We start from the raw sequence: 57,671 nt of genomic DNA on the forward strand, positions 1-57,671 counted from the left end.
AGGGGTTGAGGAGGTTTTGCCGCCGCAGGCCCACAGACTGGAAACCTTGCGCCGCGAGATACTCGACCTGTATCGGGGTTGGGGTTATCAATTGGTGATCACGCCCATGATCGAGTATCTCGACTCGCTGCTGGTGGGATCATCCCATGATCTGGATTTGCATACCTTCAAAATAACCGATCAGCTCAGTGGTCGCATGATGGGCGTGCGGGCTGACATTACGCCCCAGGTCGCACGCATTGACGCGCGCAACCTGCATCGGGATGGACCAGCACGGCTTTGTTACGCTGACAGTGTGCTGCACACGCGCCCGCAAGGCCTGCTGAGCTCGCGTGTCCCCATAAAGATTGGTGCCGAGCTGTTCGGTCATGCCGGTGTTGCCTGTGATATTGAGCTGATTCTGTTGATGGCGCAAACACTGCGTCTGGCAGGTATCCGCCCGATTCACGTGGTGTTGGGTCATGTCGGCATCTTTCGTGGACTGGTCGCCGCTGCGGGCCTGACTGCCGAGGCGGAAACCGAATTGTTCGACCTGGTGCAGCGCAAGGCACATGCGGAGACCGACGCCTGGCTGGATGCCAATGTCCACCAGCAGAGCGTTCGTGAGCAGCTGAGGGGGCTGTCCCAGCTCAGCGGCGGTGCCAACGTCATGATGCAGGCAGAAACACTGCTGGCGTCAGCGCCGGCTCAGGTCCGCGATGCCCTGAGTGAACTGGGCCAAATCCATGAGGCAGTCGAGAGGCTTTCGACTGATATCAGTCTGGGCTTCGATCTGTCTGAGTTGCGCGGTTATCAGTATCATACGGGAACGGTGTTCGCCGCCTACACACCGGCACACGGCAGAGCTGTGGCAAAGGGCGGTCGGTATGACGAAATTGGCAAAGTGTTCGGTCGTGCGCGCCCGGCATCAGGCTTTGATGCAGACCTGAAGCTTCTGGCCCAATTAAGTAGCCGCGACTATCCGTCGCCCCGGGTTGTGCTCGCGCCGGGCCGCGGCGACGCAGCATTGCAAGCGTTGATCGCAAAGCTTCGTGACAGTGGCGAGGTTGTGATCCAGCACCTGGGCGACGAGCCGCCCGATGACAAGTTGATGCGTGAACTGCAATGCGGCGCATGTATCGTGGCCGATGATAAACTGGGTTGGCGCGTGGTCGAGCGCTAGGGCACTGCCCGCAACCTGTTATATCAATTCGATTTTTCAGCACATTTATTTCAGCACGAGTATGGGGAACATGGGTAAGAGCGTTGTTGTTTTGGGCACTCAATGGGGTGACGAAGGGAAAGGCAAAATTGTTGATCTGCTGACCGAGCAGGCAGCAGTCGTGACGCGTTTTCAGGGTGGTCACAATGCCGGTCATACATTGGTCATCGGCGGCAAAAAGACAGTGCTGCATCTTATCCCGTCGGGCATTCTGCGTGAGGGTGTCACTTGCGTCATAGGCAATGGCGTTGTGGTCAGTCTGGAAGCGCTGATGAAAGAAATCGGCGAGCTCGAGGCTCAGGGTATTCCCGTTCGTGAACGGCTCAAAATCAGTGGCGCCAGCCCGGTCATTCTGCCGTCCCATGTGGCCCTGGATCAGGCTCGCGAAATTCGTCTGGGTGACGGTAAAAAAATTGGCACCACCGGCCGGGGTATTGGCCCTGCCTATGAAGACAAGGTTGCCCGTCGCGGCATTCGTATGGGCGAGTTGTTTAACCCCGAACATCTGGCGGTACGCCTGCAGGAAGTCATGGAATATCACAACTTCATGCTGACCAACTATTATCAGGTCGATGCGGTTGATTTCGACAAAACCCTGGCCGAATGCCTGGCTTACGCCGAGCAGGTGCGCCCGATGCTGGCCGATACCGTGGAGCTTGTGCACACACATCGCAAGGCGGGTGATAACCTGATGTTTGAAGGTGCCCAGGGCTCGCTGCTGGATATCGATCATGGTACCTACCCCTTTGTGACGTCGTCCAATACTACCGCCGGCGGCACTGCGACCGGCAGTGGGTATGGTCCGCTGTACCTCGATTACGTGCTGGGCATCACCAAGGCATATACCACCCGGGTCGGGTCCGGACCGTTCCCGACTGAACTGTTTGACGAGGTCGGTGCGCACCTGGCCCATGTCGGCATGGAAAAAGGTGCTACCACTGGTCGCGCCCGCCGCTGTGGCTGGTTCGACGCTGCAGCTGTGCGCTTGGCGATTCGTATTAACAGTGTGTCGGGTATCTGCCTGACCAAACTGGATGTGCTGGACGGGCTGGAAACTATCAAAGTCTGCACCGGGTATGAAAGTTCTGCCGATGATGCAGACGCGGTAGCCGCCTGCATGACCGTGGATCGCTATGAAAAACTCAGGCCCGTCTACGTTGAGCTGCCAGGCTGGAGCGAATCGACAGCAGGCGCCCGCTCACTAGCCGAGTTGCCAGAGAATGCCCGCGCTTACATTCGGTATATCGAAGAGGTCATTGAGGCACCGGTTGATATTATTTCGACAGGTCCGGATCGGGACGAGACGATTATTCTGCGGCATCCTTTCGGCAGTTGATATCTGGTTATGCCTGGAATCTGTGATTTAGCATAATCAGTCTGGGACGTAACATGGATCTATTGGCCATCAACAGCTTTTTTCTGATCGGCGCCCTGCTGGTGGGATTCAGCGTGCTGTTCAGCGCTGTTTCCTCCCGTCTGGGCGTGCCGATTCTGTTGATCTTTCTGGGTGTCGGTATCCTCGCCGGTGAAGAGGGTATCGGCGGTATAGTGTTTGACGATTACCCCCTCGCTTTTTTTGCCAGCAATCTTGCACTGGCCATCATTCTGTTTGACGGCGGCATGCGCACCCGTGTTGCCAGTTTCAAGGTGGCTTTGTGGCCGGCCTTGTCAATGGCGACCGTTGGTGTCGTTATTACCGCTGCGCTGACCGGATTGGTAGCCGCCTGGTTATTCAACCTCGATCTGCTGCAGGGTCTGCTGATAGGCGCCATTGTGGGCTCAACGGACGCTGCGGCGGTATTCTCCCTGCTCGGTGGTCGCCATATTAACGAACGTGTGCGCGCCACGCTGGAAATCGAGTCCGGCAGCAACGACCCGATGGCGATCTTTTTGACCGTTACCCTGATTGATATATTGGCCACGGCCCAGGGCGGGAGCACCAACACGGCATTTGGCTTTGTTGTCAGTCTGGTGCAACAGTTCGGGTTGGGTGTTCTGCTCGGTGGCGCCGGTGGCTGGCTGTTATTGCAGCTGATCAATCGCAGTACACTGGCCAACGGCCTGTATCCCCTGCTTGCCGTCAGTGGCGGCCTGTTCCTGTTTGCGCTGACAGCCTTTGCCGGCGGCAGCGGTTTCCTCGCGATCTACCTGTGCGGTGTTTTCCTCGGCAACAAACCGTTGCGCAGTCGCACCTCAATACTCAGTGTGCTGGACGGACTGGCCTGGCTGAGCCAGATCGGTATGTTCCTGGTGCTCGGATTGTTGCTCACGCCCAGTGAGCTATTGCCAATTGCGGTGCCCGGGTTACTGCTGGCGCTGTGGATGATTCTGGTTGCCCGGCCGCTGGCTGTTTTTGTCAGTCTGGCACCGTTCAGTCGTTTCAAGATGCGTGAACGATGGTACCTGTCGTGGCTGGGTCTGCGTGGCGCGGTACCGATCATTCTGGCGGTGTTTCCGGTCATGGCGGGGCTGCCGGACTCACAGTTGTATTTCAATCTGGCCTTCTTTGTGGTGCTGGTATCCCTGCTGGTGCAGGGCACATCCATTCCATTTGCCACCCGTCTGGCGAAAGTCCAGGTGCCATCACAACCCATGCCGATTTCACGGGCGGGTCTCGAGATTCATCACACCAGTGAATGGGAGTTGTTTGTCTACCGTCTGGGCGCCGAAAAATGGTGCATCGGGCGGGAGCTGAGACGGCTCAAGATGCCTGACGGCACCCGCATTGCAGCCCTGTTCCGGGGCCGTGAACTGTTGCACCCGACGGGCAGTACGCGATTGCTGGCCGATGATATCCTGTGCATTATTGCACATGAGCATGATCTGCCGGCGTTGGGTAAATTGTTCAGCGTGGCACCGTCCAGTGGCATGGATGACTGGTTCTTTGGTGACTTTATTCTGGATGCCTCGGCGAGTATTGCAGATCTGGCGCCGGTATACGGGCTGCATCCCGACCCCTCCGTCATCGGGCTGAGCATAGGGGACTTTCTCAATGAGCGCATGGGGGGCAAACCCGTGCTCGGCGACCAGCTGGAGTGGCAGGGATTTATCTGGACCATAGCCGCTATTGAGGACGGTAACGTCAAGCGCATTGGCCTGAAACTGGCGCAATAACACCCTTGCCGGTTTCGTGTAAACTGTTTGTTAGCAGGATTAACAGGCAAAAATAACAGGAGAGAATAATGCTTTTATCCCGACTTTATCATACCGGTCGTTTGTTGGCGTTGGCCGGCGCTGCGCTATTGGCAAGTACCAGTCTGGCAGTTGCGCAGAGCCAGCCGCCCAGTGAACCGCCGGCTGACTGGGGGCCGGTATCTGCGTCAATGGCAGAAATTCCCTATCCGCACCCGGTCGAATACATGCCGGTTACCCACATTGGCCAGGACGGTCTGAAGGCATATATGGATGTCGCACCCACCGGTCCCGCCAATGGACAGACAGCCATGCTGTTTCACGGCATGAACTTCGCGGGTATCGGTTTCGCGCCGACCATCGAGGCACTGACGGCGGCCGGCTTCCGCGTCGTGGTGCCTGACCGTATCGGCTATGGCCGTTCGTCCAAAATGGACATTCCATATAACCTGCATATATTTGCGTCAGATGCGAAAAAGCTGCTTGATCATCTGGGTATAGAGCAGACTGCTATCGTGGGGCACTCCATGGGTGGCATGCTGGCGGCGCGTTTCGCCATGACTTACCCGGAAACCACCACGCATGTGGTGTTCGTGAACCAGATCGGTATGAGCGACCAGCGCCCGGGTCGCCCGTGGCGGGACATTGAAGAGGCAGCGCAAAGCGTACGCGAGAACACCAGCTATCAGTCGATTCTGGCCAATCACATGCGTTACTACAACACCGAGATCAAACCGGAATACCTGGAGTTTGTGCGCTATCAGTATGGTCAGACGCTGACGTCTGCCTGGCCATTACTGGCACGTATTCGTGCCTGGCAACAAGCCATTCTGTATTTCGACCCCGTGGTCTATGACTGGCAGCATATTACCACCAAGGCGCTGGTGCTGGGCGGTGCTGACGACAGGTTGACCCGTGACTTTGCCGGTCAGGCGCGTATGGTGGCGGAAACTTTACAGAATGCAGAGTTGAATCTGTATCCTGGCATCGGTCACAATCCACATTTCGAAAATCCGGAGCAGTATCACGCAGACCTGATAGCATTCCTGCGATCTGATCCGGCTGTGCCGGCGAGTTCTGACTGGTAAATACAGCGCTCCCGATAACGTCCAACATGCCAAGGAAAAGGAAGGATATAAATGTCCGAAGACTCATTCAAGGATAGCGCGCTTCGCTACCACTCGGAACCCACACCGGGCAAACTCGCCATTCGGCCCACCAAGCCGCTGGCGAATAACCGCGACCTGTCGCGTGCCTACTCGCCCGGTGTTGCCTTCGCCTGTGAGGCGATTGCAGAGAATGCCAGTGAGGCCGCCAACCTGACCGCACGCGGCAACCTGGTAGCGGTTATCACCAATGGCACGGCGGTGCTGGGCCTGGGCAATATCGGGCCGCTCGCTGCCAAACCGGTGATGGAAGGCAAGGCAGTCCTGTTCAAAAAATTCGCAGACATTGATGTCTTTGATATTGAGATTAACGAAACTGACGTCGATAAACTGGTAGACATCATCGCGTCGCTGGAACCGACGTTCGGCGGCATCAATCTTGAGGATATCAAGGCGCCTGAATGTTTCCTGGTTGAGCGGCGGCTGCGTGACATCATGAACATACCGGTGTTTCATGATGACCAGCACGGCACCGCTATCGTGGCCGCCGCTGCTGTTTATAATGGCCTGCGAATCGTCAATAAAAAGTTCGAAGACATTAAACTGGTGGCCTCCGGCGCCGGTGCTGCGAGTATTGCCTGTGTCGAGCTGTTGATCAGCATGGGCGTGAAAAAAGAAAATGTGCGTATGCTGGATCGAAATGGCGTCATCTATCAGGGCCGCACGCAAGGCATGAACCCGTGGAAAGAGCAGTTCGCGGTCGACACGCCCGACCGGACCATCGAAGACGCCATTGTTGATGCCGATCTTTTTCTTGGTCTGTCGGGCCCGGGTGTGCTCAATGGAGCCATGGTCAAGACCATGGCGCGCGACCCACTGATTCTGGCAATGTCCAACCCGATACCGGAAATCATGCCGGAAGAGGCACGCGCAGCACGGCCGGACGCCATCCTGGCTACCGGACGCTCGGACTACCCGAACCAGGTCAACAATGTTCTGTGTTTTCCGTTCATCTTCCGGGGTGCACTGGATTGTGGTGCCACCCATATCAACGATGAAATGAAGCGGGCCTGTGTCCGGGCGATTGCCGACCTGGCAACACGGGAGATTTCCGAGACCGTGGCCAAGGCGTATATTGATGAAGACCTGAAGTTCGGCCGCGAGTATCTGATTCCCAAGCCGTTTGATCCGCGCCTGATTGAAGAAGTGCCGCTGGCAGTTGTCAAAGCGGCCATGGCCAGCGGTGCGGCGACACGGCAGATTGATGATCTGGATGCCTACCGAAATAAACTCAGCGCCTATGTCAACAGCAGCCGGCTGTTCATGCAGCCGTCTATCGATCTGGCCGCCAAACACCCGGCGCGTATCGTTTATGCAGAGGGTGAAAATGAAGATGTACTGCTGGCGATGCAGGCGGTTGTTGACGAGGGTGTTGCCAAGCCCATACTGATTGGGCGGCCGCAGGTTATTGACACCAAGATCGAAAAAATGGGTCTGCGTCTGGTGCCTGGCAGGGACTTCGAAGTTTTTAATTCGGAAGAAGCAGATGTACACAAAAAGTACTGGCAGTTCTATCACCATCATGTGGGGCGTTCAGGTGTTTCGGTGGAGGCCGCCAGAACTGCCGTGCACAGCAATACCACAATACTGGCGGCGTTGATGGTTGCCATGGGTGAAGCGGATGGCATGGTGTGCGGCAAGGTGGGTCGTTTCGATACGCACCTGAAGGACATCCGTCCCATCATCCGGTCAACCAAACCCGGTGGCCGATTGTCGTCGGTCTGTGTCCTGTTGATGGATGATGGTCCGCTGTTTTTGACTGACCCCTTTGTCAACGTCAACCCGAGCGTCGACGAAGTTGTTGATATCGCCAAGGATGCCATCAGTTTTGTCCAGCAGTCATTTGATATCGAACCTGTTGTCGCCTTGTTGTCGCATTCGAATTTCGGCAGCTACGAAGACGATTCGGCGATAAAAATGAAAACGGCAGCGCACCGCTTGCGTATGCAAATGCCGGAGGTTCAGATTGACGGAGAAATGCATGCGCTTACAGCGTTGAATCCGGAGCTGCGGGCTACCGTGTTCGAAGGTTCCAATATCAAGGGTCGAGCCAATGTGTTGGTGATGCCAAACATGGATACCGCCAGTATTGCGCTTGGGCTGTTGCGCTCGTTTACCAATGGGCGCCTGATTGGACCTTTCCTGTGTGGCCTGGAAAAGCCGGCCCATATCCTGATCCCATCAGTATCAGGTCGCGGGATTCTGAATCTGACCGCGCTTGCCTCGGCTGATATCTTCCAGCACAAAAATAACCTTTAATCATCACGAGTCAGTGCATGCTGGCGACCAGTCGCCAGCATGCATCGTATGACAATGTTTCTGGTATCCGGTTTTCGGGAGCGACTTGATGTTGGCAGGCAAACCAGCGCTGTTTCTAATCGTTGGCACTACGATGTTGACGTTGCTATTGCCTGTCGGCGTGGCTGCCGAAAGTCCCTGGCGGGACCCGCATCCACAACGCCTGGATGGCTTCGTTGAAGGGCGTGAATTTCTTTACAATAGTTCCAGTTTTATCAACCGGTTCAGTTATCGCCAGTTGTCCGACTTGCCGGCACCGGGGGATGATGGTTTGTCAGGCACCGGCGGCAGTGTCACTGGTGATGAACTGTATCTGGAAACAAATCTGCAAAAAACGCTGTATTTTGATGATGATCGCTACGGGATCGTCGCACGGGTTCAGCGTCGCGAAGACTTTGATGGACGCTTTGATCGTCAGCTGCTTGGGGTTGTCCGACGTTTCGGCGATAGCTGGCGCGCCATGTTTTCAGCGGATGTGTCCGGTGACAAAGGTGAGGTGGATTTTCAGTATGAGCTGACGTGGCAGCCGGATAATGATCGCAGGCTTCGCCTGGCTCTGATTCAGGTTGACCGGCTGTATAACAATAAGGGTAATAGCGACAACAAGTACGAGCGCACCCCGGTTACCCTGTTTGCTCACTATCAGCAACGCCTGAAGTCAGGGCTGGGTGTGGATCTGGCCGTTAATTACTCTCCGCATGCGCAGTACGAGGACCGCAGCAATGCTTTGTATGTTCGCGGCGATCAGCTTCGGGTGGCCGGCGCTCTGAGTGCAGATGTGTCGCCGTCATGGCGTTCCGGGTTGTCTTTCAGACTGGAGAATACGGGGCGTGAATTTCGCGCCCTGATGGCAGACAGTGGCGCCGGTCAGGAAGATTTTGACCGCCGCCTGCGCAGCGTTACCTTGTCTGTGAGATCTGACGCGTCAACGGAATTCCATGCCGGGTTACGGCATTTTGTGCTGGAGGAGCAGGGCTGGTTTGGTCAAAACCTGGCCAGCACTGGATTCAATCGGCATAGTGAAACCTTGCTGTTCGCCGGCATGACGGTTGCCCGCCGCGCGACAAGCTGGTGGGAGCCCACGTTGACCATTGGTGGCATCGATGTTGACAGGGTGCTGCAGCAACGACCGGCGGACAATCGCCGGGACGAAGATGTATTGGCCCGCCTGACGCTGCCCTGGCGCTATGTTGTACATCAGCAAAGTGGCGCAATCCTGACATTGAATCCGACACTGAACCTGGATTCACTGAAATTTGGTGGTGGCAATATACAGCTGCACTGGCCGTTCTGATACCGACGACATCATGGGCGTTCAACGATAGCTGCAACGCCCATGCCGCCAGCAGTGCAAACCGAAATCAGTCCACGACCTTTGCCTTTCTCTTCCAGAATGGCGGCCAATGAGCCCAGTATGCGCGCGCCGGTCGCGGCGAAGGGGTGGCCGAATGCCAGTGAGCCGCCTTTGATGTTCATTCTGTCGCGATCAATGCGTCCCAGCGCGTGCGGCAGTCCCAGTTTGTCGCGGCAAAAAGCATCATCTTCCCATGCCTTTAGCGTGCACAGTACCTGCGCCGCAAATGCCTCGTGTATTTCATAACAATCAAAGTCCTGCAGTGACAGCTGGTTTTGCTGCAGCATTTCGCTGACGGCAACGGTTGGCGCCATCAGCAGCCCTTCTCCGTGCACGAAATCGATGGCGCTGGTACGCCCGGCAGTGAGATAGGCCTGAATAGGTAGCTTGTTCTTGCGGGCATAGTCTTCACTACACAACAGCACAGCCGCTGCCCCGTCGGTCAAGGGGGTACTGTTGCCGGCAGTCAGGGTCCCGTTTTTGCGATCAAAGGCGGGTTTCAGCGTCGCCAGTTTTTCTATACTGGTGTCGGCCCGCAGATTATTGTCCCGGCTGACCCCCTGATAGGCGTTCACCAGGTTGTCGAAAAAACCGGCCTCATATGCTTCAGCTGCTTTCAGGTGACTCTCCAGTGTCAATTGATCCTGGTCCTTGCGGGCAATGCCCCACTCTCGCGCCATCAGTTCACAATGCTCGCCCATGGACAGCCGGGTGCGAGGTTCGCCGTTGGCCGGAGGTTGTGGCGCCAGTTCTGCCATGCGGAAGCCTTTGAAGGCGCGCAAGCGAGACTTGATATCCCGTGCCTGACCCAGTTTGATCAGGCGCTGTGCAAATTTGCGCTTGAATACAATAGGTGCGTCGCTGGTGGTATCGGTGCCGGCAGCGATGGCGCATTCAATCTGACCGGTAGCGATTTTGGCAGCTGACATCAGGGCTGCCTGCAAGGAGGTACCGCAGGCCATCTGCAGTGTGATACCGGGTGTCGACGGAGACAGGTCTGTGCTCAGAATTGCTTCCCGCGCCAGATTCCAGTCCTTGCTGTGTGTGGTGACTGCGCCGGCCAATACCTCATCAATTTTTTTGCCCGCCAGATCGAACTTGCTGCTCAACTGCTGCAATGTGTCAGACAGCATGTCCAGGTTGGTCAGCTCCGAGTAAGCTGTGTTTGAACGGCAGAATGGTATGCGGATGCCGCCGGCAATCACAACGCGGCGCAGAGTCTGTGAGTTTTCTGTTGAATTAGTCACGTGTTTGTTTCTCCTGCCCGGTTTTGGTTTCGGTCTCTTTTCCGCTGTCGTCGCTGTTCTCTATATCGGTGCTTTTATCGGTGCTGTTATCGGTTTCTGTGTCGTTCTCGTTCTCGGTCTCTGCCGATTTGGAGGTACTTTCCACTTTGGGTTGGCGTTCGCGATTTTCCAGATAATGCAATGGACCGCCGCGGAAGGGCGCAAACCCGGTGCCGAAGATCATGCCTGCGTCCAGCAGGTCGGCATCTTCGACAACGCCTTCGGTCAGTGCCGCCTGACACTCATTGATATAGGCAGCGATCAGTTTGTCGGACAGTTCCGCCAGATCATGCCCGGTTGCCGCACCGTCATGTTTTTTGGGTTTGTCTTTCTCCCAGACATAGATGCCTTCACCGGACTTCTTGCCCAGTTTGCCGTCATCGACCAGGGACTTGATAAAGGCCTTCTGCGGGCTGTCATCTGAGTCGCTCTCGCCGTCCTGCAATACGCCAGTGACCATCAGGCAGACATCAAGCCCGACGGTGTCGGCCAGTTCAACCGGTCCCATTGGCATGCCGAAGGCTTCGGCGGCGGCATCCAGTGCTTCGGCGGGCACGCCTTCCTGATGCAGCTGCAACGCTGTCATCATGTACGGGGCCAGTACGCGGTTGACCAGAAAGCCGGGGCTGCTTTTGGCCGGCAATGGAAAGCGGCTGATTTGCTGGCAGAAAGCCGCGCCTTTCTTGCGGTATTCGTCGTCCGTGTCCGGCCCGTACACGACCTCAACCAGGGGCATCCTGGGCACCGGGTTAAAGAAATGCAGACCGATAAGGCGGGACGGATTCTGTAACACACCAGCGAGTTTCTCCAGCGGAATGGCCGATGTATTGGTCGCGAGTACGGCGCCTTCCTTCAATTTCGGTTCAAGATCTTTGAACAACGCCTGCTTGGCCTCGGCATTTTCAAAAATGGCCTCAATCACCACGTCTGCGCGGTGCACAAGACTGGCGTCCACATCGGGTCGCAGCCGTGCCAGTGCCGCTTTGACTTTGGCGGGGTTACGCAGTTTTTTGCGGAACAGCTTTTCAGCGCGCTCCAGTGCCGGTGTGATGTATTTCATCTCGCGGTCCTGCAGGCTGACGTCCATGCCGCGGAGCACACACCAGGCGGCTATATCACCGCCCATGGTGCCGGCGCCGACGACATGGACATGACGCACGTTAAAGTCGGCTCCTTTGCCCAGAGATTTGAGCCGTTCCATCAGGTGGTAGGTGCGGCGCAACCCTTCGGCACTGGGTGATACCATCAGTTCACCAACTGCGCGGGCTTCCTCGCGCATCATTTTCTGGCGATTGCCACCGTAGCGCTCCCAGACGTCTAGCAGGCGGTAAGGGGCCGGATAGTGGTCCGGATTGGCTCTGGGTCGGGTTTTCTTGCGCATCTGGACGGAGAGTATTTTTCGCGCCGGCCACAGATTACTCAGGCGCGCGACCAGGCCCGGCTGGCCGCTTTTCTTTCCGGCCATCACGGCACGGCGTGCGGCCCAGAGGAGCTCCTCATGGCGCCCGATAACCTCATCAATCAGGTGAACAGCTTTGGCGGCCCGGGCGCTGATCTGACGAGAGGTCAACATCAGCTCCATGGCCTTGAGCCCGCCCATGGTGTGTACCGATCGGGCCGAACCCCCGAAGCCGGGGAAGATGCCGAGCTGGACTTCCGGGAAGCCCAGTCGGGTGGATGGCACATCCTTGGCAATACGGTAGTCGCAGGCCAGTGACATTTCCAGGCCGCCGCCCAGGCAGTAGCCTTCGATGGCAGCCACAGTTGTACAGGGCAGGTTTTCCAGGCGGGTGAACATATCGTGTACCCGCGAAATCTCCGCAGTGACATTCTCCGCAGAGGTGAAGCCTTCGAACTCTTTGATATCTGCGCCAAACACAAAGCCTGTGGATTTGCCGGATAGCAGCACCAGGCCTCTGGGTTTTTCCTGCTCTGCCAGGATGAGCAATTGCTCAAACTCTTCCAGCACCGCGCGCGAAAGCGAATTGACGCGTTCCCCTTCGCGGTCCAGGTAGGCATAAATGATGTTGTCGCGGTCGCGGGTCAGATGCCAGTGACGGAATTTATCCGTCATGGCGTCGGGGGCTGTTGCTTTGAGATCCGTATGTGTTGATGACTCGCTCATGAATACCTCGGGCAGTAGTGTTGCTGCTGAATGTATTCATTTTGCCTGAGGCTGTCCGCCGATACAAACGGGTGCTCACCGGAGTTGCAGTCGGGTCCGGTGTCAGTCTTTATTGCCCGAGCGGGTTACCAGCCCAGGGCGTGACGCATGACATGATAAATGTAGTTCTGTTCATGTGTGCTATGGAACAAATGCGCCCAGGGACCGCGGGCATAGATGGCCACATCTTCGCCGGCATGGCCTTCGGACTCCAGTGGCACCAGTGCTTCCTGGTGGAAGTCCGGGTGCGTGGTGTCGACTTCGCGCAGGTCGTGTCTGCCGCCGGCGATAGGCATCTGGTAGCGGCTGTCGCCACCGGCATCTTCAGCGAAGCCCAGTCCGTCACGGTAACCCAGTGTGGTATAAGGCATGTCGTCGGCCGCGATACTGACTCCGGCTTGTGGAAGGCCCTGGTCGTCGTTGCCGACAACTGTTCCCAGAATCGGGTTGCCGCGGGTGGCATACCCGCCAAGGGTCAACGTGTGGCTGTGATCGGCGGTAACAATGATCAGCGTGTCTTCATCGCTGGTCAGCGTCATCGCTTTCTGCACGGCGTCAGCGAACTCCCTGGTATCCTGCAGCGCCCGGTAGGCATTGCCTGCGTGGTGGGCATGATCAATACGGCCGCTTTCCACCATCAGGAAAAAGCCGTCTTCCTGTCCCTGTTGTTGCAACAGGCGGATGGCGGTTTCCGTCATCGCGGGCAGGTCGGGTTCGCTGGCATCGTCGCCGGCGCGGTCATGGGAATAACTCATCTGGGAGCGACTGAACAGGCCTAGCACATGTGCGGTACTGGTGACGTCCACAGCTGCCAGCTGGTCCTTGTTCCAGACAAAGGCGCTGTCGTTGTATTTCTCCAGCCATTCCCGGGTAAGGTTGCGGCCGTCCAGCCGCTGACCCGCCCCTCCCGTCAAGGGTTCAGTTTCTGTGGTCGGCACAAAGGCCGCCAGGCCGCCGCCCATGGCCACGTTGACGCCGGCGCCGAAATCAAAGGACAGCAATTGCGCGGCGATATCCTGACAACCAGCGGCAATGGCTTCCGGGCTCAGGTTGGCGTCGCTTTCCCAGTTGCGCTCGGGGCTATGAGCATAGGTGGCTGCGGGTGTAGCGTGAGTGATACGGGTGGTGGTGACAAAGCCGGTGGCCAGGCCACGGTCAGCAGCGTCCTGCATTAGGCTGGGCACTTCCGTGCCCAGCGAGGACTGGCAATCGCCACGGTCAGCGTATTGATTGACCCCGATAACGCCGGCACGGGTCTTGATACCGGACATCATGGCAGTCATGGTGCCCGCAGAGTCAGCGGTCTGCTGGTTGGTGTTGTAGGTCTTGGACAGTGCCACGTAAGGGAAACTTTCGAATGTCAGCCGGTTCTCCTCGCCAGCGCTGCCGCGCAATTGACCATCGAATATGCGGGCGGCAGTGACCGTTGAGATGCCCATACCATCACCGACAAAAAGGATGACATTTTTTGCCCTGTTGGTGATCGGTGTTCTGGCCATTGCGCGCTGGAGTTCGGCCTGTCCCTGCGCCTGCCAGTGCTCAGGTGATTCTTCAGCCGGTGCCGGGTAAAAAGTCTGTGCTGCTGCCAGCGGGGTCGCAGTGCTCAGTGCCAGGGTCAGCTGCAGACTGAATCGTATGCACGGGCTGTGATAGGCAAGACCGCGTCGTATGGTTGAGTAACAGGTTGATGCGACTGGATGAAGGTTGCTGGCTGACATGGATTGTCCTGGTATCATTGATTAATGTGCGGTGTTAACACTCTGTTTCAGCATATCTTTTGAGCTTATCAGTTAGATGACAGCGTGTCGCATGGAAGTGACGGTGGTGTGCCCCGGTGCAGCTCTGCGCGAGGGGCCCTCTCGTGCGTGACAGAAAAATGAACGCATTCCAATTTCAGTCAATCCCAGTTATTCTGTGGGCTACAGCTCAGCAATGATGTTCGCGAGGAACACGATTTATGTTTTCAATGATTATGAAGTTCATGCGGGATAACAATGTGCTGCCGCGTATTTCTGACACAGAGAAACAGGCGCTGGAGGCCGGCACAATCTGGATTGACGGACAGATTTTCTCTGGCAACCCGGATTTCCGCAATATGCTTGATGAGCCCTACAACCTGCTGTCCGACGAAGAGCAGGCGTTCATGGACGGGCCGACAGAAGAATTGTGCCGGATGATCGACAGTTACCAGATCACGACCACCCGCAAGGTGCCCGATGAGGTCATCGATTTCATCAAACAGCAGGGCTTCATGGGGCTGCTGATACCCAAGCAGTACGGCGGCAAGGAATTCTCCACCCTCGCCATCTCGTCAATCATGGCGAAAGTGAATGCTTACTGCCCGACGGCCGGCACCTTCGTGGTCATTCCCAATTCCCTGGGGGCCGCGGAATTGTTGAAGCACTATGGTACCGACGCACAGCGGGATGAGTACCTGCCGAAACTGGCCAGTGGCGAGTATGTGCCCTGTTTTGGCCTGACCGAGCTGACCGCAGGTTCTGATGCGGCTTCGATCAAGGCAGAGGGTGTGGTCTTCAAGGACGATAATGGCGAAACCAAAATCCGGATGAATTTCCGCAAGCGCTATATCACGCTGGCGCCCGTTGCCAACCTGATCTCCCTGGCGTTTCAAATGCACGACCCGGAAAACCTGTTGGGCAAGGGCGAATACCCGGGAATCACAGTGGTCATGTTGCACAAGGGTACGCCCGGGCTCAAAAACGGCGATCACCATCTGCCAATCGGCATGAGTTTCTATAACGGCCCCATTATCGGTGAGGATGTCATCGTCTCGCCAGAGCAGATTATCGGTGGTCCGGAATACACCGGTCAGGGCTGGCGCATGCTGATGGAGCAGTTGGCCGGTGGCCGGGCCGTGTCCTTGCCCGCCGGTGCCATTGGTGGCATGAAACTGGTGGCCGCTGCCACCGGCGCCTACTCCATGATTCGCCACCAGTTCGGCATTCAGATCGGTCTGATGGAGGGGGTGCAGGAAAAGGTGGCACGTATCGCCGCGTTTGCCTATATTTTTGAGGGCGCACGGGTGTACTCGTGCTCGGCACTGGATAATGGGCAACAGCCGCCGGTGATCTCTGCGCTATTGAAATCCAGCAGTACGGACTACGGCCAGCGGTCCCTGATTGATGGCATGGATGTGTTTTCCGGCGCCGGCGTGATGCAGGGACCGCGAAACATTCTGGGTGGCGGCTACAGCAGCGCACCGGTCAGTATCACGGTAGAAGGGGCCAATATCATGACCCGAACCCTGATTACCTTTGGTCAGGGCGCAACGCGTTGCCACCCCTATGCGCTGCCCCTGGTCAAGGCTGTAGAGGACAATGACGCCACGGCGTTTCGCCAGCGCTTGCTGGGCTGGCTGTGGCATACCGTCAGCAATTTTTTCCGCAGCAAGGTGCGTGGTCTGACCCGCGGTTTCAGTGCCGGCAGCCCCGAGTCGGGGGAGGTCGCCACCTACTATCGCCGTCTGGCCTGGGCCTCTTCGCGGTTTGCGCTGCTGGCCGACCTGGCGCTGTATCTGATTGGCGGCAAACTCAAGGTTAAAGGCAGCCTGGGCGGCCGTTTTGCAGATGCGCTGACCTGGCAGGTGCTGGCCATCTCCACTTTGCGTCGTTTCAAGGCCGAAGGCAGCAAGCCTGAGGATCTGCCAATCGTTAAATACAGCTGTGAGTTTGCTCTGGCGCAGATTCAGGATGCCTTCGAGGGCATTCATGCCAATTTTGATGTGCCGGTGGTCGGCTGGTGGTTGCGCGGCCCGTCATCCTGGTTCCTGCGCCTCAACCCCTTGTCGCGCGGCCCCTCAGATGAGCTGATCCCGCCGACAGCGGGCGCCATTCAGCAGCTGAATGATCAATTCAAACGCTTCACTGATGGTATTGCGCCATTCGCTGAGGACCAGCCGGGTATGGGTCATCTGATGAAAGCCTTCCGCCTGCATTCGGAAGCTGCTCCGGTAATGGAGCGGATCCATCAGGCGCAGAAGGCCCGCAAATTGCCCCGGGGATTGTCTTACGACGTCGTCGATGAGGCACTGGACGCCAAGGTCATCAGCGCCGATGAGGCGACGCTGATGCGTGATGCCAATGCGGCAGCGATGGCAGCGATCGAAGTCGATGTGTTCGCGCCGGAAGACTACTTTCAGGAGGCATGATATCGGCGTCAGCGAGTAAACCAACGAAAAATGAATGAATTCATTTGACCTGTTCTGGTACCCGTGATATCAAATATTCGCGTGGTACCAGACTAATAACAAACAAAGAAGTGGTCCTATGAATGTTTACCTGTTGCAAACCAGGACAGCGTCGCTATCGCTGTCATTATCTTTACTGGCCGCCGGCCTGATCAGTTCCTCCGTATACGCTGCTGATGATGGGCAAACGCCCATGACCGCCTGGGGCGTCCCTGATCTGCAAGGCATCTGGGACTATTCGTCCAGAACCGCCGTTGAACGCCACCCCCGTTTTGAAGGCAAGCTGACTGTCAGTCAGGAAGAGGCCGAGCGCCTGGTGCCATCACTCAAGGAATATACCGACGCGCTTGAAGAGCGTGGTGCAGAAGCGCCGGGCCCGGAGAATGTGGGTGGTTACAATGCGTTCTGGATTAACCCCGGCGATTGGCTGGCCGTTATTGACGGTGAGCTGCGTACCTCGTTGATCATAGCGCCTGAAGATGGCCGTATTCCCTGGACTGAGGGTGGCCGTGAAATCCGTGCGGCACAGCGGGCTGCCATGGCCTACCCGGATATGGATGAAAATGATGGCCCTGAGGGACGGTCGCTGGCTGAGCGCTGCATGCTCAGTTTTGCATCCATCGTTCCCTTTACGCCATCACTTTACAATAACACCACGCAGATTGTGCAAAGCCCCACGCATGTCATGATCCTTGCTGAAATGGCGCACGATGCACGAATTGTGAAGATTGATGGCGAGCACGATCCGCACGGTGTGCCGCGCTGGCACGGCGATTCTATCGGGTACTATGAAGGTGATACGTTGGTGGTGGAGACCATCAATTTTGATCCCGAGCAGATAGCCCGCGGCAGCGGATACACCTCAGCCAATGCCAGAATCACGGAGCGTTTTTCGCGCGTCAACGAACGGGAACTGCGCTATCAGTTCACCATTGAAGATCCGGAATTGTATGAAACGGCGTGGACCGGCGAACTACCGATGTTTGCTGCGCCGGACCTGTATGAATATGCCTGTCATGAAGGCAACCATTCCATGCCGGGCATTCTGATGGGTGCTCGTGTGCTTGAGCAGATGGCTGAAGAGGAGCAATAATCCGCCGTAGAGCGCCGGTGACGCCAGTCTAGTTGGTTGTCACCGCGCTGCCATCCATGACCTGGTCGGATGGGAATACAATCACCTGGTCGTTTTGCTGCAAACCGTCAAGGACCTGTGCGAGGTCGCGATTACGACGACCGATCCGTATTTGCCTGAGCACTGCCTGCTCCTGTTCTACCACGAAGACATGCCAGTTATTGTCCCTTCGGAACAGGGCACTGATCGGCACCGTCAGCACCTCATCTTCCTGCCAGACCACGATGTTCGCTTCGATACGGTATTCCGCGCCCAATAAAGGGGGGCCACCATTGCTGCCGGTCAGGCGTCCGATGACATTGACGCGTTGCTCCTCCACACCCAGTGCAGAGTATTTGGTAAACGCCTGCGGCTCAATGTAGTCCACCGTGCCAGGCAGAGTTTCCTGGCCGCCCCACCCGGTGATCAGAATCGTATCGCCGGGGCTGACTTGCACGGCATCCTGCGTCAGCAGGTCGATCACCAGTTCCAGGGCATCGCCGTCACTGATCCGGAACAACTCTGTGCCCGCAGCTATCACCCGGTCGCCGCGCTCGTAGACGGCCTGCACGGTCCCGCTGACGGGTGCGGTCACCGTCAGGTTATTGCTGTCAGACTGGTTGCCATCCAGGCCCATCAGCGCCGCTCTGGCGTTTTGCACATCCGCCTGTGCTGCAATTACTGCCGCGCGTGCACTGAGCAGTCGGGCTTCGGCTGCGGCCTCGGTTTGCTGATAGCTGTCACGTTCTTCTTCCGATATCAGGCGGTCCAGAAACAGGCGTTCGCGGCGTTCAGCTTCCCGCTGTGCGCGTGGCAACGCGGACTCAGTCTCTATCAGGGTGGCTTCTGCTGCGCGCTGGCGGGCCTCAGCGGCTGCGAGATTGGCCCGGATGCTGGCTTCTGTCCGGGTATCTTCGGCAAGCAATGCGATTTGCGCCAGCACATCGCCCTGTTGCACGGACATACCTTCGATCAGGTTATTACGCAACAGGTGGCCGTTGACCGGCGCGGTAATGGTGTAGGGCAGGCGTGCCCGGGTGCGACCCTGTTCCTGCACAGTCACCGTTAGCGGCCGCGTTTGTACCACGGCAGTCTCCACCGACAATGGTGTTGACGACAATAGCCACAGTACGGACACGGCCATCACGATGGCGGTCATGATTATCCATTTACGCATGGTTCACTCCCGTGTTTTTAACACGCTGATGAGGTCGAAGCGGTCCAGTCTTCGTCGCACGGCCAGCGCGCTGGCCGTCGCAGCGGCCACGGTTATCAGCGCGGTGAACAGCCAGGTCCAGGGGTTGATCACATAGGGAATGCGAAACATGTCGGTCTGCATGCCTTCAACAACCAGCCACGCCATACCATAACCGATAAGCCAGCCCATCGGTATCGCCATCAGGGTAATCAAGGCCTGCTCACCCAGCAATAGTATTGCGACTTCTCTGCGATGAAAGCCCATGACACGCAAGCTCGCCAGCTCGCGCCCGCGCTCGGACAAGGCAATGCGGGCGCCGTTGTAGATGACGCCCACCGCAATGACGGCGGCAAAACCGACCAGAAAACCAACCGAAACAAAGATACCCTGCGCCATTTCACTTTCAAACGACGCCAGCATCTCGTCGGGTGACGCTACCCCACTGACGGCTGGCATCTGCTTGAGGTCGCGGTACAGGGCTGAAGTATCATCAGCGCTGACCGACAGGTAGGCGCCGCTGATGAACGGGCCTTCACCACTGAGGCGCTGCAGCGCGGTCAGTTCCATGGTTGCCGAGACACCCATATAATCGTCGATGACGCCCGCGATCATCGCTTCGCGCTGCTGACGTCTGCCTTCCAGTATTTCCACGGTAACGGTGTCGCCGGTCGCTACATCCAGACGTTCCGCTAACAGGCGGCTCAGCAACAGGCCTTCTGCCGGTATCGGCTGAGCGATGCCGCTGGCACCGATGACCCGTCGCAGTTCGCCGTCTGCAGACAAGCCCTGAATTACGCTATCGCGGTGGTGATGACCGTGCCGCAGCCGGACCGGGATACTGCGATAGGGCTCGACCCGGGTGACACCCGGCAATCGCCACAATTCATGTTGCACACGATCAGCCTGGTGTTCATAAAAACTGATGGCAACATCTTCCCGTTGAATTGCCCTGAATTGCAGATCCATCAGAAACCGTATGCTGTCGAACATGAACAGACCAATGACCAGAATGGCAACAGACATGGCAACACCCAGCGCAGACATCAGGCTTTGCCAGGGTTTTCGTTCCATATTTCTGAGTATCATGCGGGTCGATGAGGGGAGCAGGCGATTGATGCCAGTGCGTTCCAGCCAGCCTGCGCGAAAATTCGCTGGTGGTTCCGGGCGCATGGCTTCGGCCGGTGGTAATCTGACCGCTTTCAGCACGGCACTGCTGGCGCCCGTGCAGGCGCCGAGCAGGCTGACCGCAGAGGCCAGCACCAGTAACCCTGGCTGCAGCCGGTAGTCCAGTCCCGGCAGGTCAAAATAGGTCTGATAGATACCAATATAGGCCTGGCCGAGGTAGACGCCACCGATGACACCAACAAGAATACCCATCAGCACGGCGACAATGGCAAACAGCAAAAAATGCATGGCGATTTCGCTATTGTGGTAGCCGAATGCCTTCAGCACTGCAATTTCTCCACGCTGGGTACTGATAAGGCGTCCAAGTACCAAGTGTAAGAGAAAGACAGCGACACCCAGAAAAACCGCGGGAATCGCGGTTCCCATGACCCGGTTCTGATCCAGTTCACCTTGCAGGATGCTGTGTGAGGGCTGATCCCGGCGCGGATAGGCACCGAAGCCGCCATAGGGATAAAGCAGCTCGTTTAATCCGGCGATCACCTGCGCCGGGTTGATGCCGGGCTCAATCCTGACAAATGCTTCATTAAAGGCGCCATCCATATCAAATGCCGCACCCAGCGCGCGCTGCCCCATCCACAGAATACCAAAACGGGTATCGTCCGGCATCAATGACCCGGGAGGCATGGTATAGACATGTTCCGGCGAGATGGCCGTGCCAACAATGTCCAGTTCGCGCGCGCGGCCATTGATGATGGCGCGAATACTATCGCCGGGATTGAGGCCACGGGCGCGTGCGAACTTTTCATTGATCAGCACCGCAGCAGTCTCACCGGGCTCAATGTAGCGTCCGCGCTGGACAACAATATCGTTGAGCAGCGGGCGCCCGGTTTCCGGCAGCGACATGAAACGCCCGGTAGCGGGTGCGTCCAGATCCTCCAGGTCCAGCGTCGCCATGAAGTTGATGCGGACATCTGCGGCTGCCACGCCCGGCAAACTGACAATCTGCGCGAGCAGGGTTTCGGGGGCGCGGCGCAGCGGTGCCCAGATATCGGCGAAGCGGGTTTGCTGATAATACCGGTCCTGGGTTATGACCAGCGCTTCATAACTGCCGCGCATGGTGACCACGGTCATGATGCCGGTGGCGACCACCAGGGCGATCGACAGCAGTTGGCTTTTCAGGTGCCACAGCTCTCTGGCCAGTTTGCGGTTCAGAGCCAACATGATGACGTTACCACTCGATCTGCTCGACACGGGCACGCTGCGGGTTCTGCGTGCGTTGTGTTATTTCGCCACTGCTCATGTGCACTACCGTGTCACCAAGGGCACCAATGGCCGCATTGTGGGTAATGATGGCGGTGGTGGTGCCGGTCTCCCTGTTCACCCGTTCCAGTACCGCCAGCACCATGCGGCCGGTGCTGGCGTCCAATGCACCGGTGGGCTCATCACACAGCAGAACGTCGGGGCGTTTGGCAATGGCACGTGCGATTGCGACCCGTTGCTGTTCCCCACCGGAAAGTTGTGACGGGAAGTGGTCCAGACGGTCCTGCAGCCCCACCAGTGTCAGGGCTTCGCGGGGTGACATCGGTTGACGGGCAATGTCAGTCACCAGGGCGACATTTTCCATCGCCGTCAGGCTGGACACCAGGTTGTAAAACTGAAATACAAAGCCGATATGCTGGCGCCGATAATTGGTAAGCGTACGGTCATCTGCGTTGCTCAAATCGGTCTCGCCATAAATCAGTCTGCCGCTGGTGGCGACATCAAGGCCGCCCAGAATATTCAGTAAGGTCGACTTGCCGCTGCCCGAGGCGCCCAGCAGCACAAGCAGTTCCCCCTGACTCAGTGACAGATCGACATTGCGCAGCGCGTGCACAGTGACTTCACCCATCACATAGGTTTTACACAATTGCTCAGCGTGCAGGACACTTCTGGGGCTGGTGGTACTGGTTTGCATTAAGGCTCCCGAAAATCCGACCGTATCAACAGGTCAGTTACAATGCCCTGGCCGCTGTGCAATCCAGGTGTTGACCAGTTGTAATCCCTGTTCGTGTACCAGGCTACGGCCCAGCTCCGGCATCAGCACGCCGGTCTCCTGGCTTTCGATGCGATAACTCAGTATTGAGTTTTCCGGTTGGCCGGGCACGATGGAGAAACGGTGGCCTCCCGCGCCGCGACCGGCAGCCACCGGTGGCTTGCATACGCCCAGGCGCATGGCAGACGTTTCCGCGGCGTGCAGAAACAATCCAGAGGTGTCGCCGCTGCCACCTGGTTGATGACAATGCCCGCAGTTGATGTCGAGATAGGCGCGGGCGCGTTGTGGCACTGAGTCATCCGCGTTTGCAGAATCCTGCCACACGGCATTCGCCGGGATCTGTTCAACTTCCGGTAATCCGGTCAGCCAGCCGCGTTGCTGCCAAAGCGTCAGTTGTCGCAGTTCACCGTTTTCATGACTGATGAGTCGATTCAGATGGCGTGCTGCCGGGCCGATAGGAGACAGGTCGCCTTTGTTCTGGTCGAGTACATGACAGCCGGCGCATTCGTTGCGGTTGGGTACGATATAGGCAAATGTGGTGCCTTCCAGTTGCAGGCGCTGGATATCACCGGTTATCTGCAAGGTGGCATCTGTCTGTTCGTCGTTCCAGACGTAGGGCAGCGCTTCCCAGCCGCTCGGCTGATGGACCAGCAGGCGGGTTTCAATAAGCCTGAAGTCGTTCAGGTCCAGTGACGTGCCTGCCGGTTCTGACTGGTTTGCGCTGGCTTTAAGCAGACGCGGCATGTCTTTGTTGTCAGCGCCAGTGTCGAGCGGATAATAAAACGTTTTGCTGATAACAGTGCCTACCGGAAAATCGAAAGGCTCGTTATCACGGTAGCGGGCGGCCGTGCCATCAGGCAACCACACCGTGCGAAGTTTCAGCGCATAGTCACTGAACAGGGGCGTCGCCAGTTGGTAAGGTAATACGGCATCATTAAGTTCGAGCTCTCTGCCCTGAACCTGCAGCAATTGCCAGGCCGACAGTCGCGCCGGGTAATTGCTGCTGTCGAACACGTGCGGTCCCGGATCCTGACATGAACTCAACATGCCCGATAATACCAGGGCCGCGACAGCGGACAGACGAGCGGTGAGTCGCGAAACGGGCATGGTGTGTGACCTCTTACTCTGCCATCAGTCCCGCTGGCAATTCCACTGCTGCCAGTTTGTTGTGCTGACAGCTGTGCATGCCCATATCGACATGAGGGTTGGCATTGTTGTTGGCGGCATCGATATTGAGTATTTCGGCACCTGCATTATCAACACAAATGGCATAGCTCATGTCGGTGCGCTCGGGATGGGTAACGCCGTCCCAGATAATGTCCGGGAAACTGCCATCTGCGCCAAACAGGGCCTGGCGCAACATGTCCAGCTCGGGCGTGCCGGGGGCGCTGCCACCATCGGTGAAACTGTTGTTATATATAAAAATGGTTTCCGGATACGGGTCAAATGCTTCGGCCATTTCCCGTTCCGAATAGCCCGCACTGAAGTAGCTGGAAATCAGAATATTGGCGGTCTGGTTATGGCCCAGATCGTTGTCGAAAATTTCCACTTTATCGTTGGAGTTGATCAGGATGCCGGAACCGGCGGGCACACTGGCCACTGCAGTGCCAGGTGGCGCAAAGTTTTCAGTGTTGTTCTGGTGCACCCGGTTGTTGTACACACGGGTGGTATGACCTTCGACCGGCAGGTTGGGCATGTTAAAAATCAGGATGCCGCCGGTGTTGTTGATGGCGACATTGTCATAGACATCCGCGCCAATGGTATTTTCTATCTCGATACCGGCAACATTGTATTCGGCCCGATTGCGGCGCACGATCACATTCTGCGATTGGCCGACATAAATACCGGCATCTGATGCGGCAATGGCAACTGAATCTTCAATCAGTGTGTGTTGAGTCTGCACCGGGTAAATGCCGTAGGCACCATTGCTGGTATCCGGGCCATTGGTCCATTCGGTGCGTACACGACGAATGACGATGTTATCACCGCGCGCTATTTTCAGGGCATCGCCGCGTGAGTCCTCAATGGCGAGGTCTTCAATGGTGAAGTTGCTGGCGTTAACCAGCAGCCCCTCGCCACCCGTTATCTGATCCCTGAACGACAGGATGGTTGCGTCCATACCCGCGCCGCGTAGCGTGATGTTGTCAACATTCAGGGTCAGGCTGCGCTCGAAATTGAACACGCCGGCGGGCAGATTTATGACATCGCCCGGGGTCGCCTCCAGAAAACGCAGCTGCAAATCGGCAGACGGGTCACTGACGACACCGTCGCTACTGACGGTGGCGTCAGATGTTGTTACAGTATCCGGTGAGCAGGCAGCCAGTGCTCCGCCCAGGGTAATAAAGAATGTGAAGATGAACATTCGCGAATGTGACGGGGAGTGATGCATGACCGGGTGCCTCTTGCAGATGCCGATTGCCGGGAATCGAACATGATGAACAATCGTTATTGTTGTCGTTCTACTGCTGTCTGAAAGCTAACTCGGATTACCTGTTTTTGCAACTATTGCGCAGACAGGCTAAGCTTTTGCGATGATGAAAAATACGCCTGATGACTGGAAGACCACGCTTTACGAACGCCTTGCGGAAGATGATGAAGGTCGGGTATGCAAGGACATCAGTGATGAAGCCTGCCGGGAGACACCTGGCAATTTTCTCGCCACCCTGATCGCCAATACGGCCAGCAGTGTCGCTGATCGTCTGGCCAGTGCCAAAACCACGCTACCGTGGTTACTGTTACAGGTCGGTGCGCCGTCCTGGATTATCAGTTTGCTGGTGCCCATTCGCGAGTCAGGCTCGATGTTGCCGCAAATGCTGATTGGTGCCTGGGTGCGTGGTCAGGCTGTTCGTAAATGGATCTGGGTTGGCGGCGGGGCTGTTCAGGGACTGGCATTGTTGCTGATGGTCTGGTGTGCGTTTGCCCTGGAGGGGCTCCGCGCAGGACTGGCCGTGGTGGCCTTGCTGGTGATGTTCAGTCTGGCCCGGGGCGCCTGCTCGGTCGCGTATAAGGACGTGCTGGGCAAAACCATACCCAAAACCCGTCGCGGTCGTTTGTCCGGCTGGATCAGTGCCATTGCCGGGCTGGCCGCTTTTGCTGCCGGGTTATTGTTGAGCATGACCGGCGGCAGCGAGGCGGCCGGGTCCTACGCGATATTGTTAGCAGCTGGCGCCGGACTGTGGCTGCTGGCCATCATTTCCTACGCCCGTATCAGGGAGTTTCCCGGCGCCACCGACGGTGGCGCCAATGGTTTTGCCGAGGCGTTTGCGCGGCTGTCACTGTTGCGCGACGACAAGGCGTTCCGGCAATTCGTCATTGCCCGGGCACTGGCCATGGGCTCCGGCCTGGTCGCTCCGTTCTATATTGCGCTGGCGCAGGATGACCTGGGCAGTGCCGCTTCTCTGCTGGGTATTTTTATTGCTGTTGAAGGTCTGGCAGGCTTGCTCAGTTCCCCCGTCTGGGGGCGATGGGCTGACCGTTCCAGTCGTCAGGTGTTTGCGGTCGCCTGTGCGCTGGCCTCGGTTACCTCGCTGGCGGTCGCAGCCTGGGCGATATTGGCAGATTCCGCGGCGGCTTCGCAATGGTTTTATCCGCTGGCATTTTTCATTTTGGGTGTATCGCATGCAGGCGTTCGTCTGGGCCGCAAAACCTATCTGGTCGATATGGCCGGTGGCAACAAACGCACTGACTATGTCGCGGTGAGCAATACCGTAATCGGTCTGTTGCTGTTGGTGTCCGGCGTGTTGGGCGCGCTGGCAGCACTGGTATCCGTGCCACTGGTCATTGCGCTGTTGGGCGCCGCCGGGCTGTTAGGTGCGGGGTTGAGTTGGCGCTGGCAGGAGGTGTCGGGCTAGCGGCAGCAACGCTCAGCCAGAGGCGGGGTCGACGTGATACGGGCCTGGTTGGGGCGTGCGGGCCAGCGCTGAATTGAAATACATGGGGTCTCCCGAAACCTCTTCGCCAATCCAGGCGGGCAGGGCAAAGCGGGTGTCCTCACTGTCCAGTTCTATTTCCGCCAGTATCAGGCCACTGTTGTCACCCTGAAAAACATCCACTTCCCAGGTATGGCCGGCGTGCTCAACGCGGTAACGGACTTTCTCGATCAATGGTTTTTGACAGAGATCGGTCAGCATTTCCTCTGCATCCGATACCGGTACCGGGTATTCATATTCGGCGCGGGCGTAGCCCGTGGTTGGACCTTTCACGGTGAGGAAGGCTTGCGTGCCGGCAATCCGGACACGCACCGTGATGCCTGCGCCCGGACACAGGTAACCCTGTCGGTAGCGGACGCCGGTGTTGTCGGGTTGCCACCGGGTCTTGTCGACCAGGAATTTACGTTCGATCTCGATAGCCATCCGATTGCCGTGAGCCTGTTGTTGTCGTGTTATGAGCCCGGATTCAGGTTCACGCTGATAAAGCGGCGTAAATCTTCGACGCTCTCTGGCCGACCCATGGTTGCAAGGGCCTGACCGCTGCTGTCAAACAGCACCAGGGAACCGTCGCCAATATTGTGGGTTTGCGCAAACGCCACACCATCGGGGTGCCCGGTATGCACCAGCAGGAACGTCATCTGGTCCTGCCAGGTCGGGTAAAGCGACTCCATCTGCGCAAGGGTCCGCTCGCCTCCCATGACATGAATTTCGCGCAACATGACTAATGCCGGTTTGCCCTGGCCCAGCTGGCTGAGGTCGCTGGAGAAAGTGGATCTGGGCAGCAACTGCCACAGGACCAGGCCGACCACCGCCAGACAGGTCAGTGTGACCAGCAGTTTTACCACGCGGGATGAGGCTGATTTGGACACGGTACGGCTTTGGCTCATGCGGGTAATCCTCATGTCAGGGGCTGGCCGTTGCGGCCGGTAGGGTAGTAATGCATACAATTGCGGACGAAGAATAACATGCCAGTTGCGGTGTCACTACTGCCTGTATACCAGGTATCGCCACGGGTGGGTCAAATACGCTGGTCTGGGGTATACTGCCGGCCACGACAGAGGGGTTTTATGTTTAGTTTGCCGCAATGGCTCTGGCAGCGCTCACAAAAAAAGAAAGGTATATCGCTGGATCGCGAGGACAACGAGCGTCTGGATAAATTTGCCCGTAGTGTGCGTCGGGTGCGTGTGTCGCGCAGTCTGCTGGGGCTGGCGTGGACAGCGGGCCCGGTCACCGCGATCGGTTTGTACGGCGGTTACTACATTGGTTTCGGGCAGCCACCGTCCAACCAGCTTCTTCTATACTTTATCAGTTTCACCGTGCTTAGCGGCCTGATGGCCCTGGCCGCCAAGATCGTTTATGACAGCACCCTGGGTCATGCCACCGAGCGGGCGCAGCTATCTGTGGTTGAAGTCATAGACAAACTGGGCGACCTGATTCTTTCATCACGGGATCTGATCATCAGTGGTTTCGAGGGGGAGGTGCGCGAACGCGAAGCTGCCATCCAGCTCCTGCAACGGGTTGATCTTTCTCCCGGCGGTGTCGCCATGGCCTGTGAACAGCTTACCGGTGATGCCGACCTGGGCCGCTTGTTGGCCATTATCGACAATTTCAGGCGCGCCGGCCTGTATTCGCGTATCGCTGATATTCAGCAGGTCCATGACCAACAGTTTGAACAGGCGATAACCGTGCTTAATCAAGTCTCGCCCCAGGCCGCAGAGGTGCTGCGTCAACGTTGCCAGGGCGATATCGCCAATCTGCGTCATGGCATCCCGCGGACCGAGCATTTTATTTCCCGTGTGCTGGCGGCGATCGAGCAGGATAACCTGCTGCTGATTACCATGCAGGACGTTGAATCCATGCTGGTGTTGTGTTTCGAATTGATCAATGGACGCGAAATACCGATGCTGGTATTCGATTATCGGGGCCGTTGGCAGCTTGCCGAGGCGCTTGATCGGATGGAGCGGCGGCGCAGTCGTTATCGTATTGCTCAGGCCTCCGGCGGCAACAGGATTCGGGGCCTGGCGTCCTGGTTGGTAGAGGTCGATGTAATGACCTATGACGAGGTTCCTGAAGGTCTGCCAGCAGCACTTCTGGTGGAGCGTGTGGGCCAGGCTCTGGACCGGCTGGCGCTGGGCATGCGCAAGGATGTGGATGTCATCAGAAAGGGTGACATCAGTTTGCGGCCGACATTGCGTCTTAATGCCGAGATAATGACCAGCGCATTGCGGCTGTATCGTACGGCTCACGAGTCATTCAAGCGCATCGGTGAACTGCACGCTGAGTTTCTGGCCAGCACCGAGAATTGGAGTCGCATGATGGATGACGCCCATCTGGATGCCGAAGAACTGCAGATCGGACCAAAGGGACGTGGTGTCAGAATTCGTGAGAAAGTTGTAAGCCTGGACGAAGAGGAGCGCAAAGAGGTTTGCCGGATCCTGGCCCGCTACCTGCGCGAGCAACATCTGGAAGCGCATGAAACCAAGGGCCTGTTTGAGCGACGCAGTGAAAGGGATAATCCGCTGACGCTGGACAGCGCCCGGCACTTGGTGATTGAAGTGGCACTGGCGCTGGAGCCACATGTCCACTTGTCTTTTCCTCAGGTACAGCGGGGCATCGGGTCGACGCGGGCAACCTATCTGGGCGATCTGGAACCTGGCATGAGCGCCAGTGAGAAGAAGATGCTTGCCGAGTCGATGGCGCAGGATGTTGTGGAAGATATGAGTCAGGCTGCGGAGCACCTGGCGATGGCGCTTGTGCGCCACTATAGTATCAACCTGACTGATGAGGCCGGCCAGTTTTTGCATGAAACCTACGGCGCCCGAGAATCCGTGCTGGGTATACTGAGTCAGCATCAGAGTGCTGATGACATCTCGCAAAGTCTGCTGGCCGGCCGGCCGGTAGTCGTGCCGCCGGCCCAGCGCCGCTGGTATCGGGCGCTGGTGCATGCGAAGCGGGTGGTGGGTAGCGAACGATTTACCCCCTTGTGGGTTGAGCGGCTATAGTTTATCCGGCCACCCGGTCAGGCCTTCGCTGAAGGGCGTTGTGACACCCGGTCGTACCAGGCTTGCAAATGGGTTTGTTCCGGCTGAATGCGTTGTGAGATGACGCGATTGAAGTCTATTGTGCACATGGCGTTGATATCTGCCGCGCTGAACTGATCGCCACAAATGAATTCACGTTCTGCCAGTTGTTTGTCAAGGAAGTGCATGAATTTCGACGCCTGAATCTTGCATTCTTCGCCCCATTCCGGAAACGGTTTCATACGATCCTTGAAGTACCCGGTGGTGTGCTGGAATGCCATGCCGGTCGGGGTCATAAAATAAAAATCTATCCAGCGCAGCCATTGGTCAATCTGTGCCTTTTCCAGCGGTGTGCGGCCCATCAACGGTGCCGAGTCGGGGTAGACTTCTTCAAAGTAACGGCAGATGGCCACGGTCTCTGCAATGCAGGCACCATTGTCGAGTTCCAGTACCGGCACTTTTTTCATGGGGTTTCGGGTCACGAATTCCGGCGTCAGGTTTTCGCCTTTCTGCAGGTCCAGCTGAATGATTTCGACCTCGTCCAGCAGTCCTTTTTCCGCGAGAAAAATGCGAACGCGACGCGGGTTTGGTGCCGTGCGGGTTTCAAACAGTTTCATGATCTACTCTCTCTGATGTGGGTTGTTGTTGATTATAGTTGTCAGTCAATAGAGCATCAATTGTCCCCGGCTGCGCATGTCCCGTCACTGTTTCTGGCGCGGAAACGCAGATCTGCATAGGTGGCACTGAGCCTGCTATTGCTGTCATCGCCATCGGTCATGATAGCGATGCCATCGAGATGGTCAATATCTTCGCCAAATGCTTGTTGCCAATCCTGTGCGATATCGCGGTGATGACTGACCCATTCACCGGCGTCGCTATTGCCGCTGTCAAGAGCCCACATCTGGGCATTGTCGCCGGCATAGGCATTGGGCCAGCGCTGGCCCGCCGGTTGTGATGCCGACCACACGTAGTTGATGGTTTTGGTTCGCCAGAATGCAAGGCCCCCGCGTTTTACCACGTAGACCCGGGCGGCATAGTCATCTCCCGCCTTGCTGCGTTCGTCGAGGCTGTCTGGTGCGGTCGCACTGATACGCCAGCGCCAGCTTAGACAGGGGGTTGCATCAAGATCAATACGGTCCTGGCGATAGAAAGCGCTGGCGTTGCCGCGGGTTTCGGCGACCAGGACGCGGTTCGCGTCGTCGTCAGTGGTGATGGTGTAGTCGGTTTGGCCAGAGAAATTACGCTCACTCCAGTTTTCGAAGTCACTGACATCAAGCTCGTTGCCGACAGCGCCAGCGCCGAGCAGCATTGCGCCAGCGGCGACAAGTGACACCGGTTGTCTGCTGAATCTGTGCATTTATTCTTTCTCTCTGTGCATGTGTTCGCTGGCGCGCAGGGCCATTTGTTGAATACTGTCATCGGGGTGTTCAAGTAACGTCCAGCCGGCGTTATAGCTGAAGGGGTGCTCCTGAGTGATAGCCCCGGCAACGGCGCGCAGGCGTTTGAGTGCCGTTTCCGGGCCCAGAGGATCAATGTCTACCATCAGAATGACAAAATCATCGTCATCGTATCGCGCAATGAGATCCGAACCACGGAACGTTTCGCGCAATAAACGGCTGAACTCCACCAGTGCCCGGTCGCCCGCTGCCGGCCCGTGACGCTCATTGAAGGCCTTGAAGTTGACCAGGTCAAACAGGAACAGACACACCTGGAGATTAACATCGTGACACAACATGATGGCTTCCTGAGCGCGGGTATCAAAGCCGCGCCGGTTGAGCATGCCGGTCAGCGGGTCAGTGTGCGCCAGGAAGTCCGCTGTCAATTCGTTATCGACCATCCGTGCGGCGTAGCGCAATACCGTTTCATCGTGGCGGGAGAATTCGCGCGGCTCCCGGTCAATCAGACACAGTGTCCCCAGCCGGCTGCCGGTATCGGCATGCACCGGGCAACCAGCGTAAAAACGGATTTTAGGCTCTTGCAGCACCAGCGGGTTGTTCTTGAATCGTGGGTCAAGTGTCGCATCCGGGACCACCATGACAGTGTCGTGTTCAATGGCATGTGAGCAGAAAGAAGCGTCTCGAGGCGTTTCCGTGATATCAATGCCGACGGCCGATTTGAACCATTGCCGGTCGCTATCTACCAGTGAAAACAATGCAATCGGAACCCGGAACAGGCGGGCCGCCAACCGTGTGATCCGGTCAAAGCGCTCGTCGGGCGGGGTGTCCAGTATATTCAGTGAACGCAAAGCCTGCAGGCGCCCGGATTCACTTTTCAGTCGGCTGTTGCGTAGCCAGTCGATGACTGCGTCGGGTGCCATTGGTCGCGCTATGGCATACCCCTGGGCAAGGTCGCATCCGATACTGCGCAGGTATTCCAGGGTTTCCTCGCTTTCTATGCCCTCGGCTGATGTATACAGTCCGAGACCATGACCCAAGTCGATAATGGTCTTGATCACCGTGCGTGACTCTTTGGATTGAGCGGCAGTCATGACAAACGACTTGTCGATCTTGATCTCGGAGAATGGTAGCCGTGCCAACTGAAGCATGGACGAGTAACCGGTGCCGAAGTCATCAATGGACAAATGGAAACCTTTCATCCGCAGCCGCGTCAGAATGTTGAGAGAGCTGATCGGGTCTTCCATGGCGCATGACTCGGTGAGTTCAAAAATAAGGCGGTCCGGCCGGATGCCCATGCTTTGACAGTACTCGTTCATGCGTTCAAATAACTCGACGTTGTTCAGTGAGCTGGCGGAAATGTTGATGGACAGCGTGATTTCACGTAATCGGCGACGCAAATAATCAAAATCAGATGAGTCTTCCAGTTGCTGGGGCAGATGTGCTAACCAGCGCAGGCCCTGCACCATCACAGACTCCGTCAACCGGTCAATCAGACCGTAGTGCTCCGCCAGTGGAATAAATTGATCGGGGCCAACGGGTCCCAGAACCGGATGCGTCCAGCGAGCCAGCGCCTCGAACCCTGCCAGCAGGCCGGTACGGCAGTTTATTTTTGGTTGGTAAACGAGTGTAATCTGCTCATTGTGCAGCGCGCTCATCAAATCATCGCGACTGATCTCTATTTTGCTTTCTGTGGGTGTCGTAACCAGCCGGTCGATGAAGGTGGTCGACAGGGTGTCCATTTTGGCGTTGCCACTTATCAGCGCGCGCAGTCGGGCGGGTGAAAAAGGTTTGGCCAGCACGCCGGCGATGTTGAGCCCGTGCTCGGAGGCTGAACGCGCAGCGGCGTCGAGCACGCGTCCACCAACACCGCTGGAAATGATGATCTCGGCGTGGCAGCCCAGCCTTGCCAGCTCTACCATGACCTGAACACCGTCCATGCCCGGCATTACCAGGTCGAGCACAATGAAGTCCGGCTGCCAATCCTTTATCCGCTGAAAAAACGCCTGTGGCTCGTTGACATACTGAGCATCAACTCCTGCCAGTGCAGCAATATTGGCGATGGTCTGACCGGTCAGCAGGTCATCATCGAGAATCAGTAGTCGCGTCATGGTTGCCATCTGTCTGACCTCTTGGAGTTTGGTGAGTTGGCAACTGCCATCGCTTTCAGTTTTGATAGCAGGTCTTCGCGGCGCCAGGGCTTGACCAGTAAGTCCGTGCCCGGTTCCAGACGTCCCTGGCGGAACATGGCGTTTTCAGTATAACCGGAGGTGAACAGGATCGTGATGTCGGGCTGTAGTTTGCGAGCCTCGCTGGCCAGTTCGGGGCCGTCCATGCCATCGCCCATCATGACGTCGGTAAACAGCAGGTCGATATGCTCCAATTGCCTGAGAATATTCAGAGCTTCGTCGCCATGACTGGCACTGATGACGTGGAAACCGAGTGCCTGAAACTGTGTTTCTGCATATTGCCTGACCAGCGGTTCATCTTCAACCAGCAACACGGTGCCGGGTTCAGGGACAGCGGCAGGCGAGGTCTGACGATCGCTGTTGTGAGTCTGGAGGTGTTCCGGCGTGTCAGCATTGACCTGCTGCAGACTCGCAGGCAAATACATGCGAACCGTGGTGCCATTGCCGGGCTCGGAATAGATGGCAATGTGTCCGCCTGACTGTTTTACAAAGCCATAGACCATGCTCAGGCCCAGCCCTGAGCCCTTGCCGTTGACTTTGGTGGTGAAAAACGGATCAAACGCCCGCGTTTGTACATCCTGGCTCATGCCCGTGCCGGTATCACTGACCGACACCCTGACGTAAGTCCCGGGCTCCACCCCGGAGTGCTGAAGAGCATAATCGGCATCCAGTTCGCTGCGGCCAACTTCCAGCAACAATTTGCCTTGATCCGACATGGCATCGCGCGCGTTGAGGCACAGGTTCAGGACGGCGCTCTCAAGTTGCGGAGGATCGATTAGCACGGTTGGCAGGTCCTGTTCGGCTATCAGCTCTAGATTGATACGTTCGGGAACTGCCTGTCGGACCAGTGGCTGTATGTTGTTGATCAGCCTCACGATGTCGGTTGGCTGCGGCGCCAGTGGTTGCTTGCGGGCAAAGGCCAGCAACCGTTGCACCAGTTCGGCTGCCTGATGGCTGGCATCGCTGATCATGGCAACCAACGGCTTTTGTTGCGCATCCAGTGCATGGTCCTCGGTCAACAGTTCGGCATTGCCCTGAATGACGGTCAGCAGATTGTTGAAGTCGTGTGCTACCCCGCCAGTCAGTTCGCCCACCGTTTGCAAGCGTTGAGCATGGCTCAGCTGCTCCTCCAGCTGGCGTTTCCCGGTAATGTCTGTCATGCCGCCGATCAGCCTGATGGCAATGCCATCGTTATCGCGAATGACAAAACCGTGTTCTTCAACGATGGCGATGGAGCCGTCCTTGCGAATAAACCGGTAATGGCAATGGAAGCGGTCACGATCCGAATTCAGCGCGCCATAAATTGAGGCCAGTGCCTGTTCTTTATCGTCGGGATGCAAGCGCTCGGTCCAGCTGTCCGGCTTGGCCATCATCTCCTGGCGAGTATAGCCAAACAAATTCGTCACTCCCTGGTTCCACCAGATCTGGTTGCTCTGAATGTCCCAGTCCGAAATGGCATCAACGGTGGCTTTGGCGACCATTTCAAAACGTTCGGTATTGATGCGGTTGTTGTGGATGTCAGTGGCGGACCCACACCACTTGATGGTGTTGCCCTGCTCATCCCTCACTGGCTCGCCGTGGAGCAGGTGCCAGCGCCAGCTGCCATCGTGGCGGCGGAGTCGGCACTCCAGTTCGCTAGTGGTCTGGTTGTGCACCGCCTCCAGCCAGCGTTCGCGAAGTTGTACCAGGTCATCAGGGTGAACGAGACTGGACCAGATGTTGTCGTCGATCAGCATAGCTCTGGGCTTGCCGGTATAGCGGCTTAGTGCCAGATTGATATATTCGATACTGCCCCGTGTATCAGCGGTCCAGATAATCTGCGGAATTGCGTCAACGAACAGCTGGAACTGTTTCGGATATTGAAACGGGGCCAGGGGATTGTCCTGACAGGGTGTCATTTCCTGCAGGGCCTGATGGCTGGCCTGCAGCTGCTCGGTATTCCGCTGCAGGCGCTGAAAGCGTTGCATGATGAAGTCACAAAGAGCAGCGATAATGATAAATTCAGCGATGGAAATTGCGCGGTTGCTGGCCCAGTATTGAAACTCAATGCCGGGTGGTGAGATGAGGGTGCCGAGCACCGTCAGCAAAGTGCTTGTGATGGTGACGCCAATGAGGAATCGGCGGCTGCCCGCAAGCGCGCCCAGGATGATGCTCAGCACGTACAGGTCGCCATGGGCGAAACCCAGCGGGGTCGCGGAATCCAGGACCAGTATCATTAATACGCTGAGCGCGCTGCCGATCTTAATCAGTCGTCGGTGTTGCATAGGTGTGACTCGTTAGCCTTGCCTTAACATTGTCACCAATTCTCAGTGCAAGGCTTCTGTGCAAGTGCCTCGCTAGTGTAGCAAGTTAACATCTTGGCGTCTGTGCAGCATCGGTAAAGATGCAGATGCTCGCAAGCCGCGTTATGATAACTGGCAGACACTATCCATTTCCCGTCACCGGGCTCCCTACTGACAACCCCCTTGCTTGTCCGGCGTGACTTAACAGCGGAGAATTCTATGTCCGATACCCTTGCTGGCGCACTGAGCCAACTGAAAAAGGCCGCCAGCTACACTGATGTTCCCGATGAGGTGCTTGAGGCCCTCAGTTTTCCTAAAGAAGTGCTGACTGCGCGCATCAGTGTGCGCATGGATAATGGCGCCAGGCGGTCGTTTGAGGCCTGGCGCTGCCGCTATGACGACACCCGGGGGCCAACCAAAGGCGGCATTCGTTTTCATCCGGATGCCAACCTTGAAGAGGTGGTTACTCTGGCGTTCTGGATGACCTTCAAATGTGCGGTGGCGAATTTACCCTATGGTGGCGGCAAAGGCGCCATTCGCGTCGACCCGAGTAAGCTTTCCAGGCGCGAGCTGGAGCGCCTGTCCCGTGCTTATGTACATGCGTTTGCCAGCATGATCGGCCCGGACCGCGACATACCTGCGCCCGACGTTTACACCAATGCCATGGTCATGGGCTGGATGGCCGATGAATACTCAAGTCTGGTGGGTTATCCATGTCCCGCTGTTATTACCGGCAAGCCCATTCCACTGGGTGGATCCTTGGGGCGGGACGGCGCGACCGCCAAAGGTGGGTTTTACGTGTTGAATAACCTGCTGGCAGAGGTTGGTCTGGAAAACTGTGAAAGGCGTGCGGTGGTTCAGGGTTTTGGCAATGCCGGGGCGACTATCGCTGCCATGTTGCATCAGGATGGCTGGAAAATAATTGCAGTGTCGGACACGGGCGGCTGTGTCCATGATGGCTGCGGCCTGGACCCGCAGAAGTTGGCAGAAGCCAAAAAGGAACACGGTTCTGTCATTGGTTATGCCAAGGGTGTGTCCGGCGGCAAGGTCACAACCATGGAGCGTGACGAGATGTTTGCGCTGGAGTGTGATCTGTTGGTGCCTGCTGCCCTGGAGGACCAGATCACCAAGGACAACGCAGGTGCCATAAACGCATCTGTGATTATGGAGCTTGCTAATGGGCCGGTGACCGCGGAAGCAGACAAGGTGCTGGAGGAAAAGGGTGTAACGGTGATTCCGGACATCCTGGCCAATGCAGGCGGCGTCACGGTGTCATACTTCGAATGGGTGCAAAACCGGCAAGGTTTTTACTGGACGGAAGAGGAAGTGCAACACAAACTGCGCCCGATCATGGACCGTGAAAGTGCTGCGATCTGGCGGTTGTCGCAGAAAAAGTCTATTACATTGCGAACGGCAGCCTATGTGCTTGGGCTTGAACGAATTGCCGAAGCGATACAGGCACATGGTACGCAGAACTATTTTTGCCCCTGATCGCCGTTGCCAGTGTCGAACCGCTCGCGGGCTTACCCCGGGAGCGGTTCGACTGGGCATCATAGATCCGGTCTGACAAATCAGTTACCAGGTAGAAACCAGCTTGGTGCCTTCGCTGCGACGTGGCCTGGGGTTCTGGCTATTGCCGTTGCCTCTGGCCGGGCGCGGATTTCTGGGCTTGGCAGCAACCGGTCGATCACCGTCAAAGGTGGTGTTGCCATTGCGCTGTCTGCGCTCTTCTTCACGATAGGCGCTGGTGGCGCCCTGGTGCGCAGGCGCCTGTTGTGGACGCGCGCCTGATGTGCGCGCGGTGTCTTTGCGAGCTGTGCCCGGACGGCCCGTTCCTGACCGTGGTGCACCCTGACCACGACGCTGCTGCGGTCGTCGGGTTTCGGTGTCTTTGACGTCTTCCAGGCGCTCACGCAATTCAAACCCGGGCACGATTTCACGTTTCATGGTGGTTTTCAGCACGCGCTCTATCTGCTTCAGCTGTTTCAGCTGGTCACCGCTGAGCAGGGATATCGCAGCACCTTCGGCGCCCGCACGGGCAGTCCGGCCAATGCGGTGGACGTAGTCCTCGGGAACATCTGGCAGGTCGAAGTTGATTACATGCGGTAGCTGGTCAATGTCGATACCGCGCGCCGCGATGTCGGTTGCTACCAGTACCTGAAGTTCGCCGTTTTTGAACTGATGCAGCACTTTGGTCCGCTGTGGCTGGCTTTTGTTGCCGTGAATGGCGCCGGCATTGATGCCGTCGCGCTCAAGCATTTGAACCAGTTTGTTGGCGCCGTGTTTGGTGCGGCTGAAAACCAGTACCTGATACCAGCTGTTGGTGCGGATCAGGTGGCTGAGCAATTCAGTCTTGCGTGACTTGTCCACCGGGTGCAGCGTCTGGGTGACGCGATCCGCGGTAGTGTTAAGCGGCGCGACATTGATCTGCACAGGATTCTGCAGCAGGCCTTTGGCCAGCTCGCGAATCTCGCCGGAAAATGTTGCCGAGAACAACAGGTTCTGTCTTTTGGGTGGCAGCAGCGCCAGAATTTTCTTGATGTCGCGGATAAAACCCATGTCCAGCATGCGATCCGCTTCATCGAGTACCAGCACTTCGAGCTGGTCAAAGCGCACTGCGTTTTGCTGGTACAGATCCATCAGCCGGCCCGGTGTCGCCACCAGCACGTCCAGGCCACCGCGAAGAATCATCATCTGCGGGTTGATCTTGACGCCGCCGAAGATCACGGCCGAGCGCACCGTCTGGTATTTGCCATAGGTTTTCAGGCTTTCGTGAACCTGGGCTGCCAACTCCCGGGTCGGTGTCAGGATCAGTGCGCGGATTTGTCCGCCGCGTGTGCGTTCGCCGCCATCCAGCTTTTGTAGCAAAGGCAGGGTAAATCCTGCGGTCTTGCCGGTGCCGGTCTGTGCAGATGCCATGACATCCGCGCCGCTTAATATAGCGGGGATAGCCTGGGCTTGAATTGGGGTGGGGGTGGTATATTGCTGGTCAGCCAGCGCTTTCAGCAGGCCTTCGGACAGGCCCATATTTTCAAAACTCATTGATTTCCTATTGGTCTCTAAAAAGGGCGACGCTTTATGTCGACGGCCCTTGTACACCTGTAATGTGAACACTTGAAAAGCTATTGTGAACACGTTCCGGACAGGGCTGGAAGAGTTGCTTCCAAACGAAGTCCTGAGGTGAGCACGCCAGTGTGGATTGTTGTCCGGCGAAGCCTTCACGGCGTGCGGACCAGCCCACATAAGTGACAGGTACCCGACAGGGCGGGTACGTGTAATGCAGTATTGCAGACCGTCGATAATACCGTATTACTCTGTAAATAGATACTTTGTCACAATTAGCGGCAATAAATTCGTTGCCTGATGCGCCGATATTGCTTACCGTACGGCCCCTTAAACACCTTTAAATATCACCCGGTTGTACCAAAACCAATAAAAAGTAAGAGCATTTTTATAATGAAATCAATCACATTGCATGATTCCAGGCGTGCCGGATCACTGTCCCGGACTATCATCCGTACCTTGTCAGCATCCGTTTTGAGCCTGGGCATGTTCGTCGTCACATCTGCCGGCCACGCGCAGGATGCGGACAGCGCGGAAGATTCCACGGTGACTTACCCCGCAGCCTACTTTGAACAATGGGCACCGGTCACCGCGCAGGATATGATCAACCGTATCCCCGGCGTAGGCTCTGTTACGGGCAACAACTTTGGTCGTTCCAGTGGTGGTCGTGGTCTGGGTGGTGGTGGCGGCAATCAGATATTGATTGACGGCAAGCGTGTCGCCGGCAAGAGCAATGAGGCGAGCAGCCAACTGGCGCGAATTCCGTCGGACAAGGTGCGATATATTGAGTTGATCCGCGGTACTTCGGCTGATCTGGACGTGCGCGCCGACCAGATCGTCAACATCGTGTTGACAGAGGCCTTGTCCAGTCGCTCTTTCTCCTACGAGATTAATACCGACCGCTATATGGATTCGCATGTGCAGCCCGGTGGCAAGATCGCACTGAACGGCCAGCAGGGTGGTCTCAACTACCAGCTGAGTGCTGAAGCCGAGCCGCGCCACGATTTCCGGCCCAGCTTTGAGAGCAGTGTATTGGGTGATTTTTCCCCTAACGACATTATCAGCGAAGAGCGCACCAGGGATCAGTACACGTACAGCTACGCTACCAACCTGGCTTATGACATCAATGCCGACAGCAGTGTGCGGCTGAATATGCTGTATTCGGATTATGACAATACCGTTGATATTGACCGTCGTATCACTGATCTGACTGTGAGCCCGGCACAAACAGTTGTCGAGCGCGAAGTTATTCCCGGTGTTAATAATAACTGGGAAATTGGTGGTGACTACGAGCGGGTGTTTAGCAATAATCATCGTTTCAAAATTCTGTTCATTGCCAATCAAAAGAACGAAGAGTCCACACGTGAGCGCTTCGCCCGCGAAGGCAACGAAAATGAAGTCAAGGAACTCTATCTCAACTCTGATGCGACCACAGAAGAGCGTATTATCCGTACCTCCTATTCTCTGGGCCTGATGGACGGTCAGGATATGGAGCTGGGTATTGAGCGGGCGCAGACCACGCTGGATTCCAGGTTGCGACTTGGATTGCCCGGCACCGGTCCTGGCAACGACAATTTCGGTGGTTTGACTCCTGTGGCGGTGAGTAATGCCAATTCGACAGTCGAAGAGATACGTTATGAACCTTTTGTGGTGCACAATTGGCAGATCAGCCCGCGCATGACACTGGAAAGCTCGTTGCTCTATGAAGCGTCGGAGATCACGCAGACGGGTGATGTGTTCAATCAGCGGGATTTTGGTTTTTTCAAACCCAAGCTGGATCTGCGTTATGACCTTGGCAATGGCAAACAGCTGCGCGCTACCGCAACCAAAGCGGTGCGGCAATTGAGTTTCTCCGACTTTGTGGCCTCCAGCGACACGCGCGATGATGATGCCGAGACCATGGCGGGCAACACCAATCTGCGTCAGGAGCAGGTGTGGAATTTTGATCTGGGTGCTGAGTATCGATTGCCTAATGACCTGGGTGTCATTGACGGCAGCATCTTTTACATGCAGCACATTGATGTGATTGAGCGCATTGACGTGTCAGTAACACCCGACAATCTGGTCTCTGCCAATGGCAATATTGGCGACGGCGATATGTATGGTCTGCGCTTGAGCGGCAGTGTGCGTATGGATCCGATCAACTTGCCTGATTTGATGATCATTTCGAGCTTTGAGGTGAAAGACTCGGAAATCACCGACCCTTTCCTGGGTATCGATCGACGTTTCGAAAACTTCGAACGTGGTCGTTTCCAGCTGGGATTTCGTCACGATCTGCCGGCATTCAGAATCAACTATGGCATGAACTGGAACAACCGGTTTGAAGGTAATATCAAGCGTTATGATATCAACAACATCGAGAGCAGCTACGGTGATCCGAATGTCAGTGCGTTTCTGGAGTACGTGACGCCTGGCAACATACGGGTCCGTTTTGATGCCCGTAATGCGACCAATAACATCCAGTGCCGTGATCGGACCCGATTTGACGGCCGAATCAGTAACGCTGCGATATCGGAGATCGAGTATTACTGTGCTGAAGCTGCCCGCGTGGTTTCCATCAAGATCAACGGTACCTTCTGACAGTTGAGGTTCAGGCAACAGCTGCCGGTCAGTCTACCTGACTCACCGGTAGCAGTTGCACCCCTCGTGACGTTAGTGATGCCACGCTGTGGCGACAAACCCCCGCCTTTTCTAACAATTTGCTTTCGCAAATATCGCAACGAACACATTCCTTGAAGTCTATTTTGTGGTTGCGTATCGCGCCAGTCGGACAGGCATGCTCGCAGACTTTGCAGACGGTGCATTGAGGTACACGTCTGATACGGCGCAGGCTGATCAATGACATCACGCCCAGGGCGGCCCCTAACGGACACATATAACGGCAATAGAAACGTTTAACCACGGCCGATGCCAGCAAAATAAGTATCAGAATCGTCCACAGCGCTATCGACGTGCTGTAGAAGAACAGGGTGCCGAAAGGCTCAAAGTACTGGAAGATACTGATGTCGCTTTGCACCAGCGCCATGATCACGATAAGTGCCAGGATGGCATATTTCAGGTACAGAGCCTTGTCGTGAATAAACGCCGGCAGAGTTCGTTGCCAGCGTCTGGGTGTGATGCGGGTAATCATATCCTGCAGGGCGCCGAACGGGCACAAAGACGAGCAGAACACACGGCCCCATATCAGTGTTGTGATCAGGGTAAACACCACAATCATCAATAGCGGTAAATCGCTGAGTATCATCGACGGACCCAGCTTGATGGTATTGGTGATATGCGAGACCGACAGGAAACCGCCATTGACAAAGCCCAGGTAGAACAGCGTGATGCTCAGGGTCAGCCAGCGCAGGCGGGTATCCTTGCGCAGGAAAGATGCCATGACCAGGGTAAATATCAGTAGCAGAGGCAGAACCCGCACCCAGTTGATATCAGTAAGCAGGCCCCCGGCAGAGGCCTGCATCATATCCTCCATAGCCAGTTCGCCGGGTGCGCGGACCTCACGCCCCAGCGCCAGATCCAGAGCAATGCCCCGCAGCTGAATATCTGTTGAATACGGCTGCTGGCCGTTCTGCGGGTCATACAATACGGTAAAAGGCTGGCTCAGATCCATGTCTGGGTCCAGGATCATGGCCACTGCGAAATTGGCCTGGCCGGCGATTTTGCCCTGATCCGCACTGCCGGCGTAAACTGTCTGGCGCCGCGGCATAGGGTAGACAGCATCGCCCTGCTGTATGGACAGGCGCTCCTGGCGGAAAGGGTCAGAGGCGTTGCCGCCAATGCCCACCAGCATTAACCTGCCCTCGTCAAAGCGGCTGCTGGCATCACGCTCGGCGCGCGAATAATATTCATTGCCTACCAGGGTCTCGCCCAGCACCTCATTGCCCATATAGGCAAAAGACAGCGTCAGCATCGTATCGTCTGGCAACACAGCGTTCGTGATCTGCACCAGGCCTTGTGTCTGCATGTCTTGCCAGCTTAGCGGGGCCAGGTGTGCGCGCGTGTTGTTGGCCGTGTCGGCGGCAGCAGAAAACCCGCTGCCTGCAAGATAGGCCTGTGCTACACGTCTGGCTGCATTATAGACACCGCGACTGGTGGCCCAACTGGTAATGGTGGCACGTGACACACCATCAATATCGCGGCCGACCCGAAACGGGTCGCTCAGGGGCTTGCGCCGGAACTGCTCCTGAAACGGCCTTATGGACAGGAAGTCACCGCGACTGGATAGAAACGATTCATTGTAGTCCAGGACCTTGATGGCGGTGACTGTGGCATCGGGATCAAGTCCGACCAGCACATCAATGGTGGAGCTGAAACCAATTTCTTCGGGTGGCAGATCCGAGGTCTGGAAAACGTAACCTACTATTACGTCATCACCGGATGCCGGATCTGTCTTGAAGGCGGTGAAAACGGGGGGAGTGCCGGCTTTGTCACTGAAGCGTTCGGCGGCCGGCATGACCTCTTTCAGTTGCGTCTCGTTGACCTGCGAACTAAACGGGGTTTGTGCGCCGACTGTGCCGGCCACAAACAGCAGGCATAACAACATGACACCAGCGATTAGTTGTCGTTTCATGCTGGCATGAACACACTGTAGATCAACCAGCCGGTGTACGCCACATAGGCCGATACCAGCAACAGGCCTTCGAGCCGGTTGATACGGCCTTGCCCTCTGAACCCATAACCAATAACAAAAAGCGACAGCGTCAGGCCTACCATGACAGTCATGTCGCGACTGAGCACTTCGTGACCGACACCCATCGGGTGGATAACCCCGGCGATGCCAACAACAGCCAGGGTATTGAACATGTTGGAACCCAGAATATTTCCCAGCGCCATATCATGTTCACCTTTGCGTGCGGCGATGACGGAGGAGGCAAGCTCCGGTAATGAGGTCCCCACGGCTATCACCGTCAGGCCGATGATCAGGTCGCTGACGCCCAGCCCCTGAGCGATATTAACGGCGCCCCAGACCAGAATCCGGGAGCTGACAATCAACAATAACAGGCCGACCACGGTCCACATGACTGCCTTGCGCAGCGGCAGTGTTTTTGACTCCAGCTCGACATTTATCTCCACGCCGAGCGGATCATGACTGGCGGCGCGCTGGTCGCGCTGGCCCTGCACGACCGTCCAGATCATGATGCCGGCGAACACGCCCAGCAGTACCAGGGCATCGGCACGGCTGATGAAGTCATCAAACAGTTGCCAGGCGGCAAGCAGGGTCACCAGGCTGAGTATCGGCAGGGTACGGCGCAGGACCTGCGAATCGACCAGGATGGGGCTTATCAGCGCAGTGATACCAAGAATCAGCGCAATATTGGTGATGTTGGAGCCGTAGGCATTGCCCAGGGCGATGCCGGGGTTGCCCTGCCACGAGGCCAGCGCGGACACCACCATTTCTGGTGCCGAGGTACCGAAACCGATGATCACCATGCCAATAATCAGAGGTGGAATATTGAAATGCCGTGCAGTGACCGCAGCGCCATCAACAAACCGGTCGGCACTCCAGACGAGAATAACAAGCCCAACGGCAATGGCCAGTAATGCGATCAGCATGTGGTTTTTCCAGAAAGAGTGTCAGTAACGGATTCAGCAATGCAATAACGGCAAAGCGACCGCCTAGTTTAGCGATTGTCAGCGGAAAGACCAGTACTTGTGTCCTAAAAAACTGGTGAATACGGGCACAACAATACCAACAGCGTGAGCGATTTCAAGCGTGAATTGCGTGACACCCAGTGCGGGCAGGACGGCGTAGGCCATCATCAGACTGACCGCCCAGGTCTGGATAATGGCGAGCAGGTTAACCAGTGCAAACAGGATCATTGAGCGTTGCAGGGTCTGCGTGCTGGTCTTGAAGACAAAAATGCGCGCCAGTATGTAAGCGGTCACCATGCCGGTAATGTACGCCAATACAACGGCCGAAGAAAATCCCATCCAGTTGTTGTAGATGATGCGGGTTATGAAATTGACCAGCGCCGCTGTGCCGCCGGTCAGCAGGAAAGCAATAAACTGTCGGGACATGAAGGGCTGAATCATGGGTCAGTCTCTTGTGTGACAGGCACGCTGCGCCAATTGTCGTCCGAATTCCAGACTCTCGGAGATACCACGGTCACTGGGATAGTAGTGCGATGTGTCCGCCACCCACAAGCCCTCTACCGGCAGGTCAGCCGATGGCAATCGGTCAGCAAAACCCGGTTCGCAGATGGGCTGCGCATACCGGTAACGGCTGGCATGGATATCGATGAAATCATCATCCTGCAGGCGCGGGTTGATTTTCTTCAGGTAGCTGCGCACTTTATTTATGAAGGTGGCGTCACTGTCGGCAAATTTGGCGTGCTCGCCCGGCAGGTAAAACGGTACATAAACCAGGTGGTTTTCCATCGGGTGCAGGTTGCTGTATTCGACCAGTCCGGGAATATCCATCTCCGGATCATTGATGTTGAGCCAGAATTTGTCTGACACAGGCTGGCGCAGTTTAACGATAACGCAAACCACAGCAATGTTGCGCAGACTGGCATAGGCAGCCCGGGTCGCCTCAGGCAGTGCGGGTATCAATCTGGGCACGTAGGGCAACGGTATGGTGCTGATCACCCGGCTGAAGGATTGCAGCTCGCCGGGTTGATCATCGGGCGTTGCGAGCCTTACACCCGCCAATGTCTGGTCGTTGATGACGACCTCAGTCACCGGTGTGTTCAGGTGGATTTCGCCACCGCCATTCCTGATCGCAGATGCCAGTGCCTGCAACAGGGTCTCGGAGCCGCCCTCCAGGTAGCCCAGGCATTCGCGCATCAGGCTACTGCGTGAACGTCCGACGCGGTGTATCCGACTCCAGATCCAGGCCGCCGACAGATTGTCCGAGTAGTGATAAAATTTGTAGTCAAACAGCGTGCGCCACACGGCCTGCCAGGCTTCGTCGCCAACCCAGCGACGAATCCATCGCCGCGCGTCCTGTTTGTCGAGATCCTGCCAGCCCGTGCGTTTGGTTGAGACAAATGCATGCAGACCGTAACGGATTTTGGCAGCCAGGCTCAGGCCTTTGAAGCGCAGCAGTGCCAGCGGGTTACCCCAGTCCTGTAACTGATTGCGATACCAGTAACCCATGCGGGTTTCGGTCCAGCGCATGCGGTCGGCGATGCCCAGTTCGTCAAGCATTTGCAGCAAGCCGCGATCGGACAGGCAATGAAAGTGGTAATAACGTTCAATCTGCAGGCCGTTGAAATCAAAGCTGGCGGTCATGCCGCCCAGCCTGTCGTCTGCTTCGAACACGACAGGTTGATAGCCTTCCTGTATCAGTTGATAGGCAACTGCCAGTCCCATGGGGCCGGCGCCCAGCACGGCGACCCGGTTATCAACGGACTTGGATTGCGACTGCTCCATGTACTAAAACTCCAGTGCGACATCGCTGTAGCGCGAGTCATTAAACGTTTCATCAATAGCGGTTTTAAAAGGGGTATATGGCACACCAAACATGCCCGGCCAGTCGATAACCTCAAACTCGTCTTTGGCGGTTAGCGCAGCCAATTGTTGCGTGGTAAACGGTGGCTTTTTGTCGAACAGTGCCCAGGTCCACAGCAAGGCATGAAACAGCGAATAGGGAATGCGCACAATCAGCGTGCGTGCTCTGATGGCATGTTTGATGTCACGGATCATGTCGATGTAGTTGATTTTCTCGTGACCGGAAATATTGAAAATGCCATGCCCGCGATGTGATTCAATGCAGCTGATGATGATGTCACAGAAGTCGCCGACATAAAGCGGTTGGCGCATGTAGCGCCCGTGTCCGGGGATCGGGAATACCGGCACTTTTTTCATGAAGCGTGACAACCAGCCAAGGTGTTTGCGATCGAACCAACCAAACATCAACGTGGGGCGCAAAATAGGGCAGTCGATGCCGCTTTCCAGCACCATGGTTTCCTGCTCGCGTTTGCTGCGCGTGTAAAAATCATCGGCCACTGACTCAACCACCGAAGAGCTGATATGGACCAGGTAAGGTTGCACAGGGCAGGACTTGATAGTGGCCAGAATCAGTTGCGTGGCATCGACATTGTTGTGTTGAAAATCCGCATAGTCGATACCGCCTATCTGCGCCTGCAACATCACAACAACGTCGGCGTCACGGATATGCTGTTGCCAGTCTCCGGGTTGGGCAAGGTCGACGCATTCACAGCTAATATGCTTTTGTACCTGCTGCAATATATTCAGGTTCGGCTGGTGTTTGTCGAGCACAACAATATTGTGATACCCGCGGTCGAGCAGCCGGGCCACCAGGTTCTGGCCGACCAGCCCGGCGCCACCGGGCAGTACAATTTTAATGTCTGTGTTGAGTTCTGTCATATCGTCCTAATTTTGTTGCGGCAGTTCTGTTAACAGTTCACATTGAGTTTGATCGCCGATTAACATGACAGCGCTCCCCAATAACTCTTTCCTGACGTAGCCGCGGAAGCCGGACAGCTTTGCATCGGAATCTATCGCTTGTGCAACATCGGGGCGCGGTTGACCGGTAAGTGCGTAGCCGGAAATCTCACCGCTGACATCGGTCATTGTAATCAACTCAGGAGCTTTGTCGGCAGCCGGGTTGAATAACCAGCCCTGCACGGCGACGAATGTATCATTCGGGGCAATGGCGATCACTGCATCAATATGGCCAGCACATTGATTGGCTACCGCTGGTATTGTGATTTGACCCAGCGACTCTCGCAGGTCCTGCCACGGTTGTGCACCAAATATTGACAGGTTTCTCTGTGATGCAACCTCAGCAGTGCGCATCAATCCATCGGACAGCTCATAGATCTTTCCTATCTGTGCCTCGTCGCGAATATCCAGCTCAAGCGCCAGGCCGGCGATGTTACGGTCAAAGACAAGTTGTTGCTGCGGAAGTAATGCGTCCATTTGTCCGCGCAGCATCAGAGCCAGCAATATTGCCATGACGACGGCGCAGCGGCGCGGGGCCCTGCGCATGTGATGTTGCAGCCATGGCAACACCAGTATAAACAGGCAGGCCCAGGCCATGATGGCGGGTGTTGTGTAACGGTAGCTGACGGCCTGATAGACACCAAAGATCAGACGTCCGCCACCGGTGCCCAGCGCGGTACCGGACAGGTAGATGATGCCAAATACCAGCGCCAGGGGCAGGGCATGGGGGCCTGGCTCACGAATACTCCGGAACAGCATGGTCAGTGCGACAGCTGCCATGATGGTTGTCGCGACAACCGCGGCCACGCGGCCAATATCACCTTCTCCAAATAGGTAAAAAAATGGCGACCCGAGATACAGCAGCACATACTGAGCAAGCTCTAGCGGTTGCTGGAACAAGGCATCAAGCACCGAGCCGTGACTGGTCGGTGAGCTGTAATCATAAAAATACAACGTCAGCGTTAGCGCGGTCAGCAATAGCAGTGACACAATCTGCCACCAGCGCATACGCGCTATCAGGGCGTAAGCTACCATCAGCGGCAATGCCAGGATGCCATTGGCCATGGTGCCGGCCGAGGTGATACCCAGTAAACAGGCGGCCACAAACGTCAGCTGCGCTTTGTCATTCAATGCCGACTTGTGCAGTACGTAAAAAGCGCACAAGGGCAGCAGTTGTGCCAGGAAGAACTGACTCTGAAACGCCCACGCGAGGTTTTCCTGCTGCATCCACTGATACAGCCAGGCGACCAAAAAGCAGGTGGTGAAGAACACAGTATTGCGTCGGGCAGGGTCAGAGAGGTGCGCTAGCTGTGCCCGGCTGATGCGCCAGAACAGCACCACGGCCATTGCCACAATGACGTAGTTCATCACTAGCAGGAAAATACTCTTGCCGCCGAAGATCTCATAGTCCAGCCAGAACAACAGGCGCGAGAGCACGATACGGTGTTCATTATGCTGAGCCCACCAAAGCCAGCTGGCGCCGTCATTGACGGCCATGTAAAAGCCAAGTGTGGCGCTCCACATATCCCAGTAAGGCACCGGTGTGTACATGCGCGCGGTGCCGGTGATTGCGAGCACCACAAAGGCAGTTGCCAGCAACGCTGCGATTGCCGACGCTACCCGCGTTCTCTGTTCCTGTCCTGGTAAAAACAGTGTCATCCCTGGTAAACCCTATATGTCCATTTTGTTGAATATAAACCGTGGCAGGTGGCGAATGATCATCATGATCAACCACCATTTAGCCGGCGCGTAAATGACGGCTCTGCCTTTGTCCACGCCACGCACAATCGTCGTGGCGACATCTTCGGCACTGGCCAGTTTGGCGCCATCCTGTTTCAGGTGTGCGGTCATCGGCGTATCGGTTGGGCCGGGCTTGATCAGCACCACGCGCACGTTGGTGTCCGCGAGGCGATGCTGCAAACCCTGCGCATAGCGGGTAACCAGACCTTTGGCGGCGCCGTAAACGTAATTCGATTTACGGCCACGGTCACCCGCCACCGAACCGATCAGCGCCAGTGTGCCGGCATTGGCAGCCTGCATGGGGCCGGCAAATGCTTCGGCAAACAGCACCGGTGACAGGCCGTTGATGGTGATGGCAGCGGCCGTCATATCCAGGTGTTGCTGGCAATCCTGTTGGTCCGGCAGGGTACCATGAGCGATCAGCACAATATCGGGGGCGCCATTTGCCACAATTTTACTGACCGTTGCCTGAATATCGTCAGTGGATGTAAAGTCCGGGCACAATGTTTTGCATGACAGCGCTGGATTGCGCACAGTGAGGTCGGCAGCTATGGCGTCCAGTTTATCCTGATCGCGACCGAGCAGGAAAAATTCCTGTTGGCCCTCGTCCCGGGCCCATTGTCGTGCACAGTGTTCGGCAATGGCTGAGGTGGCGCCAACAATGACGATACGTTTGTTTTGTGTCATAGCAAATACCTTTTAGTCAGCAGACGTCAGGAACCCAGCAAGCGGCGCGACATGGCCGAACTGATGCCCGGATCACGAAACACGGAAAATTGCGCCAATGCAGGGTACGCCGAGGCAAACATCTGCGCTGACATGCGCGCGTCCTTGGCGGCGTAGAGGCGACCGCCAGCCTGCGTTACGACCTCGTCCAGGCGGGTAAACAGTTGCGCGGTGCGCGCCCCTTTATTGGGGAAATCCAGGGCCAGAGTGGCGCCCTCCATTGGGAAGCTCAGCAGGCCGGCGGCTGGTCGGTCGGCGAAGGTCTTCAACACGGCGAGGAATGACCCTTCTCCGGCAGCGGCGATAACGGCCAGCATATCGGCGATCGCCTGCCGTGCCGTGGTTCGCGGCACCACGCATTGATACTGGTAAAAACCACGGCGCCCGTACATCCGGTTCCAGTGGTTAATTTTGTCAAGCGGATAGAAGAAACTCTCGTAGTGTGCAACACCGGCGCCGGCCTTGCGTGCGTTCATGGCGAAGTAAGCGGCATTGAAGGCGCGCAGGCTGAGTTTGTTGACCAGAGACACCGGCGGCGTTAGCGGCATTGTGATGCCTGCACTGCGCGGGGGTTTGCCGCCCGCCTGCCGGTATTCCGGCATGGCCGCAAGGTCCTCAGCCCGGGCGTGGTTTGCCCGCATGAAGATGCCGCGCGTTTGTGGTCCGGCGAGGCAGTCAATCCACGATACGGTATGTTCCCAGTCTGCTTCGGAGTCATCCGCCAGCGCAAAAAAATCATCCAGACTGCTGAAGGCGACGGTGTCTGTCAGCAGCCAGGGGCTATCGATGCGACGCAACTGCAGTTGTACGCGACTGATGACACCAGTCAGGCCAAGGCCACCGATGGTCGCGCGGAACATGTCGGCGTTGTGTTCGCGGCTGCAATCCAGTGTTGTGCCGTCTGTTCTTTCCAGTCTGAAGCCGGTGACGTGTTCACCAAACGTTCCCATGACATGATGATTCTTGCCATGCACGTCGTTGGCAATGGCGCCACCCACCGTCACCAGTTGAGTGCCGGGTGTCACCGGAAGCAGCCAGCCGCGAGGCGCAAGGCAATCCTGGATCTCCTTGAGAATCACCCCGGCTTCACAGGATAACAATCCGGTGTCCTGGTCAAAACTGATAAAGCGGTTCATACCACGGGTCTGCCAAAGCCAGCCGTCGGGGTTCAGGCAGATGTCACCGTAACTGCGGCCCATGCCATAGCTGATGCCAGGTGCGCTGTGCTGTATCTGGGCTGACAGGGTGCGATGATTCGTGATCGCGATGGCGTTATGTTGCTCATGGCGAAGGCGCCCCCAGGATGTGATTTTCATGACAGCGATTGACCTCTCATGTTCAGGCTACCGACCCAATCACAAGTACCACGGCGAATCCGAGTCCGGCCAGCAGGCTGGCTTTATCCTTGACCGCAAACACCAGAGGATCGTCATGCATGTTGCCGCGGCTGGCCTGCATCCACATCCAGCTTACCCAGAACAACATGAAAGGAATTGCGGCCCAGACCAGCGTCGGGTTGCGATACAGTTCCAGCACTTCTTCGCTGTTCAGATACAGGGCCAGCACCATCACGGCAACGTAACCCGAGGTCACACCCAGTGTCTGGATTAGTGGCGCATCGCTTGTGTAATAACCACGACCGTGGGCCCTGTTCTCGCCATTTTGTGATTGCAGCGCCAGTTCGGCATAGCGTTTGACAAAAGCCAGTGACAGGAACAGGAACACCGATTCGGCGAGTAGCCAGAAAGAAAGATCCAGGCTGGCGGCAGCGGTGCCGGCGATAATGCGCAGTGTATAAAGCATGGCCAGGGTCAGGCAGTCGACCAGCATCAGGCGTTTTAGGCCAAAGGAGTAGGCACAGGTCAGGGCAAGATACACCAGTAACCACTGCAGGAAGGCGACATTGACCCAGAAGGCCGTAGCCAGTCCCACAGCGAGTAACACTGGCATCAGTAACACACCTTGCCAGGCCGGTATCAGACCGGAGGCAAAGGGGCGAAAGCGTTTTCGCGGATGCAGGCGATCGCTTTCCAGATCCAGCAGGTCGTTGGTAATGTAGACCGCAGAGGCGCAGAGGCTGAAGGCCACAAAGGCCAGCATCAGCGTGAACCAGGTGCTGAGGTCGCCGAATTTGTGGGCGGCGATCAGGGGAATAAACAACAGGAAGTTCTTCAGCCACTGATGCGCACGGATCACGTGAAGCCATGCGAGCAGGCCGCGAGGGCGTAGCGGAAACTCATGTTCGATATCGCACACGGCGCGAGCCTTGTCGCTTAGCCCGTCAACACCATTCACCACCACGGCACTGTGGGCCACCGTCCACACGGGCAGGTCCTTGTCGCAATTGCCGACATAAACAAAGCCGGTCTCGGCGAAGCGCGCTGTCAGCGCGTCGGCTTTATTGAGGCCGGACAGATTTGTTGTGCCATCGCTGGCCATGACCTCATCAAACAGCTGCAAATGATCGGCGATGGCGTGCGCGATCGACTGGTGCGAGGCGGTGCACAGAATCAGCTTGCGGCCGGCATTTTTTTGTTGCCGCAGCCAGGTCAGTAACTCTTCGTTGTACGGCAGGCTGCCCGGGTCGAACCGCGACCGGTCGGCAAGATGCTGTTTGAGCACCGCTTTGCCTCGCACCAGCCAGACTGGTATCAATAACGTCGCCCAGGGTTGCTCACGCAGCACTTTCAATGCCGATTCGTGCAGCATATCCGTGTGAATCAGCGTACCGTCAAGATCGACTACCAGTGGTTGAGTCAAGCAATGGCCTCCCGTGAAAGATCTCAGGGTATCAGGTTTGATGTCTTGTGGGAATTTTTTACAACCATTTCCGCGTGGTGATCAGTGTTCCGTATTGGGTTCGTCGAGCACCTTGCGGACCTTGGCCGCCAGTTCCTGGCGGCGGTAGGGTTTGTTCAACAAATGCACGCCTCGATCCAGGCGACCATGATGAACGATGGCATTTTCGGTGTAACCGGAGGTGAACAGTACCCTGGTGCCCGGTCGCAATTGGCAAGCCAGTTCAGCCAACTGGCGGCCATTCATGGTGCCCGGCATGACAATGTCGGTAAACAGCAAATCGATATCGCTCAATTGCTTAAGAATATTCAGAGCCTCGTCTGCATGGCTGGCAGTGTTAACGCGGTAACCCAGCGCCCTGAGTTCTTTGCTGACATGTTCGCGGACCAGAGGGTCGTCTTCGACCAGCAGGATATTTTCCGTGCCGCCTTCAATGGCAGGTGTCAGGTGGCCTTCATAAACGCCGTCGTCTGTGGACACGGAGCGCGGCAGGTAAAGCTTGATTGTAGTGCCTTCGCCGACTTCCGAGTAGATCTTGACGTGGCCACCGCTTTGTTTGGTAAAACCAAACACCATGCTCAGGCCCAGGCCGCTGCCCCTGCCGATCTGTTTGGTAGTGAAGAAGGGTTCAAACGCCTTTTTGAGCACGTCCGGTGTCATGCCCGTGCCGGTGTCAGACACGGAAACCATCACATATTGGCCGGGCAGAACTTCGTCGTGACCGTCCGCGTAATGCTGATCCAATTGGGCGTTGCCGGTCTCAATGGTGAGTTTGCCGCCTGCCGGCATGGCGTCGCGGGCATTGATGGCAAGATTGAGTATGGCGCCCTCAAGTTGTCCCGGATCAACTTCCGACAACCACAGTCCTCCCGCATATACTGTTTCGATGTCGATGTTTTCCTGCAAGGTGCGGCGCAACAGGCTGTCCATGTTCTGGATGAGCTTGTTGATGTTGACGTTCTGCGGATCAAGCGGTTGTCGCCGGGAGAAAGCAAGCAAACGGTTGGTCAGTTCAGCGCCACGCTCGGCGGCAGTCGCGGTCATCTCGGCGAGGAGACGCAGTTGCTGTTGGTCGCTGAGTTGCTCAGTCAGTAGCTCGGCATTGCCAAGAATCACAGTCAACAGATTGTTGAAATCGTGAGCGACCCCGCCCGTGAGTTGTCCCACCGCTTCCAGTTTCTGGGCCTGTTGCAGGCGCTCGTCCATGGCGACGCTTTCAGTTATATCCATCATGCTACCCACCATGCGCATGGGCGTGCCTTCGGCGTCCCGGATGACAAATCCGCGATCACTGACAATTCGGGTTGAGCCGTCGGCGTGCATGAAACGATATTGATCGTGCCAACTGTTGGTGCTGCTATCAAGCACCCGCCTGACGCCATCAAGTACCCGGCTGCGGTCATCGTCATGAATCTTGTTGGTCCAGGATACGTAGTCTGGTGCCGGCACATACGGATCATAGCCAAAGACCGTTAGCAGGTTGTCGTTCCACCACATGATGTCTGTGTCAAAACTCCAGTCCCAGATAACATCGTTGGTCGCTTTGGCAATGAGGCTGAAGCGCTCGTCGCTGATACGCAACGACTCCTCACTGGCCACGCGCTCGGTGACGTCGCGGAAGTATACAGCGAGTCCATCTTGTGTCGGGTAGGCACTGACATCAAACCATGCGTTCAGCGGCTCCGGATAAAACTCGGTGAAACGCGTGGTACGTTGTTCTCGCATGGCCAGCTCGTAATTGTGACGGAAGCTGGTGTCACGCGCGGCAGGAAATTCGTCCCAGATATGTTTGCCTCGCAAATCGTCTTTGCGTCGCAACAGCAGGATCTCCGCCTGCGTGTTCATGAAACCGAAACGCCAGTCATGGTCGATCAGCATAAAAGCATCGCTGATGTTTTCAAGCGTCTGTTGCAACTGTCGGGACAGCGATTCGGATCGTTCGCGTGCGGCAATCAGCTCCGAGATATCCTGAAACGCCCCGTGAATCTCGATGATGGTGCCGTCGTCGTCCCTCACCGCCTCTCCGATGGCGCGCGCCCAAAGACGTTTGCCCTGTGCTGTGATCACTTGCAGCACCTCGTCAAACGACGTGCCATCCGTCATGCATTTGTCGACGGCCACGCGGATCCGCTCGCGATGCTCAGGCGCGTAAAAGTCCATTCCCGTGGCCAGGGTAGGTTGGTAGTCGGGCGGGACCTGGTGCATGGCCCGGGTTTCCGGCGACCAATGCATCTTATTGTTGACAAGGTCAAGGCTCCAGCCCCCGAGCTTGGCGGCAGCGCCGGCGATTCTCAATAGCTCACTCATCTTGAGGGTGTCTTGATGGCTCATAATAAAATCACGGGCGTTTTTCTCTATCATGCAGCCATTGCAGTGCTAACTTCGGCGCCATTGGCCGGCCGATGTGATAGCCCTGAGCATGAGTACAGCCGAGGTCGCACAGAAACTGCAGTGTCCAGTCGTCCTCCACTCCCTCCGCGGTGACATTCAGATCGAGCGCGTTTGCCAGCCCAATCACGGCGGTGGCGATTTTTTGTGACTCGATCGAGCTGGATGCGGACATGACAAACATCTTGTCGATTTTCATTTCGGAGAATGGCAGGCGCGCCAGCTGGACCAGCGAAGAGTACCCCACACCAAAGTCATCAATGGACAGATTAAATCCCTTGATACGGAACTGTGTCAGATACTCAAGCGAGGCGACCGGGTTCTCCATGCTGCTGGTTTCGGTTATCTCCAGGGTAATCTGGGAAGGCGCGACGCCGTAACGCTCGCAGGCCTGTTTGATCCACACGGGAAATTGCGCGTCGGCCAACACGATCGGAGACATATTGATTGCCAGCTTCAGGTCGGTTTCCAGGAAATTGGCGGCAAACCAGGCCAGGCTCATGTCAAAGACCTGGCGCGTGAGCTCGGCGATGTGGCCGTGGCGTTCGGCCAGGGTGATAAACTGATCGGGAAATATCATGCCGCGTTCGGGGTGTTCCCAGCGTACCAGACTTTCAAAACCTACGACCTTCTCTGTCGTGCACTCGATTTTAGGTTGATAGTGCACGCAAAGCTGCTTCTGCGCCAGCGCCGTTGCCAGCATGTCAGCGCTGACCGGAGACACATACTGAACGGTTGCCGTTGGTGGTTTCTGGTCGCCCGGCTCTTGATGCAACAAACTGCGAAGCTTGGCCGGAGTGAACGGTTTGGGCAGGACGCCGGAGACTCTCAGACCGTTTTCTTCGGCAGCCCGGCTGGCTGCTTCCAGCACGCGCCCGCCCAGGCCGCTGGTGACAATGACACTGCCCTGATGACCGGAAAGTGCCAGGCGATGCAATGTTTCCACGCCGTCCACCTCAGGCATTACCAGATCGACAATCAGGTGGGTTGGTTGCCAGTCCATGACCAGTTGGAAGAACTCTTCCGCTTTTGTGGTCGCCTGGGTCTCGAACCCGGCCCGGTCCGCAATCGCGCAGATGGTCGCGCTGACATTGATGTCATCATCCAGCACCAGTAGACGGCCGGAGTGATTTGCGTTGTCTTCATTTGCCCCCATGGAGTCTCCTTTTCCGGGACGTCGCACTGTCACATTATTGTTATGAAAGTGTTATCGAACTGTCGTTCGGTTGTTATAGACAGGTCCTATAGTACCCGCTCCGAATACACTATCTGGGGTTTTACCTAATGACAACCAAAAAATTGTATCGTGGCGTCTGTCTGGCGATCGGCGGCCTGGTGGCCGCGCCGTTTGCAATTGCTCAGGACGCGCCGGCGGTGGAAGAAATGGTCGTAACGTCGCAAATGCGCACCTTTGCCAGCAGCACCGTCAGTGAAGAAATGCTTAAACAGGTATCCGGAGCGTCCAGCGTGCTGGGTGCCATAGACTATATCCCTGGCGTACTGGTAAACGAAGGCGATGCCTTCGGCGGTGATGACTGGTCCACAACCATCAGCATCCGCGGTTTTCAGGTCAGTCTGGATGAGCAGCAACTGGGCATGACCATAGACGGCATTCCCAATGGTAACTCCAACTACGGTGGCGGTTCCAAGGCCAACCGCTTCCTGGACACGGAAAACCTGTTTGCTGTTGACGTCGTGCAGGGCACTTCTGATATCGCCTCCTGGTCGCACGAAGCGCTGGGTGGCAGCATGAACTTCCGCAGTGTAGACCCGACCCGGGAAGCGGGTCTGACCGCCTCCACCACCTTCGGCGATAACAACGCGCGCAAGGTGTTCGTGCGCTATAACACCGGTGAGATCATGGATAACACCTTTGCCTGGATCAGCATGTCCGGTTCAGACATTGATTCATGGATTGATGGGTCCGGTGAATCCAATCGTGATCATATTGCTGCAAAACTGAAGGGTTACTACGATAATGTCGAACTGACCGGCTACATCTCCTACGATGATGCCCATGAAGACAACTATCAGCGCATTACACCGCAGGAATTTATCGAAGATCCGACCTGGGACCGTCTGACCGGAAACTGGACGGGCATCCCCCACGTTGATCAGCTGTATCGTCGCGCCTGGTCGACCCTGCGCAAGAACCTGCTGGCGTATGCCAAAGCCGAGTTTGAGGTGTCGGGCATCGATTTCAGTACCTCGGTTTATCACCATGATAACAGTGGCCGCGGTGACTGGATCCCGCCTTACATCGTTGACGTGCGTAACGACGGTGCCGGCAACCCTAATTCAGAACTGAACACCGGTGCGCCAGTGTTGGGCGGCGGCCCGCTGGGAACCATTACCTTTGTGGATGCTTCGGGTCGTGCGCTGCAGCCCACGCCGGGTTGTCAAAGCTCGCTGGTATTCCCTTATGGTGGGGCCGGTCCCGCTTACGATCCAGCCTGTTTCCCCGCCGGCGCGGTGCCGGTCAGTTCCTATCGTCACACCGTGTATGACAAGCAGCGCACCGGCTTTGTCGCTGACTTCTCCTGGATGCAGGAGCTCAGTCAGTTTGATAACACCCTGCGTGGCGGTTTCTGGTATGAAGACAACAAGCGTAACGAGTCGCGCGACTGGTTAAAGGTCATAGATTCCAGGACCAGCGCCAACTTCAACCATGTGCCATATTGGACTCAGTACGATCGCACGTTCCCGCAGGAAACCATGACCTGGTACCTGGAGGACACCATTGTTGCAGGTCCTTTGACTGCACGCCTGGGTGCCAAACAATACCTGGTAGATATTGATCGTGAAGACGAGCATCAGGGTGGGCTGAGAACGGCTTCCGTCAACTCCGACTCTGACGTGCTGCTTAGTGGTGGTCTGGTATATACCCTGCCGGTGGATGGCCTGGAAGCGTTTATGGGTTATGCCGAAAGTTTCTCCTCCATCAAGGATGGTGTACTGGAAGCCAACCAGACGGCGCTGGATTCAGTGGAACCGGAAACTGCGGACAGCATGGACATCGGTTTGCGTTACACCAGCGGCATGTTCAACGCCAGCCTGACCTACTACGATATTGAGTTCGCCAACCGTATCACCTACATTCCGGAAGGTTCTACTGACGGCATCGATTACCTGGGTGAAAGCGATGGTGCCTATGTCAACGTCGGTGGTATTGAGTCATCGGGCGTGGAAGCCGCGATACAGGCAATGGTCACTGAGACATTGAGTCTGTATTTCTCCTACACCAAGAACGATTCCACTTATATTGGCACCCCGGACCCGGCTGCCAACACGCTGCTGGGTGTATTCCCGGGCAATACCGTGTTTGGTTCTGCTGAAGACATGTTTGTCATCTCCGCAGACTGGCGCCGTGACAATTTCTCTGCCGGCCTGACCTACAAAGACGTTGGCGACCGCTGGTTGAATGCTGCCAATATCACGCGTATTGACGGGTATGGCGT

General features: G+C 56.6%; 38 protein-coding genes and 2 pseudogenes (2 of these 40 only partly in view). 14 read left to right on the top strand and 26 right to left on the bottom strand.

The window, feature by feature from the left end; all coding sequences use genetic code 11:
• The 7 genes and pseudogenes from ENH71_RS14120 to ENH71_RS14145 all read left to right on the top strand — a co-directional run.
• Window positions 1-1,162, top strand: the 3' portion of a protein-coding gene (locus ENH71_RS14120; protein WP_294136326.1) for an ATP phosphoribosyltransferase regulatory subunit. It extends 32 nt beyond the left edge of the window; only the last 1,162 of its 1,194 coding nucleotides appear in the window; the start codon falls outside the window, past its left edge; the stop codon is at window positions 1,160-1,162.
• A gap of 70 nt (window positions 1,163-1,232) precedes the next feature.
• Window positions 1,233-2,537 (top strand): adenylosuccinate synthase, encoded by a 1,305-nt coding sequence (locus tag ENH71_RS14125; RefSeq protein ID WP_294136324.1) that lies wholly within the window; start codon window positions 1,233-1,235, stop codon window positions 2,535-2,537.
• 53 nt (window positions 2,538-2,590) lie between these two features.
• Window positions 2,591-4,315: a potassium/proton antiporter gene (locus ENH71_RS14130; RefSeq protein WP_294136322.1), complete on the top strand. Its 1,725-nt coding sequence runs from the start codon at window positions 2,591-2,593 to the stop codon at window positions 4,313-4,315.
• A 68-nt stretch (window positions 4,316-4,383) separates the two neighbouring features.
• Window positions 4,384-5,421 (top strand): alpha/beta fold hydrolase, encoded by a 1,038-nt coding sequence (locus ENH71_RS14135; RefSeq protein ID WP_294136320.1) that lies wholly within the window; start codon window positions 4,384-4,386, stop codon window positions 5,419-5,421.
• A 51-nt stretch (window positions 5,422-5,472) separates the two neighbouring features.
• Window positions 5,473-6,693: pseudogene (locus ENH71_RS16090) on the top strand (NAD(P)-dependent malic enzyme); the annotation flags it as partial.
• A gap of 78 nt (window positions 6,694-6,771) precedes the next feature.
• Window positions 6,772-7,758: pseudogene (locus ENH71_RS16095) on the top strand (phosphate acyltransferase); the annotation flags it as partial.
• An 88-nt stretch (window positions 7,759-7,846) separates the two neighbouring features.
• The gene (locus tag ENH71_RS14145) at window positions 7,847-9,091 is read left to right on the top strand and encodes a hypothetical protein (RefSeq protein ID WP_294136318.1); all 1,245 of its coding nucleotides are present in this window, start codon (window positions 7,847-7,849) and stop codon (window positions 9,089-9,091) included.
• Between the two features lie 11 nt (window positions 9,092-9,102).
• On the opposite strand, the gene ENH71_RS14150 is transcribed toward ENH71_RS14145, so the two are convergent.
• The 3 genes from ENH71_RS14150 to ENH71_RS14160 all read right to left on the bottom strand — a co-directional run bounded on the left by ENH71_RS14150 (window position 9,103) and on the right by ENH71_RS14160 (window position 14,319).
• A complete protein-coding gene (locus ENH71_RS14150; protein ID WP_294136317.1) occupies window positions 9,103-10,398 on the bottom strand; it encodes an acetyl-CoA C-acetyltransferase in 1,296 nt (431 codons plus the stop codon).
• Entirely contained in the window at window positions 10,391-12,562 is a 2,172-nt protein-coding gene (locus ENH71_RS14155; RefSeq protein ID WP_294136315.1) for a 3-hydroxyacyl-CoA dehydrogenase NAD-binding domain-containing protein, read from the bottom strand. Before ENH71_RS14155 ends, ENH71_RS14150 begins: the two co-directional genes overlap by 8 nt.
• A gap of 125 nt (window positions 12,563-12,687) precedes the next feature.
• A complete protein-coding gene (locus tag ENH71_RS14160; RefSeq protein WP_294136313.1) occupies window positions 12,688-14,319 on the bottom strand; it encodes an alkaline phosphatase family protein in 1,632 nt (543 codons plus the stop codon).
• Window positions 14,320-14,558: 239 nt separating this feature from the next.
• On the opposite strand from ENH71_RS14160, the gene ENH71_RS14165 reads away from it, so the two are divergent.
• Window positions 14,559-16,769 (top strand): acyl-CoA dehydrogenase, encoded by a 2,211-nt coding sequence (locus tag ENH71_RS14165; RefSeq protein WP_294136311.1) that lies wholly within the window; start codon window positions 14,559-14,561, stop codon window positions 16,767-16,769.
• Window positions 16,770-16,887: 118 nt separating this feature from the next.
• Window positions 16,888-17,901 carry a hypothetical protein gene (locus ENH71_RS14170; protein WP_294136308.1) on the top strand — a complete coding sequence of 338 codons (1,014 nt, stop codon included), beginning with the start codon at window positions 16,888-16,890 and terminating at the stop codon, window positions 17,899-17,901.
• Window positions 17,902-17,929: 28 nt separating this feature from the next.
• Here the strand turns inward: ENH71_RS14170 and ENH71_RS14175 are convergent, their stop codons facing one another.
• The 5 genes from ENH71_RS14175 to ENH71_RS14195 are packed head-to-tail and all read right to left on the bottom strand — an operon-like array spanning window position 17,930 to window position 24,663.
• On the bottom strand, window positions 17,930-19,096 hold the full coding sequence (locus tag ENH71_RS14175; protein WP_294136306.1) for an efflux RND transporter periplasmic adaptor subunit: 1,167 nt from the start codon (window positions 19,094-19,096) through the stop codon (window positions 17,930-17,932).
• Window positions 19,097-19,099: 3 nt separating this feature from the next.
• The gene (locus ENH71_RS14180) at window positions 19,100-21,493 is read right to left on the bottom strand and encodes an ABC transporter permease (RefSeq protein WP_294136304.1); all 2,394 of its coding nucleotides are present in this window, start codon (window positions 21,491-21,493) and stop codon (window positions 19,100-19,102) included.
• The gene (locus ENH71_RS14185; protein WP_294136302.1) at window positions 21,471-22,196 is read right to left on the bottom strand and encodes an ABC transporter ATP-binding protein; all 726 of its coding nucleotides are present in this window, start codon (window positions 22,194-22,196) and stop codon (window positions 21,471-21,473) included. The genes ENH71_RS14180 and ENH71_RS14185 overlap by 23 nt, the downstream gene beginning before the upstream one ends.
• Window positions 22,197-22,229: 33 nt before the next feature.
• Window positions 22,230-23,381 (bottom strand): SO2930 family diheme c-type cytochrome, encoded by a 1,152-nt coding sequence (locus ENH71_RS14190; protein WP_294136300.1) that lies wholly within the window; start codon window positions 23,379-23,381, stop codon window positions 22,230-22,232.
• 13 nt (window positions 23,382-23,394) lie between these two features.
• Complete coding sequence (locus ENH71_RS14195; RefSeq protein ID WP_294136299.1) at window positions 23,395-24,663, bottom strand: parallel beta-helix domain-containing protein; 1,269 nt, start codon at window positions 24,661-24,663, stop codon at window positions 23,395-23,397.
• A 142-nt stretch (window positions 24,664-24,805) separates the two neighbouring features.
• Here ENH71_RS14195 and ENH71_RS14200 point away from each other — a divergent pair, with 142 nt between their 5' ends.
• Complete coding sequence (locus ENH71_RS14200; RefSeq protein WP_294136298.1) at window positions 24,806-26,125, top strand: MFS transporter; 1,320 nt, start codon at window positions 24,806-24,808, stop codon at window positions 26,123-26,125.
• Between the two features lie 12 nt (window positions 26,126-26,137).
• On the opposite strand, the gene ENH71_RS14205 is transcribed toward ENH71_RS14200, so the two are convergent.
• Together ENH71_RS14205 and ENH71_RS14210 are read right to left on the bottom strand one after the other, a co-directional pair.
• Entirely contained in the window at window positions 26,138-26,626 is a 489-nt protein-coding gene (locus ENH71_RS14205) for a CYTH domain-containing protein (RefSeq protein WP_294136297.1), read from the bottom strand.
• 29 nt (window positions 26,627-26,655) lie between these two features.
• On the bottom strand, window positions 26,656-27,090 hold the full coding sequence (locus ENH71_RS14210) for a hypothetical protein (protein ID WP_294136296.1): 435 nt from the start codon (window positions 27,088-27,090) through the stop codon (window positions 26,656-26,658).
• 180 nt (window positions 27,091-27,270) lie between these two features.
• Here ENH71_RS14210 and ENH71_RS14215 point away from each other — a divergent pair, with 180 nt between their 5' ends.
• Entirely contained in the window at window positions 27,271-29,205 is a 1,935-nt protein-coding gene (locus ENH71_RS14215) for a hypothetical protein (RefSeq protein WP_294136294.1), read from the top strand.
• Window positions 29,206-29,222: 17 nt separating this feature from the next.
• Here the strand turns inward: ENH71_RS14215 and ENH71_RS14220 are convergent, their stop codons facing one another.
• Genes ENH71_RS14220 through ENH71_RS14235 form a run of 4 tightly spaced genes read right to left on the bottom strand, consistent with a single transcriptional unit; the run spans window position 29,223 to window position 35,070 of the window.
• Window positions 29,223-29,840: a glutathione S-transferase family protein gene (locus ENH71_RS14220; RefSeq protein WP_294136292.1), complete on the bottom strand. Its 618-nt coding sequence runs from the start codon at window positions 29,838-29,840 to the stop codon at window positions 29,223-29,225.
• Window positions 29,841-29,896: 56 nt separating this feature from the next.
• Entirely contained in the window at window positions 29,897-30,580 is a 684-nt protein-coding gene (locus ENH71_RS14225) for a DUF3047 domain-containing protein (protein ID WP_294136290.1), read from the bottom strand.
• Complete coding sequence (locus ENH71_RS14230) at window positions 30,581-32,737, bottom strand: EAL domain-containing protein (RefSeq protein WP_294136288.1); 2,157 nt, start codon at window positions 32,735-32,737, stop codon at window positions 30,581-30,583.
• Window positions 32,725-35,070 carry a hybrid sensor histidine kinase/response regulator gene (locus ENH71_RS14235; protein WP_294136285.1) on the bottom strand — a complete coding sequence of 782 codons (2,346 nt, stop codon included), beginning with the start codon at window positions 35,068-35,070 and terminating at the stop codon, window positions 32,725-32,727. Before ENH71_RS14235 ends, ENH71_RS14230 begins: the two co-directional genes overlap by 13 nt.
• Window positions 35,071-35,307: 237 nt before the next feature.
• On the opposite strand from ENH71_RS14235, the gene ENH71_RS14240 reads away from it, so the two are divergent.
• A complete protein-coding gene (locus ENH71_RS14240; RefSeq protein WP_294136283.1) occupies window positions 35,308-36,579 on the top strand; it encodes a Glu/Leu/Phe/Val family dehydrogenase in 1,272 nt (423 codons plus the stop codon).
• An 84-nt stretch (window positions 36,580-36,663) separates the two neighbouring features.
• Here ENH71_RS14240 and ENH71_RS14245 read toward each other — a convergent pair whose 3' ends face one another.
• Entirely contained in the window at window positions 36,664-38,130 is a 1,467-nt protein-coding gene (locus ENH71_RS14245) for a DEAD/DEAH box helicase (RefSeq protein ID WP_294136281.1), read from the bottom strand.
• 414 nt (window positions 38,131-38,544) lie between these two features.
• Between ENH71_RS14245 and ENH71_RS14250 the strand changes: the two genes are divergently transcribed.
• On the top strand, window positions 38,545-40,731 hold the full coding sequence (locus tag ENH71_RS14250; RefSeq protein WP_294137912.1) for a TonB-dependent receptor: 2,187 nt from the start codon (window positions 38,545-38,547) through the stop codon (window positions 40,729-40,731).
• Window positions 40,732-40,759: 28 nt separating this feature from the next.
• Here the strand turns inward: ENH71_RS14250 and ENH71_RS14255 are convergent, their stop codons facing one another.
• The 11 genes from ENH71_RS14255 to ENH71_RS14305 form a co-directional block, all read right to left on the bottom strand.
• Complete coding sequence (locus ENH71_RS14255) at window positions 40,760-42,721, bottom strand: NosR/NirI family protein (protein ID WP_294135612.1); 1,962 nt, start codon at window positions 42,719-42,721, stop codon at window positions 40,760-40,762.
• Entirely contained in the window at window positions 42,718-43,704 is a 987-nt protein-coding gene (locus tag ENH71_RS14260) for a calcium/sodium antiporter (protein WP_294135610.1), read from the bottom strand. Before ENH71_RS14260 ends, ENH71_RS14255 begins: the two co-directional genes overlap by 4 nt.
• A gap of 78 nt (window positions 43,705-43,782) precedes the next feature.
• Window positions 43,783-44,184 (bottom strand): GtrA family protein, encoded by a 402-nt coding sequence (locus ENH71_RS14265; RefSeq protein ID WP_294135608.1) that lies wholly within the window; start codon window positions 44,182-44,184, stop codon window positions 43,783-43,785.
• Window positions 44,185-44,187: 3 nt separating this feature from the next.
• Entirely contained in the window at window positions 44,188-45,525 is a 1,338-nt protein-coding gene (locus ENH71_RS14270) for an NAD(P)/FAD-dependent oxidoreductase (RefSeq protein ID WP_294135606.1), read from the bottom strand.
• A gap of 3 nt (window positions 45,526-45,528) precedes the next feature.
• A complete protein-coding gene (locus tag ENH71_RS14275; protein WP_294135605.1) occupies window positions 45,529-46,482 on the bottom strand; it encodes an NAD-dependent epimerase/dehydratase family protein in 954 nt (317 codons plus the stop codon).
• Window positions 46,483-46,488: 6 nt separating this feature from the next.
• Entirely contained in the window at window positions 46,489-48,219 is a 1,731-nt protein-coding gene (locus ENH71_RS14280) for a hypothetical protein (protein ID WP_294137913.1), read from the bottom strand.
• A gap of 12 nt (window positions 48,220-48,231) precedes the next feature.
• Complete coding sequence (locus ENH71_RS14285; RefSeq protein ID WP_294131184.1) at window positions 48,232-48,987, bottom strand: SDR family NAD(P)-dependent oxidoreductase; 756 nt, start codon at window positions 48,985-48,987, stop codon at window positions 48,232-48,234.
• 26 nt (window positions 48,988-49,013) lie between these two features.
• A complete protein-coding gene (locus ENH71_RS14290; protein ID WP_294131185.1) occupies window positions 49,014-50,342 on the bottom strand; it encodes an FAD-binding oxidoreductase in 1,329 nt (442 codons plus the stop codon).
• Between the two features lie 22 nt (window positions 50,343-50,364).
• Window positions 50,365-51,786, bottom strand: a complete 1,422-nt coding sequence (locus ENH71_RS14295) for a UbiA family prenyltransferase (protein ID WP_294131186.1) — start codon at window positions 51,784-51,786, stop codon at window positions 50,365-50,367.
• An 81-nt stretch (window positions 51,787-51,867) separates the two neighbouring features.
• Window positions 51,868-54,156 (bottom strand): hybrid sensor histidine kinase/response regulator, encoded by a 2,289-nt coding sequence (locus ENH71_RS14300; RefSeq protein WP_294131188.1) that lies wholly within the window; start codon window positions 54,154-54,156, stop codon window positions 51,868-51,870.
• Between the two features lie 7 nt (window positions 54,157-54,163).
• Window positions 54,164-55,369: an EAL domain-containing response regulator gene (locus tag ENH71_RS14305; RefSeq protein WP_294131189.1), complete on the bottom strand. Its 1,206-nt coding sequence runs from the start codon at window positions 55,367-55,369 to the stop codon at window positions 54,164-54,166.
• Window positions 55,370-55,497: 128 nt separating this feature from the next.
• Between ENH71_RS14305 and ENH71_RS14310 the strand changes: the two genes are divergently transcribed.
• On the top strand, window positions 55,498-57,671 hold the 5' portion of the coding sequence (locus ENH71_RS14310; protein ID WP_294137914.1) for a TonB-dependent receptor. The gene runs 181 nt beyond the window's last position; the window shows 2,174 of its 2,355 coding nt (coding positions 1-2,174); the start codon lies at window positions 55,498-55,500; its stop codon lies off the right edge, out of view.

It is taken from the genome of Pseudohongiella sp., from assembly GCF_011050365.1.
Classification (GTDB): Bacteria; Pseudomonadota; Gammaproteobacteria; order Pseudomonadales; family Pseudohongiellaceae; genus Pseudohongiella.

Excerpts from the sequence above, each read along its gene's own strand:
- ENH71_RS14125 (WP_294136324.1), top strand. The coding sequence starts at position 1,233 with ATGGGTAAGAGCGTTGTTGTTTTGGGCACTCAATGGGGTGACGAAGGG.
- ENH71_RS14130 (WP_294136322.1), top strand. The coding sequence starts at position 2,591 with ATGGATCTATTGGCCATCAACAGCTTTTTTCTGATCGGCGCCCTGCTG.
- ENH71_RS14135 (WP_294136320.1), top strand. The coding sequence starts at position 4,384 with ATGCTTTTATCCCGACTTTATCATACCGGTCGTTTGTTGGCGTTGGCC.
- ENH71_RS14145 (WP_294136318.1), top strand. The coding sequence starts at position 7,847 with ATGTTGGCAGGCAAACCAGCGCTGTTTCTAATCGTTGGCACTACGATG.
- ENH71_RS14155 (WP_294136315.1), bottom strand. The coding sequence starts at position 12,562 with ATGAGCGAGTCATCAACACATACGGATCTCAAAGCAACAGCCCCCGAC.
- ENH71_RS14160 (WP_294136313.1), bottom strand. The coding sequence starts at position 14,319 with ATGTCAGCCAGCAACCTTCATCCAGTCGCATCAACCTGTTACTCAACC.
- ENH71_RS14165 (WP_294136311.1), top strand. The coding sequence starts at position 14,559 with ATGTTTTCAATGATTATGAAGTTCATGCGGGATAACAATGTGCTGCCG.
- ENH71_RS14170 (WP_294136308.1), top strand. The coding sequence starts at position 16,888 with ATGAATGTTTACCTGTTGCAAACCAGGACAGCGTCGCTATCGCTGTCA.
- ENH71_RS14175 (WP_294136306.1), bottom strand. The coding sequence starts at position 19,096 with ATGCGTAAATGGATAATCATGACCGCCATCGTGATGGCCGTGTCCGTA.
- ENH71_RS14185 (WP_294136302.1), bottom strand. The coding sequence starts at position 22,196 with ATGCAAACCAGTACCACCAGCCCCAGAAGTGTCCTGCACGCTGAGCAA.
- ENH71_RS14190 (WP_294136300.1), bottom strand. The coding sequence starts at position 23,381 with ATGCCCGTTTCGCGACTCACCGCTCGTCTGTCCGCTGTCGCGGCCCTG.
- ENH71_RS14195 (WP_294136299.1), bottom strand. The coding sequence starts at position 24,663 with ATGCATCACTCCCCGTCACATTCGCGAATGTTCATCTTCACATTCTTT.
- ENH71_RS14200 (WP_294136298.1), top strand. The coding sequence starts at position 24,806 with ATGATGAAAAATACGCCTGATGACTGGAAGACCACGCTTTACGAACGC.
- ENH71_RS14205 (WP_294136297.1), bottom strand. The coding sequence starts at position 26,626 with ATGGCTATCGAGATCGAACGTAAATTCCTGGTCGACAAGACCCGGTGG.
- ENH71_RS14210 (WP_294136296.1), bottom strand. The coding sequence starts at position 27,090 with ATGAGCCAAAGCCGTACCGTGTCCAAATCAGCCTCATCCCGCGTGGTA.
- ENH71_RS14215 (WP_294136294.1), top strand. The coding sequence starts at position 27,271 with ATGTTTAGTTTGCCGCAATGGCTCTGGCAGCGCTCACAAAAAAAGAAA.
- ENH71_RS14220 (WP_294136292.1), bottom strand. The coding sequence starts at position 29,840 with ATGAAACTGTTTGAAACCCGCACGGCACCAAACCCGCGTCGCGTTCGC.
- ENH71_RS14225 (WP_294136290.1), bottom strand. The coding sequence starts at position 30,580 with ATGCACAGATTCAGCAGACAACCGGTGTCACTTGTCGCCGCTGGCGCA.
- ENH71_RS14230 (WP_294136288.1), bottom strand. The coding sequence starts at position 32,737 with ATGGCAACCATGACGCGACTACTGATTCTCGATGATGACCTGCTGACC.
- ENH71_RS14235 (WP_294136285.1), bottom strand. The coding sequence starts at position 35,070 with ATGCAACACCGACGACTGATTAAGATCGGCAGCGCGCTCAGCGTATTA.
- ENH71_RS14240 (WP_294136283.1), top strand. The coding sequence starts at position 35,308 with ATGTCCGATACCCTTGCTGGCGCACTGAGCCAACTGAAAAAGGCCGCC.
- ENH71_RS14245 (WP_294136281.1), bottom strand. The coding sequence starts at position 38,130 with ATGAGTTTTGAAAATATGGGCCTGTCCGAAGGCCTGCTGAAAGCGCTG.
- ENH71_RS14250 (WP_294137912.1), top strand. The coding sequence starts at position 38,545 with ATGAAATCAATCACATTGCATGATTCCAGGCGTGCCGGATCACTGTCC.
- ENH71_RS14255 (WP_294135612.1), bottom strand. The coding sequence starts at position 42,721 with ATGAAACGACAACTAATCGCTGGTGTCATGTTGTTATGCCTGCTGTTT.
- ENH71_RS14260 (WP_294135610.1), bottom strand. The coding sequence starts at position 43,704 with ATGCTGATCGCATTACTGGCCATTGCCGTTGGGCTTGTTATTCTCGTC.
- ENH71_RS14265 (WP_294135608.1), bottom strand. The coding sequence starts at position 44,184 with ATGATTCAGCCCTTCATGTCCCGACAGTTTATTGCTTTCCTGCTGACC.
- ENH71_RS14270 (WP_294135606.1), bottom strand. The coding sequence starts at position 45,525 with ATGGAGCAGTCGCAATCCAAGTCCGTTGATAACCGGGTCGCCGTGCTG.
- ENH71_RS14275 (WP_294135605.1), bottom strand. The coding sequence starts at position 46,482 with ATGACAGAACTCAACACAGACATTAAAATTGTACTGCCCGGTGGCGCC.
- ENH71_RS14280 (WP_294137913.1), bottom strand. The coding sequence starts at position 48,219 with ATGACACTGTTTTTACCAGGACAGGAACAGAGAACGCGGGTAGCGTCG.
- ENH71_RS14285 (WP_294131184.1), bottom strand. The coding sequence starts at position 48,987 with ATGACACAAAACAAACGTATCGTCATTGTTGGCGCCACCTCAGCCATT.
- ENH71_RS14290 (WP_294131185.1), bottom strand. The coding sequence starts at position 50,342 with ATGAAAATCACATCCTGGGGGCGCCTTCGCCATGAGCAACATAACGCC.
- ENH71_RS14300 (WP_294131188.1), bottom strand. The coding sequence starts at position 54,156 with ATGAGCCATCAAGACACCCTCAAGATGAGTGAGCTATTGAGAATCGCC.
- ENH71_RS14305 (WP_294131189.1), bottom strand. The coding sequence starts at position 55,369 with ATGGGGGCAAATGAAGACAACGCAAATCACTCCGGCCGTCTACTGGTG.